Consider the following 57,671-nt stretch of genomic DNA (forward strand, 5'->3'; position numbering starts at 1 on the left):
CATGGTTGAAATGAATGAGACCGCCAGCATTCTGAACAACATTTCTGATGATAGTTTGATTTTACTCGATGAGATTGGCCGCGGAACGAGTACTTACGATGGTATTTCAATCGCATGGGCCATTGCCGAGTTTTTGCATCAGCACCCAACAGCGCGACCAAAAACATTGTTCGCTACACACTATCATGAGCTAAATGAACTAGCCAATACCATGCCGCGTATCAAAAACTTTAATGTATCGGTAAAAGAGATGACCAATAAGGTGATCTTTTTAAGGAAACTGGTTCCTGGCGGCAGTGAACATAGTTTTGGTATACATGTAGCGAAAATGGCGGGTATGCCAGCAAAATTAATTGGTCGTGCTAACGAGATATTGAAGAAACTGGAAATAGACAGAACCGAAGGACAAAGTATAAAAGACAGTATTAAAAAAGTGCAGAACCAGGCTTACCAGTTACAGATGTTCGCTATTGATGATCCTGTTCTGGTGAAAATCCGAGATACACTGAATAATTTGGATGTAAACGCATTAACGCCTGTTGAAGCCTTATTGAAACTAGACGAAATACAACGATTGATTAAGAATTAAAAAGGTTAGGGGGTAGGGTGGATGGTTTAGAGACAGGCATCTTTAACCGCTAACAATAGATACGATAGTTATGCAAGCTACATTAAACCTTATGTCTTTTAACTTTAGCATCAGAAGAAATCTATTTTATTTAATTGCAGTTTTGCTATTTCTTTCGTCTTGCGGTACCCGAAAATACACTGTTAAAAGTGATACCAAAGCTTCAAAAGCGGCTGATGCGATGGCAAATTTACGAAGCAAACCGCTTTATCGTTTCATTACCGACTGGACAGGTGTAAAATACCGTTTTGGAGGTTTAGATAAAGGCGGTATTGATTGTTCTGGTTTTGCTTTTTTATTGGAGAAAGAAATTTATGGGGTTACACTTCCTCGCATTTCACGCGATCAAGCCAATGTTGTGAAGCGTAAAAATATCGATAATTTGAAGGAAGGAGATTTGGTATTTTTCTCTTTTGGTGGTAATGATGTAGATCATGTAGGCGTATACCTCAATAATGGTTTTTTCGTACATGCAAGCACTACCCGGGGTGTAATTGTTGATGATTTAACGCTTCCTGCTTATCAACGTGTATTGGTTAAATCGGGGTCGGTGAATTAAATCCTATCATCATTTCGGACGTTCAATTTCTAAGACAATATTATAGGCGATTCGTCATTCCCAACTTGATTGGGAATCTTAAAGCTTCTTGCATTACGATTCCCGCCTGCGCGGGAATGACGAGCGCTTTAAAACAAACTTTATCATTTTCCGTTATTCATTTATGCGCATATTTTTTATAATCTGCTTATCTTTAATTACTTATTCAGCTACAGCACAGGTAAAGCTACTCAAATTAGATGATTTGGATAAACGCATCTCCAATGGAAAAGATACAACATATGTAATCAATTTCTGGGCAACCTGGTGTTCGCCTTGTGTGGCCGAGCTGCCGAATTTCGAGAAATTACGTTTAGCCAATTTAAAAAAGCCAGTTAAGGTGCTTTTGGTGAGCCTGGATTTTAAATCAAAATTACAAAAGGAAGTAATTCCATTTGTACAGCATAATAAAATTAATGCTGAGGTATTTCTTCTAAACGAACCCGATCAGCAACAGTACATTGAACGGATAGACAAAAAATGGTCTGGTGCTATTCCTGCTACACTGTTTGTAAACAAGAAAGTCAGACGTTTTTATGAGAAAGAATTTACCGAAACTGAACTGAAAAATACTTTGTTAAACTTAAAATAGATCGTAATGAAAAGATTAATTTTAGTGGCTTTTATGCTAATTTCAGGATTCACATTTGCACAGACTGAAGGTTATAAAGTAGGCGATGTAGTAAAAGATTTCTCGCTTAAAAACGTAAACAACAAAATGGTTGCCCTGGCCGATTACAAGGATGCAAAGGGTTACATTGTTGTTTTTACCTGTAATACTTGCCCCGTAGCTAAAGCTTATCAAGACCGGATTGCGGCTTTAAACGCAACTTATGCGGCTAAAGGCTATCCCGTGGTAGCTATTAATCCAAACGATGCAGGAGCCGTTCCTGATGAAAATTTTCAGAAAATGCAGGCGCTGGCCTCAGAAAAGAAATTAAATTTTCCTTATCTGTTAGATCCCGATCATGTGGTAACCAAACAGTTTGGCGCAACCAGAACACCACACGTTTTTGTGCTGAACAAAACCGACAAAGGAAATGTGGTTGAGTACATTGGGGCCATAGATAACGATCCTGAAGAAGCAAACAGCACTAAAGTGGAGTATGTTAAAAATGCAGTTAACGAATTATCGATTGGTAAAAAACCTGCAATTGCATCAACTAAAGCTGTTGGCTGTAGCATAAAATGGAAAAAAGGTTAAATATAACTTAACCACCATTGCCGATGTGTTTCTTTATACCGCTTGAACCATCTGCAAGGCAGATACAATGAAGATACTACACAGAACCATATCAAATAAACTATTGGTAAACTAAAGCCAAATGTTGCTGGTCTAAATAAAAACGGAACCTGTACAATTTCTTTGGCAGTATGTCCGGTGGCAAAAAATATCACTACCAAGAGGCTGTGCAAAAGATAAAAGTGTAATACATAGTAAAAGAAAGGTACAGCACCATACACAGAAGTTATTCTGGTAAACCAGTTGCTCAGGGTTTCGGTAAAAGCCAAAAACAGCATGGCTGGACCTAAAGTCATAGCGGTATACAGCAACGATGGCGGATATTTGCTTACATTAAAAAAGGCAAGTAGATTCTTAAAGAAATCGTGGTATTCTTTTCGCGGGGCTGGATCGCCATATATATTAACCAACCTTAGCGAGATAAATACAAATACAGTTAGCAAACCTACAATTAATAAATTGCGCTGCCGGCGATCGGCAGCATAACCTTTTTTATACCAGGCACCAACTCCATAACCTACAAACATCACACCTGTCCATGGGAGGATGGCATAAAATACACCGATTAAATGATTGGCGGAAAGTGGCACAACAGTTCCCGATGCCGTGAAAAATATTTTTAAGATCAAACCATCACTGGAATCTGTTGGAGTAGGGAATAAATTAAAAAGATCATGTCCGAAAACCAATATTAAGCCGATGATGAGCACGGCCTTATACGAAATGCGACTGGCCAATGCCAAAAATACCATACTACTGCCAATAGCCCAGATCACCTGTAGGATAATAAAATTATATGATGGGTTAAAGGTTAAGCCAAATGTAATCACAATAATTTCTATCAGTATTAACCATAAACCCCGCTTCAATAAAAAAGAACTCGCTTGACCTGGTGTTTTGTTCTGTGCCGATAAATAAGCCGATAATCCAGATAAGAAAACAAAGGTGGGTGCACAGAAATGTGTAATCCAGCGGGTGAAAAATAACATTCCTGTAGTGGTATCAGGATTTAAAGGATCGCCAGTCATGGCCCCAACATGAAAGAAATCTCTCGTATGATCCAGTGCCATAATAATCATCACTATTCCGCGTAATATATCGATAGATAAAATGCGCTTGGAGAGGGTAAGGTTATCAGCGTTCATAGCAATGGGTTTGTTTATTTAAATATACTCATTCAAAATTATTTTTACTGACATAATTATTACCTTTAGGTTCGCGGGAATGTTATTTGAGCCTAATTCATATGGTGTAGAAGAAAATCGATTTAGGAATAGCTTAATTGACCATAAATGATTTTGATGTTCGAAAAATTATAATAATATTTGTTAAGCGCTAACCGAATAATATCTTACTACTACTATTTATCATAATCGATAATGGATAGATTTCGTTTAGTATAAATTAAACTAAAATATCATAATACATCATAATGAAAAGAAGAACATTTATACAAAACACAGGTTTGTTAGGGGCGGGGATTGTTGCATCGAAATTTTCTTTTGCCGCTAATCTTGCACCAGAATTTCCTGTGGTACGTGTAGCTGCCGCAAAACGACACTTTCAAAGTAAAGCTGTAGATGCCGCAATTAAAACTTTCCAGGCAAACGTTAAAAACCCCGAATTGGCCTGGCTGTTCGAAAACTGTTTCCCTAATACTTTAGATACTACGGTTTATCATTCAGAAAAAGATGGCAGACCAGATACTTATGTGATTACCGGAGATATTGATGCCATGTGGTTACGCGATAGTTCTGCCCAGGTTTGGCCATATCTTCAATTTGTAAACGAAGATGAGCCACTTAAAAAATTATTAGCCGGCGTAATTATCCATCAAACCAAGTGTGTTTTAAAAGATCCTTATGCAAATGCTTTTTATGGCGATGCCACTAAAGTAGGTGAGTGGAAAACCGATAAAACAGCCATGCAGGCGGGTGTGCACGAGCGCAAATGGGAAATAGATTCTTTATGTTATCCCATCCGCCTGGCTTACCACTACTGGAAAAAAACAGGCGATAAAACACCTTTTGATGCCAATTGGAAAAAAGGAATTGAGGCCACTTTAAAAACATTTAAAGAACAACAGCGAAAAACAGATAAAGGACCATACCATTTTCAGCGTGAAACTACCCAACCAACAGATTCATTACCAATGGCAGGTTATGGTTTTCCGGTAAATCCGGTTGGCTTAATCTGTTCTGCATTCCGTCCGAGTGATGATGCCACCATTTTTCCTTTCCTGGTTCCTTCTAACTTTTTTGCGGTATCGAGCTTAAAGCAAGCAGCAGAAATGATTAAAGCTTTGCAGAGCGATCAGGCTTTGGAAAGTAGTTTGTTAAACCTGGCTGATGAAGTGAATACTGCGCTACAGAAACATGCTATTGTTAACCACCCAAAATATGGTAAAATTTACGCCTTTGAGGTAGATGGTTTTGGAAGCTCGTATCTGATGGACGATTCCAATGTGCCAAGCTTGTTGGGTTTACCTTATTTAGGTGCAATGAAAATTGAAGATCCTATTTATCAAAACACAAGGAAATTCGCACTTTCTAAAGATAACCCATATTTCTTTAAAGGTACAGCTGCCGAAGGAATTGGTGGGCCACACGCTGGTCAGGATATGATCTGGCCAATGAGTATCACCATGCGTGCCTTAACATCGAAAGATGATGCAGAGATTAAATCCTGTATCGATATGTTACGTAAAACTCATGCTGGCAAAGGTTTTATGCATGAGTCTTTCAATAAAGATAACCCTGCAAACTTTACAAGGGCTTGGTTTGCTTGGTCTAACACCTTATTTGGTGAGTTACTTTGGAGAACCTACCACGAAAAACCAGCTTTACTAAAAGCTTAACATAACCGGACCGTATTGATTGGTGTTAGTGACTGATTCTGATATTCAGTTCAGCCCCTAATCAATACGGTTTCGTTTTATCTTTCCATATATTGCATCAGAAATTGCCAATGCCGATAATGGAACAATAAGGTATGTTCTACGCCTAATAAACATTTTTCTCACTGCACTTACCTTTTACAAATGACAATAATAAATGATAATTTGCCTACCTCTACACTTTTAGAGCTAAAAGTAGGAGATGAGATTACAGACGGAAATAACCAATCTGGTACCATTAAAAGTATCGAAATCAGTGAAACGGATGAATTTTTAATGTTTCTTTTTCAATTGGAAGGTAGCCACAACATTGTTAAGAAGCTTAAGCAGGTCTGTTAGTATATTAGTATTCGTCATTTCTACTTAAACATGAATGGAGCAATCTATTGTTAACTACCTTTTTAACTATAAATCGGTAAATATTCTTTGACAACGTCTTCATTTACATATTCTTAAAGAATGCTCGTCATTGCGAGGCACGAAGCAATCTTAAAGCACACGCTAATAGCGAACGTTGTAGGATTGCTTCGTCGGCTGAAGAAGCCTTCTCGCAATGACGATACTACGATGTTTCCATCTCCCTTACAAGATAGGCCTCGGATCGAATATCACCTGAAACGATTTAATCTTTTCGTCTTCCAATTTATACCAACCGCTAGAAAAGATTGTTTTCTCGCCAATATTAATATCATACCACAAACAAACATCCTCATTATCTAAAAATACTTTTTTAACATCGTATTTCAATTTCATTTTCTTCATGTCTTCGATATAAATATCAGCTCCATTTCTTTCGCCCATAACACCTTTAAAAGTCATATCGTCATGCAGTTGCGCTCTGGCCAATTCAAAGTTTTCGGTGTTTAAGGCATTGATAAAATCAAGTACAACAACCTTCGCATTATGTTCGGTTAATAGTTTATCGGATGTGCTCATAACAAAATCTATTTTTTATTAAACGAATATTAGAAGTGAAATGTTTGAAAGATAAAATTAGAGAATGAGGGAATGATTGAGTGACGAAATGGTTAAGTAAGTTACCAACATTCAATCATTCAAAACTCACTCATTCAATCATTCTCCAGTTTGTTTAGCCTTCAAAACTATATACTTTTCCAACCTGTGTTTTAAAACTGTATTTAAAGTCGTTTCCTGATTTTTCTTCATCGATGCCTTTAATCTTACGTTTTAACGCATTTGGAGACCGCACAATACAATCTTCGCCCGATAGCGATTTGATCGACAGTTTTACAATTTTACCGTCTTTCCATTGCAGGTCTTTAATTTCGAAGTTACCCCTGGCTCTTAAACCTTGAATACTTCCTGTTGACCATTGATCGGGTAGCGCAGGTAAAAATTGCAACTCGCCTGCCTGGCTCTGCAGAAGCATTTCTGAAACGCCTGCAGTGTAGCCAAAATTTCCATCAATCTGGAAGGGTGGATGTGCACAGAAAAGATTCGAATAAATCCCGCCACCTTTATTATAGTCCGTACCTGAGCCACCTACTGGTGTAATGAAATTCTGCAATATTTTGTAGGCATGATTACCATCTTGCAGCCTGGCCCAGAAATTAATTTTCCAGGCCATAGACCATCCTGTTGATTCATCGCCACGGGCCGTTAAAGTTACTCTTGCAGCTTTGGCAAGCTCAGGTGTTTTAATGGTACTAATTTCTCTACCCGGATGTAAGCCAAAAAGATGAGATATGTGTCTGTGTTGATCTTTGGAGTCATCACGGTCCGTTTCCCATTCCTGTAATTGCCCCCATTTGCCGATTTTTGGTTTTAATAAATGCGCTTTAAGATCTGCAATGTGTTTTTTATAATCGCCATCAATATCTAAAATTTCTGCTGCTTCAATGTAATTGGTAAATAGATCATACACAATTTGCTGATCATGCGTTACGCCATCTTCAGTTGGGCCATGCTCTGGCGACCAGCCTAATGGCGATACCAAAGTACCATCGGGTCTTCTTTTTAAGTGGTCATCCCAAAACTCCGATATCTCTTTTATAATTGGGTAGGCGAAATTTCTTAGATAATCTTTATCCTTGGTAAAAGCATAGTGCTCCCACAGTGCCTGTGCATACCAGGCACTACCAGGTGTATTCCATAAAAAACTCATTCCGCCGAAAATATTGTTTTCTGTTCTTACGGTCCAGCCACGGGTATTTGGGTATTTTTTGCGTGTGGCTACAGCACTAACTTCTCTCATGCTGTTAATGTAATCCAGGTAAGGGATCTGGCATTCAGAAAGGTTGGTCGGCTCAGCCAGCCAATAATTCATCTGGATATTGATGTTAGAGTGATAATCGCTACCCCATGGTGGTGTATTGCTCTCATTCCAAAGGCCTTGCAGGTTGGCCGGTAAACCTCCTTGTCTTGATGAACTAATCAACAGGTATCTTCCATATTGAAAAATTAAAGCTTCTAGGGCTGGATCAGGCGTTTTTTTATAATTGATTAACCTTTGATAAGTTGGTAAACTGTTGTTTTTAATATCATTCTGACCTAAATTAATAGCCAAACGGTTAAACAATTGCTGGTAATCCTGAACGTGTGCTTTTATCAGACTTGAATATGGTTTTATAGCTACTTGTTTCAGTATACGGTCTATCTTTGAAGCAGGTTCTTCTCCTTTCCAGTTCTGACTGCGTTTATTGCTGTAATTAGTAGCAGCGGAAAAGAGGATGGTGATGGCATCGGCATTTTCGATTTTTAATTTTTCGCCATCATTATCTTTAACTACATGGCTGCTACCGTTTTCGATTTTAACCAAAGCAGTAGCCTGATAAGTCATTCCGTTAGCTAATTTGCCTACAAATTGAATGGTATTTCCGTTAACAGTTATATTACCCTGATGTGCATTTTTAAGCCTAACGCTGCCTGAGTATGATTTTTTTTGATCAGAAGTGAGCCTTAAAACCATTACTTTATCCGGAAAGCTGCAAAAATATTCACGTTTATAGCTGGTTCCATTTTGAGTGTAATTGATGGAATGGGTGGCATCAGTTAAATTTAATTTCCGTGTATAATTGCTGAAATTTTGTTCTTTATTGTCGAAATCAATAAATATATCTCCAAAAGCCTGGTACATACCCCGATCATTTTCATCACCGGTCCAGAGTGTATTATCATTAAACTGAATATGTTCTTGATTTACACCACCGAAAATCATACCGCCAATTCGACCATTTCCAATAGGGTAGGCTTCGGTCATCCATTTTGTGGCTGGCTTGTTGTCCCAAAGCAGTAAAGGTTGTTTTTCTTTCTTTTTAGCGAAAACAGGCGTGGAAAAGCTAAAGGCTAAAAATGAGATGAGCGTGCAGAGAATAGCTTGCTTACAATTAAAAAACATGTTGGTTATTTGATTAGTGTGTAATCAAATATATATATAATCAAACGATTGTGCTGCTCGATAAGTAGATGAATACATCTCGATTATTGGCATACTATTCAATTATTTAAGCATGCGATAATTTGCACCAGTGAAATTTTAGTTAGTAACTATTATGATAACTTAGATTGTATTTTAATAGATTTTCTATATTTGATATGACGAACTAAAACGTTTTATGTAGAATGAAATCGCTAACCAAATTTTTATCCTTAATCTTTCTTTTCAACCTAACGGGCACTCATACTGCTCAAAGTCAGTCGAAAACTTCTTTTACCAAATATGTAAACACTTTTATCGGCACTGCGCCTTTAACAGATCCTAAAATTTTAGGGTATGAGTTGCCACAAGGTTGGCGATCGTGGGCAGGTTTAACTTTTCCAGGTAGCTCATTACCCAATGCCATGGTGCAGTTAAGTCCAATTACCGAATTTGGATCTGGTGCGGGCTATGAATATGAGGATGATACCATTTATGGCTTTGCACACACCAATAAAGGACACTGGAACCTGTGCAATATTCCGATTTTACCACTATCTAATGCTAATGGTAAGTTCGGATCGAAGTTTTCGCATAAAAATGAAAGTTCAGCACCAGGTTTTTACCAAGTTTATCTTAACGATTATAAGATAAATGTAAAGCTTACTTCAACCTTGAGGTGTGGATTCCATCAGTATGAATATAAAAATGCCAGTAACAGGCAAATTCTTTTCGACATGGGAAAGGCCAATAGCAGGGTTTCTACCTGGAATATCGAACAAGTTGGTACTTCTGCTATACAAGGCTTTCAGGGAGGGGAGAATATTTACTTCTACGCCACTGTAAATGGCAAGATCGAAAAACTTGATCAGACTGATGTAAGTAAACGCTCAGGATACGCGATTATGCACCTGGCTGATGGCGGTGCAACACCTGTAGAACTTAAAATCGGCTTATCGTTTGTAAGTACGGCCAACGCCAAAGAAAACCTGGAAAAAGAAATGGGCAATAAAAGCTTCACGGAGATCCGTAATGAAGCGACTGCAAAATGGGAAACGCTTTTATCTACCATCCAAGTAAAAGGCGGTACGGATAAGCAGAAACAAATGTTATATTCTTGTTTGTACCGCTCTTTTTTATGGCCAGCTTTGCGAAGTGATGTAAACGGCGAGTTTAAAGATGCAAAACATAAGGTAATAAAGGGCAATTTTAACTATTATACCGAGCCATCACTTTGGGATACTTATCGCAATAAGGATGTACTGTTAGGATTAATTACGCCAAAGGTTACTTTAGATGTAATTAAATCGATGAAAGATGTAGGCGATAAAACAGGTTTCATTCCCACGTTTTTTCATGGCGACCATGGCGCATCTTCTATTGCAGGATCTTATTTGAGGGGAATTGATGATTTCGACATCAAGGGTACTTACCAGATTTTATTGCGTAATGCGAATGTGGATGGTGGTGCCCGACCATTTGTGAAAGAATATATCGAGAAGGGGTATATTTCTGACCCTGATGTTAAAAATCCACATGTCGAAACCAAAGCCAAGGCAGGCGTTTCTAAAACGCTGGAGTATGCCTATGATGATTATTCGCTAGCTCAGATCGCTAAAAAGCTAGGTGATAGCAGTAATTACCACATCCTGATGGCCCGATCGAAAAACTATAAAAACATGTTCGATCCGGGTACACGCTTTATGAGGGGCAGACTAGTGAATGGCGATTGGATTAAACCTTTTAATCCACAATACCCTTATTACGAATATATGTACAGAGAAGCCAATGCATGGCAGGTTTCGTTTTATGCTCCACATGATATGAAAGGGCTAATTGAGTTGTATGGTGGCGCTAAAGGATTCGAATCCAAATTAGATTCCTTGTTTACTGTGCCCTGGAACCCGAAATATATAGCACGGAATGTAGAAACCATGATCGGTCAATATTGCCAGGGAAACCAGCCCGATCATGAAGCACCATTTGCTTATACTTTTATCGGTAAACCAGAGAAATCACAGAAAATAATCGATAAAATCCTGAATGAGCTATACGGCATAGGCAATGATGGCTTAGCCTTGTCTGGTATGGATGATGCAGGTGAAATGTCGGCCTGGTATGTATTCAGTGCTTTAGGTATATATCCGTTCTCGGCAACCGATCCAAATTATATTGTTACGGCTCCGCTATTTGATGAGGTTAAATGGAAAACCAGTTCGGGGAAATTATTAACGATAAGCAAACCTGGCAAAGGAAGGGGCATTACTGATATTAAAGTGGACGGAAAAACAAATGAAGGGTATTTTATTTCTCATGATCTGTTTAAAAATGGGGGTAAAGTAGAGATTGTGACGAAGTAATTTAAGGAAGTCAAGTTTTAAAGCTTAACTTCCTTAACTGTTGGAAATATATTCAATAACACGCATTAACGGGAATGTTAAAAGTTTTGCTATGCCAGATAGGAGGTGCAGAGAAATTCGAGTTATTCCGACCGAGATCAATCGTCATTCCTGCGCAGGTTGGAACAGGGCTTGCTCAGCGTAGCTAATCTTAAAGCTTTCCATATGCTTTTTCCCCTTTATACGGACTAGCTTTTATTGTAATCGAGCGCAAACAAAATGCATCTTATTGTAGCGGATGCAAAAATAATCATCAAAAATATACGTTTTTATGCCTTATTAATGCTATAATTCTCTATATAATGTTAAAATTAACATCGAATTGATCATTAATAAGGTCTATTTTGTAGATTTGAAGAGATGTTCCCTGACAATCTGCACGATAAAGAAGAATTAAAGTATTTGGAAGCCCTAAAAGACGGCCATCAATATGCTTTTGATTTTATTTATACCAGGTATAGCAAAATGCTTTTACCAAAGTTGCAGCGGATGATTAAGCTGAATGAAGTTGTTGATGAACTTTTACAGGATGTTTTTCTGAAAGTTTGGCTCAACCGTGCTGAAATAGATCTCCAAAAATCATTTAAAGGCTGGATATTCAAAATTGCTCAGAATACCGTTTATGGCTATTTCCGCAAACTTGCACTGGATATTAAGATGCAGCGGTATTTATTAGAAACTTTTGCTGAGTTTTACGATCAAACCGAAGATTATATATTCAATAAGGAAAGAGTGGAATTGCTTAACCAGGCCATTGAAAAACTTCCGGCGCAGCGAAAAGAAATTTTCAGGCTTTGCAGAATAGAGGGGAAAACCTACCAGGAAGCAGCCGAAATATTATCATTGAGTCCATCTACAGTAAGCAACCAATTGGTTAGTGCTACTAAATACATCAAACGTTACGTCTTTTTTCACGCTCAAGAGTTTATTGTTTTCTGCATTGCAGCCTATTTGAAAGGCTGAAAAAAAATATTTTCAAAAAAAAATCTAAGTGCGATAGTGTGTTTGTCCACCTCGTGCATATTATAGATTGACAACGATGGAAAAAAAACCTTTAGGCCCAGAATTATTCGAAAGATTTATTGCCAATGAAAGCAATGCTGCAGAGCTTGAACAGTTGTTTAGTTATCTAGGAGATGTTGATCAGCAGGAACTGGAAAATTTAATCCAATCTGAATTTGAGCATCATATTGATGCTTTTAATGATGCTGATGAAGACCGGTTGGCCCTTATCCATGTTGCATTATCAGCTAAACTGTTCTCAAAACCCGAAAACCGCATTTTAAAATTCGTAAAATCAAGCAATTTTAGGAAAATGGCCGCTACATTATTGGTGGTGGTTTCCGTTACATTGCTTATTGCTAAGTTTTTGAATAATGGTAATAAGGTTGTTCCAGGCTCAGCTCAGGCGGTACTCACCTTGAATGGAAAAGAAACAGCATTAGATGGGAGAGTTGCCAAGGTCATTTATCGGAGTGCTGGTGTTACGGTGAGTACCAAGGCAGACGGAACAATGGTTTTTATGGCCATTAATGCCGATTCTGCTGAAGCTTCGAAATTAAATGTGGTTTCTACTCCTAATGGCGGCGAGTATCGGGTTACTTTGAGCGACGGCTCTATGGTAATGTTAAATGCAGGATCGAAACTTAGCTTTCCAACTGATTTCCGCGGATCAGAAAGAAAAGTGTATGTGGAGGGAGAGGCTTTCTTTAAGGTTGCCAAAAATCCGTTGAAACCATTTATTGTAAATGTGGCCGGCAATGAGATTAAGGTATTGGGTACGCAGTTTAATGTGAGTAGCTATCCTGAAGATGAAGGCACACAAGCCACACTGTTAGAGGGAAGTATCCAGTTTTCGAATGCAAACGGCGATCAGGTGGTGTTAAAGCCTAATCAGCAGGTTACTGCGCATCATGGTAAGTTAGATCTCCAAGCTGTTTCGGCAGAAGATTTTAATACCTGGACAAAAGGGGAGTTTTTATTTAACGATGTGCCCTTATCAATTGTGATGCAAAAACTGGCCAGATGGTACAATGTGGAAGTAGATGTGAAATCTATTCCGCAAAAGAACCTGTACCTGAAAATATCCCGAAAGGCGGATATTGATGAGGTACTTGATGCCATTTCTACAGCCACCGCTTACAGGTTCAAAATCAAAGAGAATAAAATCATGCTTAAAGAATAAGGTTGTTCCGTCGTCGATCAATTAACCAACCAAACTAAATTTTTATGACAAACCATTACTTTCGCCTCGTCCGATCTGGATGCAGGTATTTACTGAACTGGCCAAGCGTTTTTTGCCTGATCGTACTCTTATCGATAGAGGCAAAAGCACAAAATAACCAGTATACTTTTACACAAGCGCCCTTAAATACCGTTATCTCGCAGATTTCTGCAAAAACTAAATACGAATTTGTGTACGATGCGGCACTGGTTAAAAAAGCTAAATCCATTAACTTTACACTAAACACTGCTGATATTAAAACGATTATGGATGCGGTGGTTAAAGGACAGGTATTTAGCTACGAAATTAGTAATAACCGTACCATCATCTTAAAAGAAATAAAGGATAATATTGAAGATGAATATATCCTGCATGGTATGGTAACTGATAGTTTGGGTTCGCCATTGCCCGGTGCATCGGTTAAGATCAAAAATACCAATAAATATGTGCTTACAGATGGTAACGGCCATTTTAATCTTAACTTGAGCGATCAATATAATACGTTAGAAGTCAATTATGTAGGCTATCTTTCTGCTACGCAACGGTTTGATCGGAGTGCGACTTTAAAGGTGGTAACCGTTAGGTTAAGTGCCAATGCATCTTTACTGGCAGAGGTTGTGGTAAATGGTTTTCAGTCGATCAGTAAAGAACGTTCTACAGCTTCGGCATCAATTATAAATGGGAAGGTACTAAACGAAAATATCAATGTTGATATATTAAGTGCATTAGAAGGGCGTGTAGCTGGTTTAGCTTATGTGAAAAATCCTTTTGGTGCATCAGCTGATCAACCTGTTTTACGTGGTCAGGGAACTTTTTCTGTTATTAATGTTGGCTCAGCTCCTTTAGTGGTAATAGATGGATTGCCTACAGAAACTGCGCTGGAAGATATTAATCCTTATGACATTGAATCTGTAACAGTTTTGAAAGACGCAGCAGCCTCTTCAATATATGGATCTAGATCTGCAAACGGTGTTATTGTCTTAACAACAAAGAAAGCAAATAGCCCAGTAAAAATATCCTTAAATACTGATTTTTTTATTGATACCAAACCAAACTTTAGCTCCATGCATTATGCATCTACAGCTGATATTATTGACTTGGAGACTGATGTTTATAATAAAGAACGTGCTCGTTATACAAGTACAGAATCAATGTTTGCTTATTATGGAAATGTAGCGAATGGGACAATTCGCTATTACACTCCCCTTTATCAGTTATATCGGGATAGAGATGCTGGGAAAATAACAAATGATCAAGTTAATCAACAGATCAACAACTGGAAAAGCGGTGATTATTTGGAGCAGTATAGAAACAACGTTTGGCAGAATGCTTTTCGTCAACGTTATAATGTTTCTATAAGTTCGGCAAGTGCCAAATCGAACACATTTACCTCAATAAATTATGATAACTCTGCTCAAAGAACCATTCATAATAAGGATCAGAAATTAAATATTTACTTCAAAAACACGTATGATATTAAAAAATGGTTAACTACCAGTATAGGTTTTAATGGAACATATTCTACCGGAACAAGTACTGACGGCTCTTATGATTCCTATACGTTACAACCGAGATATGCCTCGATTGTAAATCCGGATGGTAGCCTGGTATATTCCGATTATGTTAATATACAGGATGGAATTACAGGAAGTGGAGCGATTAACGGTGCAGTAGTGGCTAGTCTTAAAAACAATTCGCAATATAAATCTTATCGCTTTAATATCTTAGAATCGCTAAATGAAGGGCAAGTAGAATCCCGAGATATTTCTTTAAGGGCTTTTGCCAACGTTCAGGCAAAAATTATGGATGGCTTAAATTTTTCTTCACAGTTTCAGTATGAAAATACAACTGAAAAGTCTGAGGAATACTATGCTGTTGATTCTTACAAAATGCGCTATGCATATAATGTATTAACAGGATATACACCATCAACCAATGCTTATACGTTTGGACTTCCGGTAGGTGGAAGATTTAGACAAGTTATGGGACAAAGAAATACTTATACACTCAGAAACCAATTAAGTTTTGATAGGAGTTTAGGAACAAAGCATTCGATAACAGCAATTGCTGGAATAGAAATGAGGCAAACTTTTTCGCCAAGAGGGATGGAAGATATTAGATATGGTTATGATCCAGTTACTTTAACTTCAACGATTATAAATAATGCCACATTGAGTCAAACTGGCGTTCCTAGCTATATCTATGGTGGAAATAAAACATTGGGTGTTGTAGGACGTACCCAATTCGAAACTAAGCATCGCTTTCTATCTACATATGCTAATGCAGGTTACACCTTTTTAAACCGATACAATGTAAATGGAAGTATAAGAGTTGATCAAGCCGATCTATTTGGTGTTGATCCGAAATACAAAAACAGACCATTGTGGTCAGCTGGATTAGGATGGAACATTAGTAATGAAGAATTTATACAAAATGAGAAATGGATCAATTTATTAAAGTTACGTGCTACTTATGGCGTAAATGGAAATATTGATCAAAATGGAAGCCCATTTCTAACCGCTAGAAGAAGAAATGACAATTTATTCCCTTCGCTTCAGTATGTAGATATTGTTGCACTTCCTAATCCAAAATTAAGATGGGAAAAAACGGAGACCTATAACGCAGGATTAGACTATGCTTTATTTTCAAATCGATTAAGAGGAAGTGTTGATCTTTATAATAAGAAAAGTACAGATTTACTCGTAAATACAGAATTGGATCCCACAGTGGGTACCGCATCAAGGGTAATTAATAATGGAGCTTTAAGAAATAGAGGTGTTGAATTTACTTTGGGAGGTGATTGGTTAAAATCAGGAAGCTTAACCTTAAGTTCTCAATTTGTAATTGGCTTTAACAAAAACAGCATAAGTAAGGTTAATAATGCACTTTCTTCAGCTTATAGTTATGTAGGCTCACCACGAGATTATTATATTGAAGGTTCTGCATACAATACACTTTATGCCTACCGATATGGTGGCATGATAAATGGCTATCCATATTTTTTAGATGAGAATGGGAAAGCAAGTATTGATTTTGATGCAAGTGGGCAGCCCATTGTATCGAGTATCAAAACAATAAACAATTTTGCAGGCTTGGTAAACATGGGCAGTTTAACACCCACTTATACCGGATCTTTCTCTCAGCGTATTTCTTATAAAAACTTCGAACTGGGTGCACTATTGGTGTTTTCTGGAGGTAACGTCATCAGAAAAGATGTCACGAGCCTGAGTTCGTATGAGGTAACTGATGAAAATATTACTCAGCGTTTTAAGAATGGAAATGTACCCGATGTACCACGATTATTGGTTGATTATCCTGAAACATTGATTAACAGCGCATCAACCATTTCTACCATGTGGCAATTTGCGGATGTAAATGTAGTTAAAGGCGATTATATTAAACTTAGAAGCCTGTCTCTTTCCTATAGTTTACCAAAACAACTCATTAATAAATTTAAACTTCCTTCCGCAAAATTCACGGCTCAGGTAAATAACCTTTGGTATGCCAGTGCAGCCGGCGACGATATCGATCCTGAAGCATATTCTGTAAATTCTGGTACCAGAACACTTCAAAATCCTAAATCTTTTGTATTTGGCTTAAACCTAACCTTCTAACAATATGAAAAGAAATATAGTTTTTATCGCATGTATAGCAATTCTTTTAACAATGGCTGGATGCAAAAAATATACCGACCTCACTCCTAAAGGATCTTTAGTTGTAGAAACCGCCAACGATTACTATGAACTGGTTTCTTATCCAAACAGGGCATATATCATTACCAACTTTCAGTACCTGGTTGATGACATGTGGATTAAAGAATCGAACTTTATTGGAGTAACCCCAAATATTAATACTGTACATTTTAGTTTCAACGTAAGTATTGACCGCGTTTCGATGATTACAATTTCTAATTTTTACGAACGTGCTTATTTGTACATTAACCGTTGGAACACCATTATTTCATTAGTTGATGGCAGTAAAGGGGATGATAATTTAAAAGCGCTGGCTAAGGCAGAAGCTAAGGTTTTAAGAGCCTTTGATCATTTCCTTTTGATAAATGTGTATGCCAAGGCCTATAATGCAGCTACAGCAGCTACAGATGGCGGAATCTGCATTATGGATAAATATGATCTGGAGGCACAGCCTGTAAAATCGACTGTGGCCCAGGTGTACGATTTTATCCAAAAAGATTTGGATGAGGCACTTCCACACTTACAGGCACAGCCAGCTGATCCTTACCATCCGTCATTAGCTTTTGCTTGGGCTTTAAAAGCAAAGGTACATTTGTTTAAAAAGGAAATAACACAGGCTAAACAAGCTTGCGAAAAATCCCTTTCCTATAATAACAAGATCTTTGACTTAGTAAATTATACCACTGTTCAGGGTGGGCCAAACGTACTTCCCATTATTGCACCCAATAACCCAGAGGTATTAAGTTACATGTATGTACAGGGCTATAACGAAACTAATTTTGGCTATACTTGGCTCATTAGCCCAGAATTAAGAGAATTGTTCGGTAACAACGATGCCCGTTTTAACATGTTCTTTAATACCACCAGTGCGAGCTTTTTGGATATTGGCTCTAATGCGGCTTACTATAATGTTCCCTATACCAAGTTTTTCTATCCTACCGTGGGTTTAAAAACAACAGAGGTATACTTAATGCAGGCTGAGTGTTTGGCCAGGGAAGGTGATTTAGCAGGTGCAATGGCTGTAGTAAACAAACTTCGCGAGAAACGCATCATTTCGGGTACAATCACACTTCAGATTCCGGCAACCAAAAAGGAAACCATGGATATTATCATCAATGAACGCAGAAAAGAATTATTCCTTGGTTTTAACAGGTTTATGGATCTAAAACGGTTAAACACTGAGCCGGAATACGCAAAAACAGTAGTGCGTAAATATCCGATTGTAAACAAAACCGTTCCACAGCAAACCTATACGCTATTGCCAACTTCGAGGTTGTATATCATCCCGTTTCCGCTTAATGTACTTAAGAAAAATCCTAACCTTACTTTAAATACCGACGAAAAGCTACCGTTTTAACATGAATATTAAACATTTTATATTTCCAGTTGCGCTCCTCTTCTCTTTAACTGCTTTCGGACAAAAAACGCCGATAGTAAAAGCCGATAGTACAGCTAAGAAGGGACCAGTTGATTATCAAAAGATCATTCCCACGAATGCAATTGGTCAGAATGGACTCTTTAACCTCAGGCAGGTAGATCAGAAATGGTTTTTCGAAATACCTGACAGTTTACTTGGGCGTTACCTACTTGCGGTTACGCGTTATGTAACCACACCACAAGGATTTGGGAGCTTTGGTGGTGAAAAGGTGAACGAACAAACCCTCTATTTTCAAAAAGGAAATAACAACAACCTCTTTTTAAAAGGGGTTGTTTATCGCCAGGAAACTAAAAATGCTTCAGAAGCCATTTATCAGGCCGTAATGCAATCGCAGGAAAACCCGATTATTGCCAGTTTCGATATTAAAGCACGTAACCCTATTACTGGAAACTATGTAATTGAGGTAACCGATTTCTTTAAAAAAGATGTTCCGGTAGTTTCCATTGCATCGGAAGAAAAAAGCGAAAAAAAACTGGGCAGCCTGGCTGATGATCGTTCATTCATCGAAAGAATAAACTGTTACCCGCTAAATGTAGAGGTTAAAACAACCAAAACGTATTCGAGTTCTGGTTTAGGGATTCCGGCAGGAGCTTTAACTGGCGCAATAACTTTGAGACTAAATACCTCATTGCTCTTATTGCCAAAAGTGCCTATGAGAAAACGTATTGCAGATGAAAGAGTAGGGTACTTTAATAATAAGTATATCTTATTTGATGAAGGTCAGCAAAGAACGCAAACCAAATATTTGGTACAACGTTACCGTTTAGAGCCTAAAAAAGAAGATTTAGCGAAATACAAAAGAGGGATATTGGTTGAGCCGAAAAAACAGATCGTGTATTATATCGACCCGGCAACTCCAAAAAAATGGCGTCCATATCTTATTCAGGGAATAAATGATTGGCAAAAAGCCTTTGAGCAGGCAGGTTTCAAAAATGCAATCATTGGTAAAGAATGGCCAGAAGCAGATACCACCATGAGTCTTGAAGATGCCCGTTTCTCGGTGATCAGATATTACGCCTCTGAAACACCAAATGCTTATGGTCCCCGCATCAGCGATCCGCGAAGTGGCGAAATTATGGAAAGCCATGTAGGCTGGTACCATAATGTAATGAAACTAGTGCATGATTGGTATATGGTGCAAGCCGGTCCGCTCGACCCAAGGGCAAGAAAAATGCAATTTGATGATGAATTAATGGGGCAGCTAATCCGTTTTGTTTCTTCACATGAACTGGGTCATACACTTGGTTTAAAGCATAATATGGGAGCAAGCAGCCAAACACCAGTTGAGAAGTTAAGGGATAAAGCCTGGGTAGAGAAAAACGGACACACCATTTCAATTATGGATTATGCGCGTTTTAATTATGTGGCCCAACCAGAAGATCATATTTCTCCAAAAGGAATTTATGCACGGATTGGTGCTTACGACGAATGGGCCATTAACTGGGGGTACCGTTATTTCGATGGGCAAAAGGATGAATATGCAGAAGAAAAGATTTTAAATAAAATGACTACTGATACCTTGACCAAAAACCCACGTTTGTGGTTTGGCGGCGAAGGCAAAGATGAAGATCCAAGAAGCCAGGCAGAAGATTTAGGAGACGATGCCATTATAGCCAGCGATTATGGAATTAAAAACCTGAAGAGGGTAGTAGCCAACCTTGTTACATGGACAAACGAACCTGGCGACCAATATGATAATCTGTCGCAATTGCATAAAGCTGTAGTTAGGCAATATGGCAGATACCTTTACCATGTAATGAAAAATATCGGCAACAGATATGTTACTAAACGCAGTGTAGAGGAAAAAGGAGTAGTTTATGCCGAAATTCCTAAGCAAAAGGTTAAAAGTGTGGTTGGTTACGTAGGCCGTCAGCTTTTTGATGCGCCGTTATGGATTTATCCTAAAGAAATTTCGCAGTATATAGATGTAAAACCAATGGACGAAATTTCTGATCAGCAAACGCAGATTTTAAATATGTTTTTAAGTCCGGGTCTGCTGTTTAACCTGAGTCAGAAAGCTTTAAATTCTGCTGATCCATATCCTGTGAGTGAGTTCTTAAACGATGTTTTACCTACTGTATGGAAGAAACCCTCGCTTGATCCCTTAAAAGACGCTTACCTAAGAAGTTTACAACGTTCTTACCTGGAGAAAGTAGGGATGTTAATTAATCCGAAAGATATGGCAGATGGCAAAGCAATGAACAGCGCTCAACGCAGTGATGTGAGACTGGAAGCCATTACGCACATACAGGCGATCAGAAAAAAAGTTGAAGAAATTCTTCCCCAAACCAGCGGTATCAATGCAATGCACTTAAAAGATATCAGAACAGAAATTGATAAGATCCTTAAAAAAACAACCTTAAATCCGTAAACAATGAAGAATTATATATTGACCGCCCTATTGGCTTTAAGCATCTTAAGTTTTAATTTAAGTGCCCAGGTAAAAACATCACTACAAGAAGTAGGTACACAAGAACTAGCAGAGAAAAGAGAAGCATTAAAAGAAGCCATTATCTTGAATTATTTAGGGGTGAAAAATAGCCTGGTTAAATCTGATTCGGTTCAGGCTATAAAGTATGCTACTGCATTTGCGTCGTTAATGGACCAGTTTAAGTTTAAAAAACTTTCATTAGCGCAGATGAATGAAGCAACTACAACGAGGGAAGAAATCAAAAAAAATGCTTTAGCAATTGCTGCTACCAGTTCGATCAATATTCAACGTAAAGAAATGGACAAATTATCTGTTAACATGTGGTCGATTATTGAAAGGTTTAAACCAGAAAAAACTACACTTTACAAACAGGTATGCCCAATGACGGGAACTACGTGGATCAGTAACGATAAAGCGATCGAGAATCCATATTATCCTAAAAATATGCTTACCTGTGGCGAAGTTAAAGCCAGTATTTAAAATGGACACAACACACATGAATAAATAGTTATAGTTAATGAATAAAAAGCGGTTATCTGGATGGAAACCGCTTTTTGTGTTTAACATCAAATTATAGAAGCATTAACGATAAAAATTTATCGAATTTTTAATTTGTATCAGAAAAAATCATACTTTAAACTTGTAATCGTTTAAGTAACCTCTGATTTTAATTTATGAAAAAACTGATCCCACTTCTGGTCATAACCATGTTTTTTGCTTGTATAAGTAAGGAGAAACCACAACAAAAAGCAAATGATAGTTTGGCTGTTGTTAATCAGGTTGTTAAGTCTAAAAAGGTGCTCGTTTTGAATAAAGACTCCCTTAACCAGGCTGATGCCACCTTATTAGTGAAAGCGGTTTATGATACTGTTTCCAACATGCCACAAACCGATAGCAAGGAAGACACCATAACCAGAGATGATGCCACATTAAAATATATGGAAGACCGCTCGGGGAAATATTATGTGTATGTGGTAGAAAATCGTGGGCCAATGTACGGTGTATCTATAGGCTGGTGTGATATTTTCATCTTTAAAAGGACAAGTGATAACTGGATATTGAATGATTTTCGTTTGCAGGCAGGTGGTGGGGGAATGTATGGTAATCCAGGTTCGTTTGAAAAACTGATTAAGATTGGTGATGAAAGTTTAGGCTTGGTAATTTCTGGCGGCCAAACACATATGGGCAGCAATTTTAATGTTACCGTAGTCGAACTGAGCGAAGGAAAGCTAAGGACAAGTTTTGGCCTTTCTACTTATCACGATTACGGAGAGGGTGCTGGCGATGATAATAAAATAACAGTATGCGATGAGAATAAATATCATTTTAAAACAGAAGCAAATAAGAAACACTACAACCTTGTAATTGAAAGGTACAATTGTGTTAATGATGGTTCTGTAAAGGTAGATAGTGTATCTATTCCTTATCAAAACGGATACAAAATACCCGAAAGTTTTTTGTTTGAAGTATAGCCATCCGAACGTATAAAGAAATAGCAAATTAATAGCTTGTGTAATCTATTTGTTAATCCAATCGTAGTTGCTGATCTCTTTTTTTCTTTAATAGGTTTCCTCTTAGTTTTCTGAAATTATAAATAAAGCCCATAAATACTAACCCTTTAAAAAAAGAGGTGCTTGTACAATTTTATACTAAATTTGCATTTTTTCGTAAATGATCGAATACCTTTGTGTCAGATTTAAAACGTATAATTAATTTGGCTGATGAATTAAATGATATGGAATGAAAGTTCTCTTGTAGGTTTTTTTGTGATTTCACTACTATGGTATATTACTGAGTCTGTAAATTATCTAAACCAATATCAATTGACTCATCTTGCCAAAACTCAATTAACCTCTAATGGATTAAATTTCAATAAATTAAATTATTTGTACATTGACAAATAAGGGGCAACCAACTTTGGTTTATGTAATCTGCTATGTAACATAAACTTTTCAATTTTATACATGAATGTTTTTAAGCGATTTTCTGAAATTGATTCAGCTAGAAAAAGTAATCATAAAAATTAGCTAAATTCGCCAAACAAGATAAACAGTTAGTTGAGTATTGGAGAAGTTTTGGGCGGTTATCTGAAAGCTAAAAACAATTCTTCTAAAAATCTATGCATATTGATTAATGGATAAAGTTAATTTATTGGCTACAATTGCTGTAGTAACAATTTCCATTTCATTATTTCTTTCCTTGTTTTTGATAAGCGTTAAAACAGCTCATAAATTAAGTAATCGCCTTTTTGCTCTTTTTCTAATTTTAACTGCTATTGACAACAGTGTAAACCTAAGTTATCTATTTGAAATTCCATTGACTGGAAGAATTTTTATCAGCTCATTTTTTTTTCTGCAGCTCCCGGCTTTTTACTTATATGTCCTATCTGTGTGCTATTCTGATTTTAAGTTAAAACCAGCTCACTTAATTCATATCATTCCTTTTCTGCTGGCAAACTTAATCTTATTACCTCGCTTTTATAGTGTCGATCTGGCTTCTAAAATTAGCTTTCTTGCAAAAGGCAGAAGTATGCTGGAGGTGCAGTTCAACCATATCTTAATGCATGTTCAATGTGCTTTTTATATCGCAGCAGCTTTTATGATCTTAAGAAAAGCAAAAAAGATTTACCTTGAAAATTATACAGGGGCAAGTCTCGAATCTCTTAACTGGTTATTCCAGTTTACAGTAGCACTATCGATCTTCTTTGCTATTGCGCTTTTAAAAAACATCTTTAAGTTTACTGACTATCCTAATATTTCCGATTGGTTAAAAGTTGGACTGATCCTCTCTGAGCTGACTATCATTTTTTGGTATCTGTATAAAGCATTAAATAATCCAAACCTGTTTAGAAATATCGATTCAAAATTAAAGCTGGTTTCGGATATTATTTTAGAAGACAAGAATTTCAGCCCATTAGTAGTATATGAGAAAGAGCATTGTTCTGCGTTATTGGCGCTAAAGCAATATATGGTAGAAGAAAAGCCATTTCTTAATCCTTCTTTAACAATACAGGAAGTTTCCAAAGATATTAAGATTCCTGTGCGTGAATTATCTGTTTTAATTAATCATCATTTGGAACAGCATTTTTACGACTTCGTTAATAACTACCGAATAGCGTATGCTATGGATATTTTGAAAGACGCTTCAAAAAACAAGGTAACTGTTTTGGGAGTGTTTGTGGACAGCAAGGACCGCACCTGGATCGGTACTTTTGAAGGTAACGTCGTTATCGAAAAAGGTAAGACCACAGCATTAAACGATAAGTCCTCACCGCTATCGAAGGCTTACATATCCAAGATGTGGGAAGATAAAAAGGGCAACCTTTGGTTCTCGCTGTATAATGAAAAAGGTGCGGCGGCAGGAATGTATATGCTTTCGCCGGAGGGAAAATGGGAGCGTTTGTGGAACGACAACCCGACAATGTTTGCCGGCAACAGCATCAACGATTTCTTTTTGGATGAAGAAAAAAACACTTTATGGCTCAGTCAAAACAATGTGGGGGTCATCAGGTACGACATTGGAGGCAAAAAGACCGAAACCTATACCACTGAAAATTCTAATGTTCCCAGTGTCAATATCGAGCGTATCACAAAGGACAAAGATGGCGCAATCTGGGCGGCAACCTTTGCGGGGATAATCAAAACAGCATTAAAATAAATACAATAATTACATTGTATCCTGTCCAGGTAGAAGGTTAATCGGTTGCTGCCAGACCCTTGGCTAAAGATCAAGTGCCAGTCTGATTTGATTGATGTAGGTCGTGCCGGAAATAATCTTGGTGTGCTCATTGTCATTCATTAAAATAATTAGCCGGTTATTGAAGTACCTGTTGATTTCGAGAATCTTTTCGGTGTTGATAATATATGACCGCTGGATCCTTAAAAAACTGGAAGGCAGTTTTCCTTCCAGTTCCGACAAGGAGAGTTCTGTTAAGAACTTATCTCCGTTATCAGTATAGATCATCACATAACCCTGTTCGGCCAGCAGGTAAGATATCTTGCTTAAGCGTACCAGAATAATTTTATCCTTTGTTTTGATCGGTATGGCTGTAATCTCCTTCTTGGGCTGCAGGTGATCAAAAAACTGTTTCAGGCTGTTATAGTCAACAACCTGCGGTGCTGCATTGACAAATTTCCTAACCTTTATAATACATTTATCAAACCTGACCTCTTCAATAGGTTTTAAAAGATAATCAACCGCGTGCTCCTCAAAGGCTTTTACCGCATATTGTTCATAGGCGGTTGTAAACACTACCATAGGCTTGTGGTCAAGCTGGAGGAGCATACTAAAAGCTTCCATGTCAGGCATCTGGATATCCAGAAATATCAGGTCAGGTTTTAAAGCATTGATCATTGCAATTGCGGTCCTGCCATTTTCAGCCTCACCGATAACTTCAATCGTGTCCAGGTGTTTGCCGATCAGTTCCTTCATCATCAGCCTTGCCGGGTACTCATCATCTACAACAATGGTCTTGAATCTTTTGATCATGATAATAATTTTTTGTGTTCACCAATGGTAATGCAGACCTGTTTGGGGTCGTTTTCAAAAGCAATCCCGTAGCAGCCAGAAGTCAATAGATCCAGCTTGTCATATAGTGATTTTATACCATAGCCAGGGCTAAAATCTTCATCAAAGGGTCTGCCATTATCGGAAACATAGATCATAATCTCTTTTTCATTCTTTTTCAGTATGATATTTATTTCCAGATTATCTGCGCTTCCGCCGTGCTTCACCGCATTCTCCACCAATGGCTGTAAAAGATGTCTGGGAATCAGCTCGTCTTCCAGCTCCTTGGGTACATTGTAGCTATACCTCAGTCTTTCATCAAACCTTATTTTCTCGATCTCCAGATAAGTTAATACCATCTCCAGTTCTTCACGGATGCTTACATAACTGCTCTCTTCCTTATTCACATTATAGCGGAAGAGTTTTGAGAGGGCGATCGCCATAGCCCTGGTCTTTACACCGTCAGAGGTAGCCAGGCCGGCAATAGAATTTAAGGCATTGTACAAAAAATGGGGATTGATCTTTGATGAAAGCGCATCCAGCTGTGATTGTGAAAGCTGTTGCCGCAGGCGGGAAATCTGTAATTCTTTTTCGCGGATTTTAAGCCTATTGTGGTAGAGGTAATAATTATAGGCCATAAAAGCCAGTGCGCAGCCTGTGGGACCAGGAACCCAGATGGACAATGACAAAAGTATATCTTTAAAGCCCTGAAAACTGATCTGTACAATCAGCATAGAACCCATGGTGATTACAAAGATAAAAAGTCCTTCAATAAGCATGATTTTTACAATACCCTTGACTGAGCGTTTCCAAATACTGCTTGCCCATAGGTAAACGGTAAACAGTAATGCACTGGCTAGCGGGCTTAACAGGATGAACATAGGCTCACCTAAATGGATATGAAAATCAGGTCCGGCTCCAAACCTCTCATGCCTGATAAAACCTGAGAGGTTCTCCACCAAGCGGACCACAGTAAATACACCTAATATAGCTAACCAAGCGGTTAATATATTGTTAAGCCATTTATTGATATTTATCCGGATGGTATGTTTTCTAAGTGCATAGAAAGAGAATAGGAAAACAAAGGTATACAGGAAGCAGCTGAGCGTGATTCCGCTGAATAGGCTGCTCAATCCTCGAAGTAATGAATTATTGTCCATGAGATTTAATTAAAAGGTTAAATAATATCCAAATAGACATCCTTTAACCGCGCTATCCAACCAAAATTCCACGAACCTGAATATTTAGCCGGTAAACTTAGATCAGTTGGTCTTTAGGCAGCGAAAGTAATATAAAAAACAGAGAAATGACGGGCTATAGCAGCGTCGGGAGATGATCCCAAGGACACATCTTTCGTATTATGCTAAAAACTGGTTTCGATAGGTGGGGAGCCCAGTGGTGGCCAACAAATTTAAATCATAAAATGGCCAGTGAATTCACCACCATACAGATTGAATAAAGTTGCATTTGATTGATTTATCTTAGAAAAGCTTTCTTGGTTTAAATACTATTAAACCAAAAAAGACGCAATCTCTTGCGTCTTTCGTGATCCCGCTGGGATTCGAACCCAGGACCACTACATTAAAAGTGTAATGCTCTACCAGCTGAGCTACGGAATCATTTCCTTTTGTTTAAGGAGGTGCAAATATAGGGATTTATCTTTTTCTTGCAAACATTTTTTGAAAATGTTTTTAATGCTTTTTAATTTGGTTAAAAATGGCTGTTCTAACTGCTTGATTTTAAATTTTGTATGCTTAAAAATAATCCTAAAATTTATTTTAATTCATCAACAATCAGCGCTATTTACTTGCTTTAGGGATGAAGTTTAAAAACGACTGGAACTGGGCTTTGTGTTTATTTTTATCCAATTTAAAATAAAAAGCCCCACGGCGCGAACTCGATTTATCCTTATCGGTCTGTTTAATCAATAATCCACTGGCTGTAATCTTGCGGATAAAGTTTCGGTTATCTATCGGCGAATCGTAAACCTGCTCATATAATGCCTGCAATTGCGGTATAGTAAACCGTTTTGGTAAAAGCTCAAATAAAATAGGATGGAGGGCTGCCTGATAACGGATTTTATCCATAGCAGCCTTCACCATCATATCATGGTCGAAAATTAACGCTGGAACTTCTTTTAACTTAAACCATTCGGCATGGTACTGATCATTGATCTGTTTACTGTATTTATTAATATCGATCAGTGCGAAGTAGACTACCGAAACGGTACGTTCGATGGGATCTCGATCTGGACTCCCATAAGCATGAAGTTGCTCCAGGTAAACATCGTGTAATCCTGTTAACTCTAATAAAATCCTTTTAGCTGCGCCATCAAGATCTTCACGTTCACCAATAAAACCACCCATCAAACTCCATTGATCTTTTACAGGCTCTATTGCCCTTTTTATCACCAAAAGTTTTAGCTGGTCGCCGTCGTAACCAAAAATAATGCAGTCTACTGCAACAAGAACAGGTTTTTGATTTAAATATTTTCCCATGTTAAAATAGCGTATTTAATTTAGCATCGTTATAATCTGTAATATAACCTAAGATATTTGGATAACCTTCAAATTCTTCGGTTGTATGTGTTGTGGTTAATACCATACAGGGCATACCTGCATTTAAAGCCGATTCTACACCTTTGGGTGCATCTTCGAAAACCAGACAATCTGCCGGAGCAATATTTAATGCTGCCGCGGCCTTTAAAAAAGTTTCGGGATCTGGCTTGCTTGTTTTTACATCATCTGCACTCACTATTGCATCCAGATAATGACGGATATTCAATCCATCTATTACAAAATCTATATTAAAAGGTATTGCAGCAGATCCGATCGCCATTGGAATGTTAGCCTCTTTTGTGCGTTCCAAAAATTGACCCAGTCCATCAATCAGCGCTAAATGCGGCATGTAATCTTCCTGGTAGCTTTTCTTTATCGATAGAAAGGCGTTCTATTTCTTCGGCATTAAATTTATCTTTTCCAAAAACGCGTTCTAAAACTTCGTGGTTTTTACCATACATTTCTTTTTTTACGTTTTCGTAATCAAGTTTGGCACCTAAATCTTCCGTCATGATGCTGTACCAGGCTAAGGTATGGTATTCCATATCGTTAATCATAGTGCCGTTCAAATCAAAAAGAAAAGCCTTTGGCTTGAAATTTAAATTATGCATATGGCTGCTAAATTATGTGATTTTTTTTACTGTTAAGAATCCCCACCGATATTATGAAAAAATAAGTATAATCGTTACTTTAACGTTAATAATTTTTTCCTACATTAGCCTTAACCAAAAATAAATCAATATGAAGCCGTTTCTAATTTTGTGCGCAATTGCAGATCCGCTTTCACAAATTTTAATCGATGAAACCGTCATGATTTTCAAAATCATACAGTAAAATGATTATACCGAGCTTGCGAGTTCTTGAATTCAAAAAGGGAAATAAAACACTCGTGAAAAATCATGACAGCTTCATCACAAATGAAAACAAAATATTAAACAGATGAAAAAAATATTCTTTAAGGCTTTGCCCTTCGCTACGCTATGTTTAGCCATTTCTTTTACTTCATGTAATCCTAAATCAGACAAGGGAGCACAGGCTACCGTGCAAACTGATTCTTTAAAATACAATACTACCATTGATGGTAAAAGTGTTAAGCTCTATGTTTTGAAAAACAAACAAGGTGCTTCGGTTTCTATTACCAATTATGGCGGGAGGGTAGTTTCGCTTTTGGTTCCCGATAAAAATAATAAGTTAACAGACGTGGTTTTAGGCTACGATAGCGTGGGTTCGTATCGCAAAAAAGGTGAACCATTTTTTGGTGCCTTAATTGGTAGATACGGAAACCGCATTGGTAAAGGTAAATTTACCCTGGAAGGAAAAGAATATGCTTTACAACTTAATGATGGTATTAATACCTTACATGGCGGTACGGATGGTTTTTTCTCGAAAGTTTGGGATGCTAAACAATTGGATGGACAAAAATTAGAGCTGAGTTATGTTTCAAATGATGGTGAAGCAGGTTATCCGGGAAAACTGGATGTTAAGGTAACTTATACGCTAACTGATGATAATGCTTTGCAGATCGATTATTTAGCTACTACCGATAAAACTACTGTTGTGAATTTAACCAATCATGCTTATTTTAACCTAAATGGTGAGGGCAATGAAACGATTTTGGATCATGAATTGACGATTGATGCAAATGCCTACACACCAGTAGATTCTACACTTATTCCAACAGGTAAATTGCAACCTGTAGCGGGAACTGCTTTCGATTTCAACAAAGCCAAAACAATAGGAAAATCGATCGAGGAAAATGATCAGCAATTAAAATTCGGCAAAGGTTACGATCACAATTTTGTGTTAACACACCATGATGGCAAAACGCCTGTAGCGATTGTTAAAAGTCCGGTTACAGGAATTACCTTAGAAGTTTATACTGTTGAACCAGGCTTACAGTTTTATAGTGGCAACTTTTTAACGGGTGCTGATAAGGATGGTAAAGGTGGTAAATCATATCCTCACCGTTCGGCTTTTTGCTTAGAAACACAACATTTTCCTGATGCACCAAATCATGCAAATTTTGCATCAACCGTGCTTAAGCCAGGCGAAACTTATAAAACAAGTACAACATACAAATTTTCTAAATAACGTTAACGGGTTGTATCATAAATATAGAATTGTCATCCTGAGCTTGTCGAAGGACCTACTATAACACCGTTACGGCGTTTCGACAGGCTCAACGTGACAAATTTCTGGAGAAACTATGTTTATGATACAACCTCTTATTTTACTCCAAATTCCGCTTTAAGGGTTTAATAACCGATTAGGAAATTGTGTAATTTTCTCAATGGTTAATTGTTGCATGATCTGGTATAAATGAGTTTTGAACATATTTATGGTATGATCGCCCCCTTCATTACCCAAAGCGCCAACTCCATACATAAAAGGTCGGCCCATAAAGTTGAATTCAGATCCAACAGCATGTGCTCTTGCTAAATCAACGCCTGAACGAATACCACCATCTAACATGATTTTCAATTTTGATTTGTATAGTGGATTGTTTGCCAATTTGATCAGTGAATTGATTGAGGATTCGCCTGCGTCAATTTGTCTGCCACCATGATTGGAAACAATCACACCATCAGCACCGATTTGGATAGCAGCCTGCATATCTTCATCAGTCGCGATTCCCTTCAGGACTAAAGGTCCTTTCCAAAGATCACGAATGGCAGAAACCTTTTCAATATCAACCTTACCGGTAAATGTTTTGTTCATAAATTGTCCCAGTTGCGACATGTCCATTCCTTTTTCCATATAAGGCTTTAATGTAGCAAATGATGGAATTCCATGTTGTAGGGTTTTAATTCCCCATAGCGGACGGGCAAAGGCCTGCAAGATATTATTGATTGACATTTTTGGTGGAATAGATAAACCACTCTTAATTTCTTTATATCGTAAACCAAATGCAGGTACATCTACCAGAACAACTAATACGGGACATTCAACAGCTTTTAAGCGATTTAAGATATCATCTCTCAAGCTATTCTCTGTAGGATGGTATAATTGAAACCATGCTTTTCCTTCAGATACTTCGGCAATTCGTTCGATACTACTGGTGGATACCGTGCTTAAGGTATAAGGAATATCGGCCTTAGCGGCAGCCTTAGCTAAAATTTCGGGTGCGTTAGGCCACATCAAACCTTGCAAACCAATCGGAGATACTCCAAATGGAGCACTATAACGACGGCCAAATAATTCAACCGACATGTCGATATCTCCACCAACACGTAAGTAATTCGGTTTAAGGTAAATATTGTCGAAGTCGCTCTCGTTTCGCGATAAATTAAGCCCCTCATTACAACCGCCCTCCAGGTAGTCAAAAGCAAATTTAGGAATCCTTGATTTTGCCTTTTTTCTTAAGTCGGCTACAGAAGGGAATTGAGGATTGTAAGGGAATGTAATCTTTTTACTCATATTTAAATATTGTATTGGTCAGATTCTATTTTAGAAAGCGAAAACTAATATTTTATATTATATTTTCCATCCTGCTCTATCTGCTATTTTGTATTTATCGTTTTATATTGGATATAATTAGTCATTTGCTTACACTAGTTAGGGATAATTACAGTTACACATCATAAAATACGATATGCTAATAAAGTGTTTTGTAGCGAGGTTTAATTTTAGTTTTTGATCTGTCATTCTGAACGCAGTGAAGAATCCTTTGCAAATAAAGCCATATCAAAAAGATCCTTCATTGCATTCAGGATGACAAATGGTTCGAAGATATGTCGTTAAACTCCGTAAAAATTAGTTGCATTATCGGTGAAAATTAATTTCCTTTCAGCTGCGAAGAACCGCTCTGTGTACTTGTAAACCAAATTGAACCAATCCTGATAAGGTCTGCTGAGCAACATTACCGGCCAATCGCTACCGTACATAACCCTTTCGGGGCCAAAATGCTCGAAAATGGTATCAAAGCAATTGAAAAGCTCTTTTTCTGTCCAGTTTTTCCAGTCTGCTTCGGTAAGTAAACCCGATACTTTGCAAAGTACATTTGGGTTCGATGCCAAGGTTTTAATATTTTCAGACCATGATTTTATATCCTGACTTTTAACATCGGGTTTGCCACAATGGTCTAATACAAATGGTTGATCGGGTATTTGATCAACCATTTTGATAATATCTGTTAATTGGTTGTGATAACACAATAAATCGTAAGTATAATTGTATTTTTTTAAAAGATTAACGCCAGCAATAAACTTTTTGTTCAGGATAAAATCTGCGTTTTCGGCTTGTAGGATATGTCGCCAACCTTTAATGGTTTTGAAATTGCTCCAATAAGTCAAACGTTCGTCCAAATTAGGGCTAAGCAGATCTACCCAGCCCACAATGCCTTTTATGATTTCATTTTGTTCTGCCAATGTTAGCAGAAAATGGTTTTCTTCTTCCGATTGATTGGCCTGCACCGCAATACATCCTGTAATCTGAAGATCATTGTATACCCTCAAAAGGTTTTTTGGCGAAAAATCTTTACGGATGGCCATCATGTCTTCGTTTATCCAGTTATCTCTAACCGGATCAAAATTCCAAAAATGTACGTGTGTATCAATCATAAGAAAGCGTTTAAAGTTTAAATATCTGATCCATTAAAATCCATTTTTCACCTGGTTTAGCGCCTGGTAAGGCTTGCTGGAATTTCCACATTAGGCTTTCCCATTCCTGTACTTTTGGATTGGCCAGATCGGCTTTAGCTTTTTCTTCAAAAGAAAAGCTTTCATTAACCTCCATAATCATAAACAGCCGGTTGCCAATTAAATATATTTCCAAGTTATCAATTCCAGAAGAAGTAATACTTTCTTTAATTTCAGGCCAAACCGATCGGTGATACTGCTTATATTCTTCGATAAGCTTTTCATCATTTACAAGATCGAGCGTTAAGCAGTACCTTTTCATATTAATTTCCACTGTAGGCCTTAACCGTTTGTTTACTTGTGCCTAAGCTATCAATACCCAATTCTACCACATCACCAGCTTTTAGGTACCAAGGTTCAGGTTTTTGCCCTAAGCCCACACCAGCAGGCGTTCCTGTAGAAATTACATCGCCTGGTAAAAGAGTCATAAACTGGCTGATGTAAGAAATCATAAACGGAACATTAAAAATCAAATTCGACGTATTTCCATCCTGTAATGTTTTTCCATTTACGGTTAACCAAAGGCGAAGATTGTGAATATCAGCTATTTCATCTTGCGTAGCCATAAATGGACCGATAGGTGCAAAGGTATCGCAGCTTTTTCCTTTTACCCACTGTCCGTTTCTCTCTAATTGAAACTCACGCTCACTGTAATCGTTGTGTAGCGCATAACCAGCAATATAATCTAAAGCATTTTCTTCTGAAACGTAACTTGCTTTTTTACCAATAACAATTGCCAATTCTACTTCCCAGTCGGTTTTTTTACTGTTTTTCGGAATGACCAAATCATCGTTAGGTCCAACAATCGCTGAAGTAGCTTTGAAGAACAAAATAGGCTCAGCCGGAATGGGTGCATTTGTTTCTGCCGCATGGTCTTTATAGTTTAGGCCCACACAGATTATTTTTGAAGGACGGGCCAATGCAGGGCCAAGGCGCACACCTTTATCTACCTGAGGTAAATCAGCAGATTCAATTGCTGACCTTAGTTTTTCCAAGCCATCGCCACCAAAAAATTCTTCGTTATAATCTTTAACCAATGCAGAAACATCGAAATAATTATCATTTATAATTACTCCAGGTTTTTCAGCTCCAGCTTCGCCAAATCGTATTAATTTCATTATAAAATTCTTTAATGTATTTAAAAATATTTATTAATTATTTAAGGTAGTAAATCCGCCATCAATTGGGTAATCGCAACCGGTAATAAATGAGGCTTCATCGCTACATAAGTATAAAGCCAGGGCACCTACTTCTTCTGGTTTTGCCATTCTGCCGATAGGCTGTGTTTTAGAAAGTTTTTCGAACATTTCGGGGATATTATCCGGGTAGTTCTTCTGTAAAAAGCCATCTACAAAGGGAGTATGAACCCGTGCAGGTGAAATAGAATTACACCTGATGTTTTCGCCAATATAATCTTTCGCTACACTCATGGTAATTGCTTTTACAGCACCTTTTGCAGCACTATAAACAAAACGATCAGGCAGGCCAATTAATGCGGCAATAGATGCCATATTAATAATTACCCCTCCACCTGATAAACGGATCTGCGGAATGGCCGCATGTAAACAGTTATAAACACCTTTAACATTTACACGCATTACGCGGTCAAAATCTGCTTCATCGGTTGTATCGGCTTTGCCAATGTGCGCAATACCTGCATTATTGATCAGGATATTGATGTTGCCAATTTGCTTAAATACTGCTGCAACGGCCTGATGATCTGCAACATCACATCCGTAGCTGAATGCTTCCCCGCCGTTGGTTTTAATTTCTTTTATCGTATCTTGGGCATGTTCAGTTCCCAATTCGATGATGTGAACCTCCGCACCTTGTTTGGCTAAAATAGTTGCAATAGCTCTTCCAATGCCGCTTCCCCCGCCTGTAACTACGGCTTTTTTGTTTTTTAGTGAAAACATGTATATGATTGGTTATAAATTATAATTGATTAGAATACAAATAAAATAAATATTCTTGACTAAAAGTTTTATCTTCTTGTCTAAATATTAACACATATTGTCATAAGCCGTTACGAATATTCAAATGGCTTTACCTTGCATAAATTTTACAAAGGCAATCAGTATTATTACTTATATTTGAATATTATCTTTATATTTAAATATAATATTAACCAAATATTACATAAAAACCTAGCAAATAGGTTTTGTTATTAGAGCCTGTTGAATGAGAAATTTTCTGATTTTTATTTCCTGTTATTTTTTATCGATATCATTTTCAAATGCCAACCTTAGGATACAGAAAACAATTGTAATTTCTATCGAAAATCATGTGCGTGTGCGTTTTGGTGCCGAAAAGCTATCAAAAGCTTTAGCTAAGTTGAATTATTCAGCCAAAATCGAACAAAAAGATAAGCTTATAGCAACGAACAATGTAATTGCGATTGGTGTGTTTTCGGATAAACTTTTTGCCAATAATCTTCCGCTAGAAATTAAGAATAAAATCTCAGTCACCCAGAAAGAAGGCTTTCATATCTACACCGGAAAAAATGGCGTACTTTATATCATAGGCAACGATGCATCTGGCGCGTTATACGGCTGCATTGAACTGGCCGATCAGATCAACAGCACGCATAAACTACCCACGCAAATGGCCCTTAGTGATCAGCCTGAAATGGTATTAAGAGGCACTTGTATAGGTTTGCAGAAACCAGATTACCTGCCAGGGCATGATGTTTATGAATATCCTTACACCCCAGAAACTTTCCCGTGGCTTTACGATAAAGCTTTATGGATTAAATATTTGGATATGATGGTGGAAAACCGTTATAATTCGCTTTATTTATGGAACGGACATCCATTTTCGTCACTCTTGAGGTTAAAAGATTATCCATATGCGGTTGAGGTAGATGATCCGACCCTGAAAAAGAATGAAGAAATCTTCCAGTTTTTGACTCAAGAGGCCGATAAACGCGGTATTTGGGTAATCCAGATGTTTTACAACATCATCATCCCTAAGCCTTTTGCCGATAAACATGGCTTAAAAACACAGGATAGGAACCGCCCCATTATTCCTTTAATTGCCGATTATACCCGTAAATCGATTGCTTCATTTGTAGAAAAATATCCAAATGTAGGTTTGATGGTAGCACTAGGCGAAGCGATGGAAGGCGTTGGTCAGGATGACATTGATTGGTTTACCAAAACGATTATTCCAGGGGTGAAAGAGGGACTAAAAGCGGCTGGCATTAAGGAAGAACCACCAATTGTACTGCGAGCGCACGATACCGATGCACCAAGCGTAATGAAAGCTGCTTTGCCATTTTACAAAAACCTGTATACCGAAAACAAATTTAATGGGGAGGCCTTAACCACTAACACACCGCGCGGCGCTTGGGCAGATTTAAACCGAAAATTAGCGGCCATTGGTACTGTTAATATCTCTAACGTACATATTTTAGCCAATTTAGAACCGTTTAGATATGGCTCGGCAGATTTTATTCAGAAATCAGTTCAGGCGATGAACAAGATTTATGGCGCAAAAGGTTTGCATTTATATCCTCAAGCCAGTTACTGGGACTGGCCTTATTCGGCTGATGACGTAAAAGGCAGGTTGTTAGAGGTAGACCGCGATTGGATCTGGTACAAGGAGTGGGCAAGATATTCGTGGAACTCGCAGAGAGACCGTGCCCAAGAAATTAATTATTGGGGCAAAGAACTGGCTGATAAATATGGGGCTAATTTAGCAGGTGGTAAAGCCATTCTGAATGCTTATGAAGAGTCGGGAGAAATATCTCCTAAACTTTTGCGCAGGTATGGCATTACGGATGGTAACAGGCAAACACTAACCTTAGGCATGTTGATGACTCAGCTCATTAATCCCTATCGTTACGGTGTATTTACGTTGATGTACGAATCAGAAGCGCCAGAGGGTGAGATGATTATTGAGTTTGCCGAAAAAGAATGGAAGAAACAAGGGCATATCGGCGAAACACCCGTTCAGGTGGCGCGCGAAGTAGTTGAACATGGTAAAAAAGCCATCCAGTCGATTAATGAAGCTAAATCAACCGTAACAAAAGATACTGCAGAATTCGGCAGACTTAAAAATGATATCTATTGCTACGATGCAATGGCTAATTTTTATGCTGAAAAAGTGAAGGCAGCACTATGGATACTGAGGTATAAATATTCGAACCAAGTTTCTGATCTGGAGCAGGCATTGCCTTTTTTACAAAAAAGTGTAAATCATTATGCTGAACTGGTTAAACTCACAGAACATAGTTACTTGTATGCCAACAGCATGCAAACCAAGCAGCGAAAAATCCCAATGCGTGGAGTAGATAAAACCTTTATCCACTGGAAAGAGATGTTACCCGTCTTCACCAAAGAACTTAATCATTTCAAACGCAGTATCGATTCTCTAAAATCTATAAAACAGGGAACAGTTGTTGCAATTGTGCCTTATAAAGCTGCTGATGTAAAAGTTTTAAATGCAACAGAAAGTTACGTGATTGCCAAGGATGTACAGCTGTTTTCAGATACGACTGTTAAGATAAAAGAAGTTGCAGCACAGCTGGTAGGTTTAAAAGGAATCAAACTTGCAAAAGACAAACAAATTAAAACGGGTACTGAAATTAAATTCAGTACCAAAGTAGCTGTAAAATTGCTGATAGGCTTTTTTAATCAGAAAGATCCTCAATATCTTGCTCCTCCACAGTTGGAAACCGATGCAAGTGCCAACAATTACGGTCAATCGGAAATTAAAATATCGAATGCCTTGGTTCCTTACGGCTTTCCTCCGGTTAATGTTCATGCTTATTCTTTCCCGGCAGGAACGCATACCTTAAATTTAGGCAAAGGCGCTTGTTTGGTTTTGGGTTTTATTGATGATAAACAGGAACTGCGCATTTTTAATGCTGGTTTAGATGGTAGAGGAAAAGATATAGATTGGTTATTTGAATAATGATACATACAAGAAAATTTATTGCAACAGTTGCTTTGTCACTATTGACAATCACAGGCTTTGCGCAGCAGAAGTCAATTCTGGGAACTGAAAAATTGAAGAAATACGTCACCTATTTTAATTCGATAGATACAGAAGCTGTAAAAAATTATGTGCCCAATGCCGAAGCTTTTAAGTGGTTGGCTGAGCAGGCACCTTTGTTCGAGTGCCCAGATTCGGTGTTGGAACAAAACTATTACTACCGTTGGTGGACCTATCGTAAACACCTGGTTAAAACGCCTGAAGGGTTCATTTTTACAGAGTTTATAGAGCCAGTTAAACATGCAGGGAAGTACAATTCCATTAGCTGCGCATTAGGTCATCATATTTACGAAGGTAGGTGGCTAAAGGATAATGCTTATTTAAAAGATTACATCAAATTCTGGCTTTATCATGCCGATGTTGGCCAAACCAAACAACGTTTTCATCAATTTAGCAGTTGGGTGGATGATGCTGTTTATCAGAATTATTTGGTGCAACCTGATCAAGAATTTTTAAAAGAAATTTTGCCAGCATTGGTTAAAGATTATGGCAAATGGGAAACTGAAAGGCAGCTTAAAAACGGCTTGTTCTGGCAGCATGATGTTAAGGATGGCATGGAAGAATCGGTCAGTGGATCAAGAAAAGATCAGAACCAGCGACCAACGATAAACAGTTATATGTATGGCAATGCTATGGCTTTGGATAAAATTGCCACACTTTTAGGTGATAAAACCTTGGCTGGCAAATACAAAAACAAAGCAATTGTACTGAAAAAACTGGTTCAGGATAGTTTATGGAATGTTTCTTCTGCGTTTTTTGAAACCAGAAAAGCCAAAGGCGGCTCAGCAGATGTGAGAGAAGCCATCGGTTTTACGCCCTGGGAATTTAACCTGCCTGATGATCAGTCAAATTATGCAAAAGCCTGGAATCAGTTACTCGATACTGCCGGATTTAAAGCGCCCTGGGGCTTAACAACTGCCGAAAGAAGAAACCCAACATTCAGAACAAGGGGAACAGGACATAGCTGTGAATGGGATGGTGCACTCTGGCCTTTTGCCAGCTCGCAAACTTTAAAGGGGTTGGCAAATCTGTTAACCAATTATAAAAAACATGGTAAAATGAATGCTGAAGTCTTTTATCAGGAGCTGCATCAATATGCGGCTTCTCATGTAAAAAACGGTAAACCTTACATCGGCGAATACCAGGATGAGAAAACTGGAGAATGGTTAAAGGGGGATAATCCACGGAGCAGTTTTTATAATCACTCTACCTTTAATGACTTAATTATCAATGATCTGATTGGCATAAAACCGCGTCAGGATAATGTTCTTGAAATTTCTCCATTAATCCCTAGAAATCAGTGGGATTGGTTCATGTTAGATCAAGTATCGTACCACGGTAAAACGTTAACCATTTTGTGGGATAAAACCGGAAAAAAATATAATAAAGGCAAAGGATTATTGGTATTTGTAGATGGTAAAGAAATTTACAAAAGCAAAGATTTGAAGCCGCTGAAAGTTAAAATGGATTAAGTTAGGAGCCTCGGTCTGTGTCCTCACAGACCGAAATAACTTCTATTGGTTCGTGGGGACACAAACCAAGGCAGTATAAAAAAGCGATGGAATCGCTGACCTCACTCATCCTCGTTATTCCAAAGGAATCACTTTGTGACAAACGAGGACGATAAATTATAAAAAAAATCGTCATAGCGAATGGAAGCGTTGAATGTGGGAGAAGTGAAGCAATCTATTGCGCTTCATAATTGGAAAGATTGCTTCGTGCCTCGCAATGACGACAAAAAAATAAAATGTAATCAAATGAAATACTCCATCAATATTATCAAAGCTTTAATTTTCATACTTACCACTTGTATTGGTTTAACGGCCAATGCCCAATCTTATTACAACGTAATTAAATACGGTGCAAAAAACGACAGTAGCAAGTTGGCCACAACAGCAATCAAAAATGCGATAGAAGCGGCATCAAAAGCTGGTGGTGGAACAGTTTATTTCCCTGCCGGAAAATACCTAACCGGCGCCATACATTTAAAAAGCAACATCATCATATTAATTGATGCAGGTGCTGAACTACATTTCAGCGATAATTTTGACGATTATTTACCCATGGTAAAAAGTCGGTACGAAGGTGTTGATGTAACCAGTTTTTCACCATTGTTTTACGCTTATAAAGTAGAAAATATCTCGATTATCGGCAGGGGGATTATTGATGGACATGGCAAGAAATGGTGGGATTTTGTTGAAGGTTATAAAGAAGGGCAACCACGGTCGAAATGGCAAACTACGTTTGATGGTTTAAATAAGGATATTATTTTGCCAGACGATCCAAAGCAGATGAAAAGAGGTTTTCTTCGTCCACCGTTTATACAACCCATGTTTTGTAAAAATGTATTGATTGATGGAATTACGATCCGCAATTCTCCTTTCTGGACAATAAATCCAGAATTCTGCGAAAATGTTAAGATTCATGCAGTTACCATCAACAACCCACATTCGCCGAATACAGATGGGATTAATCCTGAATCTTGTAAAAATGTACATATTTCAGATTGCCTCATCAGTGTAGGCGATGATTGTATCACCATTAAATCGGGCAAAGATGCACCTGGAATAAAAATGGCAGTTCCCGCAGAAAATTACGTGATTACCAATTGTACCATGCTATCCGGTCATGGAGGTGTGGTAATCGGCAGCGAAATGTCGGGCGATGTACGCAAAATTGCCATCTCTAATTGTATTTTCGATGGTACAGATCGAGGAATCCGCATTAAAACCGCTCGTGGCAGGGGTGGGGTGGTAGAAGATATCAGGGTAAGCAATATTATTATGAAAAACATTAAAGACCAGGCGATTGTATTGGATATGCAATATGCAAAAACCAATGTAGAACCCGTTTCTGAACGAACACCTATCTTTAGAAATATCCATTTCAGTAACATTACGGGGCAGGTTAACCAGGCCGCTTATTTAAATGGTTTAGAAGAAATGCCTATCGATAATATTACCTTCAACGATATTAATATGGACGCTAAAACTGGTTTTTCTATCAATAATTCCAGTAATATTGAGTTTCATAATGTAACGGTAAATACGGAGTTAGGCCCATCATTAAAAGCATTAAAAGTGAATAATTTAATTATTGATGGTTTAAAAAGCAATAAACCAAATGTAAATGCGGCTGTAATCGATCTTACAAACGTATCAGATCTGTTTCTTTACAATGCTTTTCCAACGAAAGAAACAGTTACTTATTTAAAATTAAGCGGGGCTGAAACTAAAAACATATTCTTAGGAAACAATAATTTTAGGCGAGTGAGGGAGGCGGTTAAAAAAGAGAAGGAAGTAAGCAGCAACATCGAAATTATTTCAGGCGATAAAGGACAATAATATGAGGTTTAAACTTTTATTAAGCACATCATTTTTAATTTTGACTGCTCATTTTAGCAGTTTTGCACAAGAAAACAACCACACTTTATGGTACAATAAAGCTGCTGAAAAGTGGACTGATGCCTTGCCCATAGGAAATGGCAGATTGGGTGCCATGATTTTTGCGGGAACTGCTGTTGATCATATCCAATTTAACGAGGAAACTTTATGGACAGGTAAGCCAAGGGATTATAACCGGAAAGGCGCTTATCAATATCTTCCTGAGATCAGAAAATTACTTTCCGAAGGAAAACAGGCAGCCGCAGAAGCCTTAGCACAAGAACATTTTATGGGCCTGCAAAGCAGTTCAGGTGATAGAAAAATTTGGGTAAATGAAATGAAAGCAGGAAAAGGTATTCAAGGAAACCCTGCGCTTACAAATTTTGATGATAAACTTTGGGAAACCATAAAAGTGCCAGCCTATGAAGGATGGGAAACCGTCGGTTTAGCCAATTTAGATGGCGCCGTTTGGTTCAGAACCACTTTTGATGTACCCGACAACTGGACTGGAAAAGATCTTATACTCGATCTTAACCGCATCCGTGATCAGGATTTTACTTATATCAATGGTGAATTGGTTGGCAACACCGATAATACGGAGCCAAGAAAATACACTATACCTGCCAAACTGATTAAAAAAGGCAAAAATGTAATTGCCATCCAGGTGCTTAATTATTTCGATAAAGGCGGATTGGCTGGTTATAAAGACACCTCAAAAAAGATTGGGATTTATCCTGTGGGAAGTAATATTGATCAAGGTATTTTGCTGATTAAAGCGTGGAAATATAAAATTCAGGATGAAAATCCACCTGCTGTTCCGCAATACCAGGGTAGTTATCAGCCTTTTGGCGATCTGAACTTATATTTTAAACAAACAAAATCGATTGTTACCAATTACAAACGGTCTTTGGATATCAGTACCGCTGTGGCCAAAACAACCTACACTTTAAATGGTGTAAATTATCAGTGTGAGTATTTTGCAAGTCAGCCAAATCAGGCCATTGTAGTTCGCTTAACAGCCGATAAAAGAGCGGCTATTAGTTTTGATGCCGAGCTTTCCAGTCCACATCGACAGTCATCGGTAAAAACTTTAAGCAATAATGTAATTGCTTTATCAGTTCAAGTAAAAGATGGCGCATTAAAAGGCGAGAGCCGATTAACAGCTTTGGTTAAAAGCGGTTCAATTAAGGTACTTAACGGTAAAATCAGCATCAATCAGGCCGATGAAGTAACACTTTATTTAACAGGAGGAACTAACTTTATTAATGCACAAAATGTTTCTGGAAATCCGGCAACTGCTAATATTAAAGCGCTAAACGGATTGAAAGGCAAAACTTATAAAGAGATTAAACAAAACCACATTAAAGAATACCAAAGTTACTATAACTCTTTCAGTGTTGATTTTGGCCGATCGGATAACGAAAACCTTCCAACAGACGAAAGACTGGCCAAATTTGGAACGGCTAATGATCCTGCTTTTGCAGCATTGTACATGCAATATGGAAGGTATTTGTTGATTTCCAGCTCTCGTCCCGGTACACAGCTAGCCAATCTTCAGGGGATTTGGAACGACCTGCTTACACCACCATGGGGAAGCAAGTATACCACCAATATTAACCTCGAAATGAATTATTGGCCAACTGAGATTCTCAATTTATCTGCGCTAAACGAACCGCTTTTTAATAAAATCAAAGGATTGGCAAAAACCGGAGCCGAAACGGCAAAAGCATATTACAATGCCCGTGGTTGGGTTTTACACCATAATACCGATTTGTGGAACGGAACAGCACCAATCAACGCTTCAAATCATGGTATTTGGGTAAGTGGTGGTGGCTGGTTAAGTCAACATTTATGGGAGCATTACCAATTTAGTAAAGACCGTAAGTTTCTGGAAACCGAAGCCTATCCTTTAATGAAACAAGCTGCTTTGTTTTTCGAAGATTTTTTGGTGAAAGATCCAAAAACAGGTTGGTTAATCAGTACGCCATCCAATTCACCAGAAAATGGAGGTTTGGTAGCTGGTCCAACAATGGATCACCAAATCATCAGATCACTGTTTAGAAATTGTATTGCTGCCTCAGAAACGCTCCATGTAGATGAGGATTTTAGAAATTCGTTAACGGTGAAAGTCAAACAGTTAGCGCCAAACCAGATTGGTAAATATGGTCAGTTACAAGAGTGGTTAGAAGATAAAGACGATACCACCAATAAACACCGTCACGTTTCCCATTTGTGGGGCGTTTACCCAGGAAATGACATTACCTGGGATGGCAATGAAAAAATGATGCAGGCTGCAAAACAGTCTTTATTATATCGTGGAGATGATGCTACTGGCTGGAGTTTGGCCTGGAAAATTAATTTTTGGGCAAGATTTAAAGATGGCGACCACGCTATGAAATTGATTAAAATGTTAATGAAGCCCGCTAATAATGGAGCAGGTTCTTATGTAAACCTTTTTGATGCACATCCGCCTTTCCAGATTGATGGAAATTTTGGCGGTGCAGCCGGAATGGCCGAAATGATTGTGCAGAGCCACCAGGGTTATTTAGATATTTTACCGGCATTGCCAACAGCCATACCACATGGTGAAATTAAAGGACTCCTTGCCAGAGGTGGCTTTGAACTGGATTTAACCTGGGATAAAGGACGATTAACCTCACTAACAGTAAAATCTAAAACTGGAGGGAATTGTAAAATTCACTACAAAAATAACAACGCAACTATCGAAACAAAAGCTGGCGAAAGTTATAAACTGAATGGAGATCTGAAATTGCTATAAAATATGGATAATAAAATCGTCATTGCGAGGAGGAACGACGAAGCAATCTCCTTTACAAGAGACTTATTTAAATTTAATTTTTTAAATATTTTTTGCTGCATGTGCCTTGGTTCGTGTCCCCACGAACCAAAAAGAATTCAATTTAAACAGTTGTTTTTATTGCTGTTATTCTTCATCAATTTATATGGAGCTAATTCCCTTTATGCACAAAGTCCAATCAGAAAAGATATTTCCTTAAACACCAATTGGCTCAGCATTGCCGACGAAAAAAACAGCAATGCTTTTGATGGTTTTCAGTTAGCTAGCTACAAAGCCATAGACTGGAAAAAAGTAAACGTTCCGCATAACTGGGATCAATACGGAGGTTATCAAAGGAAACTTCATGGCAATAAACACGGTTACGCCTGGTACCGCAAAACGTTCAAAACCAATGAAATCAAAATAGGTAAACGCTTTTTTCTGTATTTTGAAGGGGTAGGTTCTTATGCAACCATTTGGTTAAACGGTAAAAAGGTTGGCTATCATGCGGGGGGTAGAACAACTTTTACATTAAATGTTACTGCTGCAATCAAATTGAATAACCAGGAAAATGTTTTAGCTGTTCGGGCAGATCATCCTGAAAATATTCAGGATTTACCCTGGGTGGATGGTGGCTGCTCTACCGAACGGGGTTTTTCAGAAGGCTCACAGCCAATGGGTATTTTCCGTCCGGTACACTTAATTGTAACGAACGATGTGCGCGTTGAACCTTTTGGTATCCACATTTGGAACGATAATAAAATATCAGCACAATCTGCTGTTTTAAACCTGAGCACGACCGTTAAAAATTATGGTTTGAAGCCTAAAAATATGATAGTCGTAAATAGGCTATTAGATTCAGATGGAAAGCAAATTAATGAACTAAAAAAATCTCTTGTTGTTCCGGCTGGGAAAGAAATACAGATCGATCAGCAAACTGATAAAATCATCAAACCCAAACTTTGGTCTTTAGAAAACCCATATCTATACACGCTTCAAACGAACATAGTAGAAAACGGGAAAGTTGTAGACGAGGTGAAAACAACTTATGGTATCCGCTGGATTAGCTGGCCATCCGATAGCTATCGGATTGGCGACCAGGCGATCCAAAAACAGTTTCTGTTAAATGGGAAACCAGTTTTTATTAACGGGATTGCCGAATACGAACATCTAATTGGTCAGAGCCATGCTTTTAGTAATGAGCAGATCAGCTCGAGGGTTAGGCAAATTAAAGCAGCTGGTTTTAATGCTTTCCGCGATGCACATCAACCGCATAATTTATTGTATTCTGATTATTGGGATAAAGAAGGCATTTTATGCTGGACGCAAATGGCTGCTCATATCTGGTACGATGCACCCGGATTTAGAAAGAACTTTAAAACACTTTTAACAGACTGGGTAAAAGAACGCAGAAACAGTCCGGCGGTAGTGTTATGGGGTTTGGAAAACGAAAGTACTTTGCCTGAAGATTTCGCAAAGGAATGTACCGAACTGATTAGGAAATTAGATCCTACGGCTTCATCTCAACGAAAAGTAACCACTTGTAATGGTGGAAAAGGAACAGATTGGGATGTACCACAAAACTGGACAGGTACCTATGGTGGTAATCCTTTAACTTATGGTGAGGATCTCCAGCGGCAGGTTTTGGTTGGTGAATACGGTGCCTGGAGAACAATCGATCTTCATAACACAGATGTGAACGGAAAAGGCTATACCGAAAACAAAATGACCGATTTAATGGAGACTAAGGTGCGCCTGGCGGAATCGGTGAAAGATAAAACCGCAGGGCACTTTTTCTGGCTGTACAGTTCGCATGATAATCCGGGCAGGGTGCAGGGAGGAGAAGGATTGAGAGATCTGGATCGGGTAGGACCTGTAAATTATAAGGGTATGTTTACTCCCTGGGAAGAACCTACGGATGTATTTTATATGTTCAGGTCAAATTACGCGCCAAAACAAACTGAGCCTATGGTGTATATCGTTTCGCATACCTGGCCAAACCGTTGGACCAAACCCGGCATCAAAGACAGTATTGTAGTTTATTCCAATTGCGATGAAGTAGAACTTTTTAATGATGTAAACGGTCAATCTTTGGGCAGAATGAAACGCGGCATTATAGGCACGCATTTTCAATGGAATAAGCCTGATATCCAATATAATGTATTGTATGCGGTTGGTTATGTGAACGGAAAAGCTGTTGCTAAAGATCAAATGGTATTACAAAACCTGCCTAATAGCCCAAAATTTAATACTTTAATTAAGGATAAACAACTAACGGCTCCCGCTCAGGGTTATAATTATGTATACCGTATAAATTGTGGTGGTGGCGATTATACAGATACCAATGGCAGTAAATGGTCTGCTGATCGGAAATTAACTTCACAGCATAACTTTGCTTCAACCTCCTGGACCACAGATTTTACAGGTATTCCTGCTTTTTTTGCCAGTCAACGCCGTACCTTTCAACCCATTGAAGGTACCAAAGATTGGAAGCTTTTTCAGACTTTTAGGTATGGCAGAGATCAGTTGAAGTATCATTTCCCGCTACCTGACGGAGAATATCTGGTTGAACTTTATTTTATAGAACCTTGGCTGGGCATTGGCGGAGGTTTTGATGCCAAAGAGATGCGCTTATTTGATGTGGCATTTAACGGTAAAACTGTAATTAATGACTTAGACATCTGGAAAGAAGCTGGAAGTAACACTTTACTAAAGAAAACAATCAAAACAACTGTTAAAGGTGGCTTTTTGGATATTAATTTCCCAGAAGTAAAAGTTGGTCAGGCCGTTATCTCGGCAATTGCAATTGCAAGTTTGAAGCCAGGTATCCAACCTGCAGCACCAAGCAAATCACTCTTGACAAAAATTAAAAATGCTGAACTAAACAATTGGCTGGATGTTGGCGATGAACAATTTATAGGTGAAAATTCTACCTTTATCGATCTGCCTTCTAATTTATATGGTGCTGAGTGGTTAAAAGCATCAAGGGGACAAGAAAGTATCGAGTTCACCACTACAGATAGTGTTGACACATTTATCGCTTTAAATATAAATACCAGCATTCCGCAGGGATTCGAAGATACCCGAACATCGTTAAAAAATAGTAAGGACGAAAGCTTTAATCTCTATAGAAAAAGGCTTATACCGAATGAAAGAATCATTTTCGATAGCAGAACAGTCACTGTTTTTGTAATGCCTGTTACCCATTTACAACCCGCATACGATTTAAAAACAACCATTACCTATAAAGCTACTGATGGTATTTTAACAGGCAATGAAGTGGTGAAATCGGTACTTATGGATAAGGAACGCGTAATTTTTAATGCTGATAATCAAGGAAGCTTAACCTGGCAGATTTCAGTTGGTGTTGCCGATACCTATTCTTTAACCATCAAATACCATAATCCATCAGTGCAGCTTTTAAAAGGAAAATTGGAGTTTTCATCAGTAGATGGAACCTTGATGAAAACAGAAAGTGTTGAATTTGCGCCAACCAAAACAGGTAAATGGAACTATTTGAACACCAATACAGGAAGTATGATTAATGCTGGAACTTATAAACTCAAGTTGATTCCTACTGAAGCTAAAGGACTAGCTGTTGATGCTTTAGATGTTCAATAAGATAAGATGGTACAATATGTAGCCAAAATCTTATATTAATGTTGATATTTAGTCATGCATATTTGTTTTAACCAAATTAATAAACGAGCCAACAAATAATGAAAGGACTTCCTGTAGTCGATCTTGCAATAATCTTCATTTATCTTGTTGGAATGATATTAGTTGGGGTTTATTTTTCGAGGAAAAATAAAAACTCTGAGCAATTTACAAAAGCTTCGGGCCTGATCCCCGGATGGGCGATAGGTTTATCTATTTATGCAACATTTTTAAGCAGTAATACTTTTTTAGGCGTGCCCGGCAAGGCATTCGGGAGCAATTGGAATGCATTTGTATTCAGCATTTCGATGCCGCTGGCGGCATGGATCGCTTCAAAATACTTTGTTCCTTTTTACCGAAATACTGGCGAAATATCGGCCTATACACATTTAGAAAAACGTTTTGGTGCATGGGCTAGGGTATATGCAGTAATGTGCTTTCTGTTAACGCAGCTAGCCAGAATGGGATCGATATTTTTTGGAATCGCCTTGAGTTTACAAGCACTTACAGGTTATTCCATGCAGATGATTATGATTGTAATGGGCATTTGTATCATCGTTTATACCGTTTTAGGAGGAATTGAAGCGGTAATATGGACGGAAGTGGTGCAAGCTGTAGTGAAAACTTTTGGCGCATTGCTTATTCTGTATTTAATTATTTCGAATATGCCGGGAGGCGTTTCGAAGATTGTAGAGATCGGGCAATTGGCGAATAAATTTAGTTTAGGCAGTTTTAAACTCGATTTTGTTGGATCATCGTTTTGGGTAGTATTGCTCTATGGATTTTTTATCAACCTGAACAACTTTGGGATGGATCAAAATTACATTCAGCGTTACCATACGGCATCTTCTAGCAAAGCAGCTTCAAAATCAATCTGGTTGTGTGTTTGGTTGTATATTCCGGCATCACTACTCTTTTTTATTATAGGATCTTGCTTGTATGCCTATTATGAAATCAATCCAGACTTGGTACAGTCGATCAAACATCAGGTAGCCATTGAGCGTTTGCCTTTACATGCATCGGCTGCAGAAGTACTAAAGGTTCAAAATGCATTGCAGCCATCAGATTATGGTGATAAAATTATGCCTCATTTTATGGTCACTAAAATTCCGATAGGTTTGGTTGGATTAATCGTGTCGGCCATTTTATCGGCTGCAATGAGTACCATAAGTTCGGGGATGAATGCCTCAGCAACGGTATTTTCGGTTGATATTTATAAGCGGTATTTCAAACCGGGCATCACCGATAAGCAGAATTTATCGCTGTTACATTTAGCCACTATTGGCTTTGGATTATTGGGTATGATTGCTGGCATTGCCATGATTGGCGTAAAAAGTATTTTAGACGTTTGGTGGGAATTATCAGGGATTTTTGCTGCAGGAATGCTGGGATTATTCCTCTTGGGGATCATCAGTAAGCAAACTAAAAATCATGAAGCCATAACAGCAACCATAATTGGCATAGCCGTAATTATATGGATGACATTTTCTTCACTTCTTCCTCCAGAATATGAAGCTTTTAGAAATCCTTTGCATAAGAACATGATTATAGTGATCGGCACTTTAACCATTTTTTTAGCAGGACTTTTTCTGACGAAAATTAAAAACAAAAAGATTAATACAGCCAATTAAAATCATTCTGGTTTTTTCTAGGCATTATAAAAAACAATTTACCATATCAGATTATAATGGAAAACTCACAAAAAGGGTTCATCCCGGTTATGCTTACGCCTTTTTTAAGCAACGGAAATATAGATTATCCAGCACTTACGCAGCTTACCGAGATTTATTTACAGGCTGGTTCATCGGGTTTATTCGCCAATTGTTTGTCGAGCGAAATGTTCGAATTGAGCGATAAAGAAAGAATACAGGCTATAAAACATGTAATAAAAGTGGTCGATGGAGCAGTGCCTGTTGTCGCTACCGGAACGTTTGGCGGGGAAATAAGTAAGCAGGCAGATTTTGTAAAGGAAGTGAGCGATGCAGGAGTAGAGGCCGTGATTGCCATTACCAGTTTACTAGCCGAAGAAAATGAAACAGACGAAATTTTTAACGAAAGGGTTTTCGATCTTCTGGATCAAACAGATAAAATTCCGCTAGGATTTTACGAATGTCCGGTGCCTTATAAAAGGATATTAAAACCAGCTCAATTGGCCGATTTCGTATCGACAGGAAGAGTGATTTATCATAAAGATACCTGCTTAGATCTTGGTCAGATTAAAGAAAAACTGAAACTCACAGCAGGCCGGACTTTTGGATTATATGATGCGTATATCGTACATGCGGTAGAATCGTTAAAAGCTGGCGCTTCAGGCTTATCGTGCATTCAAGGCAATTATTTTCCTGAATTGATTGTTTGGCTTTGCGACCATTACGATGATGAGGCTTTTAAAGATGAGGTGCAAATGGTACAACAGTTTTTAATCGATAATATGGACGTAATGCATAATGTTTATCCGGTGGTTTCGAAGTATTTCCTGCAAAAACGAGGTCTTAATATTTCGACCTTTACCCGCCGAAATGTGGGTTCATTTACGCCAAGTATAATAAAAGAGGTTGAAACATTGTTTGATGATTATACCTTGCTTCGCAATAATTTAAATATTAAGGTTTTTATATAGGTTCCGTCGTCATCCTGAACTTGTTTCAGGATCTATTTAGCCAGATCTCATAGGTTTAATTCGTTGTTTATATTGTTTTCAATGGTCTCATTGAAGGCTGCGCCATTTAAAAACCTGCGAGGTTTTGGCGATTTGTCATTCCCAACTTGATTGCGAATCGTAATGCAATAAGCTTTAAGATTAGCTTCGCTGAGGACTTCGCGGGAATGACGACCGTTCTTTAGAATATATAGTTGATAACTTGTTTTAGGATCTATTATACCAGACCTTATAGGTTTCAAAAACCTATAAGGTCTTTAAATAAGGCTTCTAATTCAAATACTTCCTTTTATAATCTAAAGGCGTCATTCCCGTAACCTTTTTAAAGTGCCGGTAAAAATTAGATACATTATTAAAACCACAATCGAAACAGATCATTTCGGTTGGTAGTTTGTTCTCAATCAGGAATCGGCAGGCATGGCTCACCCTAATTTCGATCAGAAAATCATAAAAAGTTTTCTTCGTCATCAGTTTAAAATACCTGCAAAAAGAAGTCACGCTTAAATTACTCAACGATGCTACTTCTTCTAGCGTAATATCCTTTTTATAATTACTCAAAGTATAATTACAGATTTTATTAATGCGGAGTGTTTCAGATTCATTACTCTGATAGAATGTATTTTTACTGGTTACAATAGTTGAATATTCCTCTGTTTCTGCCAATGTTTTTAAAATAGATAACAAAATGATGATCCTATCCAGATTTGTAGCATCAACAGCAGCCCGCATTAAATCGATCAGTTTGTCTTTAGCTTTTCCCTTAATCACCATCCCGCCTTTAGCCTTTTCGAATAATTTAGGAATCAGGTAAGCTTCAGGTAAAGTAAGCATGTATTTCCCAAGGCAATCGGGCAAGAAATGAATAACCATTGCTTCGGTTGTAAGATCGGGGTTGTTTTGAAAATATTCATCTTTACAGCGCCAGGTATGCGGTAAGTTCTCGCCCAAAAGTACCATCTCATCTGGCACAAAATTGCTGATGTTATCACCGATAAAACGAACGCCTTCACCCTTAATTACATAATGCAGTTCTAGCTCAGGATGGTAATGCCAGATATTTCCAAAATCAGGTTTGATATCATGACGGATACTAAAGGAACTTTGTAAGGTAATTGGAACTTTATGAAAATGAGGTTTCATATTAAAATCAATATTTGGTTAGGACTGCGTTACTATTCTACAAATGGTGCCACAGCGCGCCCTAAAGTTAACGAGATTAATGATAACATCCTATATTAATTTGATAAAAACCATTAGAAAATAGTGTTTTTCATTGCTGAGTTTTGTATATAGCCGTAAAGGCATAACCAAAATATAAGCTGACAAATTATTTTTTATATAAATAGTTTGTTTATTAATAAATTATGAGACAAGGCAAACAAGGAGAAATTCTATTGGTTTCTAGCGGAGATTTACGACTTTCGGCAAATCAAAACTGCTGGGCTGCCCAAATTGAAATGGAGCGAAAATTAACTGTGGCTATTGAGCAATTCGGTTGGAAAGTTAAACGTGCCCATCCTTACAATTCAACAAAAAAACATGGCTTTATCGATTCGCAAAGAATGGGAATGGATATCTTTAGAAATATTAACCCTGATCAGCCTTTAATTGTAGCAGAAAGTGTTTGGCAATACTCTCATCACGTATTAGCAGGACTTACCACGCATCGCGGACCGATATTAACCGTTGCCAACTGGAGTGGTCAATGGCCTGGCTTAGTAGGTATGTTAAATTTAAATGGTTGTTTAACCAAAGCAGCTATTCCCTACAGCGCTTTATGGAGTGAAGATTTTACTGATGATTTTTTTTCAGAAGGGCTACAGGAATGGTTATCGACAGGTAAAATCAGCTATGATCAGAGTCATGTAAAGAGTTTTGCCCTCAGTAAAATTCCAATGAGCGACGATAAGATAGGAAGAACTTTTGCGAAAAGCTTAAAAGAGCGAAAAGTGATCATGGGCGTGTTTGACGAGGGTTGCATGGGTATGTACAATGCTATCATACCCGATGAACTATTACATAAGACCGGTTTTTTTAAAGAACGTTTGAGTCAATCGGCACTATATGCCGCTATGTTGAAAGTAACAGATGTTGAAGCAGTTGCCGTTTTAGACTGGCTTTTAGAAAAGGGTATGACCTTTAACTGGGGCACTGAAGAAGAAATCCAGTTAACAAAAAGACAAACGCTCGAACAATGTAAAATGTATATTGCAGCCTTAAGAATTGCCGATGATTTTAGCTGCGATACCATTGGGATACAGTACCAACAAGGTTTAAAAGATTTAACTGTTGCCAGCGATCTGGTAGAGGGTTTATTAAATAATGAAGACCGTCCGCCTGTATTTTCTGTTGATGGCAAAGAACTTTACCCCAAGCGGGCTTTACCACATTTTAACGAAGTAGATGAATGTGCTGGTTTAGACGCTTTAGTAACCTACAATCTTTGGAAAGAATTAGGCATGACCGGGGAAAACACCCTACACGATATCCGTTGGGGTGAATATTATAAAAATGATGAAGTTGATGGTTTTGTTTGGCTGTTCTTAATCTCTGGGGCTGCACCACCTGCGCATTTTATTGGTGGTTATGCGGGGGCAAGTAGTGATAGGCAACCGGCCATGTATTTCCGTTTAGGTGGAGGTTCGTTAAAAGGCATTAGTAAACCGGGCTTCGTTGTGTGGAGCCGCGTATATATAATGGATAACGAAATACATTGCGATTTAGGTGTTGGCGAAGTGGTAGCTTTACCTGAAGCCGAAACCAAAAGGAGATGGGAGGGCACAACTCCAGAATGGCCGATTATGCACGCCATTTTAAAAGGGATTAGTCGCGATCAGATGATGGCCAGACATAAAGCCAACCACATTCAGGTGGTTTATACAAACTACGAAGCCGGAGCACATGAAGCTTGCCGGATTAAAGCCGCTGCCTTAGATGAGCTCGGTTTAAAAGTACATTTCTGTGGAGATGTAAACTTAATTAAAAAAAGAAATTCAATTTAAATAATTAAAACATGAGATCATCAATTTTAGCTTTGCTGTTAACCTTCTCCAGTGTTACCGCAATTTTTGCCCAGAACAATGCAGATAAGGAAGCTTATACTAAAATGATTACAGAACGCTCAGCTAAAATTGTAGCCAATCTGGGCATTAACGATATTAAGAAAACAGAAAAGGTAACGGTAATCATCAGAGATCAGTATAGCAACTTAAATGATATTTATGCCGCACGCGATGCCCGTGTTAAAGCCATCAAAGAGAAAAATAAAGACAATAAAGTAGTTCGCGATTCGGCTCTTGCTAAAGATGGCCACATTGTAGAAGCATCACTTGCTAAACTCCATAAAAAATACATTGGCAAATTATCTGCTCAATTAACCAGTGAACAAGTTGATTTGGTGAAAAATGGAATGACTTACAATGTACTGCCCATCACTTACAAGGCGTATCAGGAACAAATTTTAACTTTAACCGAAGATCAGAAAAAACAAATCCTGATCTGGTTAACAGAAGCAAGGGAGCATGCCATGGACGCAGAATCATCAGATAAAAAACATGCATGGTTTGGGAAGTATAAAGGTAGAATTAACAATTACCTATCTGCTGCAGGATACGATTTAAAAAAGGAAGGAATAGAGTGGGAGAAGCGGAGAAAAGCGAAAGCAAAAACAAACTAGGAATACTAATGGAGCGTGTTTAAACACTCCATTATTTTTATGTTTTTTTATTCAAGAATATTTCATTTATATATGAATTTATGTTTATATTGTAGTGTGAATAAAATCACTAAATAGCTTATAACGAGAAGGTTATTTTGTCTTGATAAGATTGTATAATAATCCTTAGTATTTAGCTTAAAAAATGGATTTTATTTCACTATTGCCAAGTTAAAATATACTTTCTAACCAATAATTTTTAACATAAAAAAGAAATATGAGCCGCCATAAAGATAATTAATGTTAGATAGATTTCTAAATTAACGCTGTCTAATTCTTTTGCCTAACTAGCAAGCTGTAAAAAGCAAAAAAAAAACAAACCCATCCTTAACCGGAAACACTATTGAATAAACTGTATAAAGCAAAGCGATTACAGCTTATATATACTAAATGAAATTGATCAGCACGAAGCCTGGTTAATATCAGATTAGATGTATTACTAAAAAACTAACCAAATAACGAATATGAACTCAAAATTTTTACGAAAAACCTCATGGGTTTTAGTGCTCATGCTAATCACATGTACCGCTGTTTTTGCTCAACAAAAGCAGATCACCGGTAAAGTGGTCGACAAAAAAGATGGGCAGGCACTTCCCGGTGTAACTGTTGGGATACGTGGTAAAACCAATAATGTAAGCACTAACGCTAAAGGCGAGTTTGCATTAATTGCCGATCCAGCAACTGATGCCTTGGTATTTTCATTCATTGGCTACGTTAGGCAAGTTGTTACATTATCTGGCAAAACTAACATCACCGTAAACTTTGTAGAAGATAATACCGCATTAGATGATGTAGTGGTTATTGGTTATGGCACCAAGAAAAAATCAGAAATTCTAGGGGCTGTAGCAACTATTAGTGGTGCTGAAATTCAAGATGTTCCTGCACCTAACTTAGCAGGCGCCATGAGAAACAGAATTGCGGGTGTGGGTGTGAGCCAAGCATCTGGCCGTCCAGGCGCACCGATTACCTTTAACATTAGAAATTCAACTACCACCACTGCCGCGGCTGGTACCACAGATGAACCGCTTTATGTGGTAGATAATATTACCGTTACCAGAGAAGCTTTCGATAATATAGACGCCTCTATGATTGAGAATCTAACCTTTCTAAAAGATGCCTCTGCTGCAATTTATGGTGCTGCCGGTGCTAAAGGTGTTATTTTGGTCACTACAAAAAAAGGCAGAATAGGTAAGCCAAGCATAACATACAATGGTTATCTGGGCATTTCTGATGCGATTAAGGTGCCTAAAATGTTATCCGGTTATGATCATGCCTTGTTATTAAATGATACATTCCGTTCTCAAGGTGCTGCTGCATCAGAATACTTCGCTCCTGAAGATTTGGAATATATTAAAACATTGGATTATAAAAACTGGTACGACGAAGTTTGGCAAGCGGCTACCACACAAAGACATAATATAGGTATTTCTGGTGGAAGCGATAAAATTACCTTTTTCGCAGGAGGAAGTTTTCAGGGTGAAAATGGAAACTATGCGGGGATGAAATTTAATAAATATTCATTCAGAAGTGGTGTGGTTGCAACAGTCGCGAATGGATTAAAAGCTGATGTTAACTTTAATGTTGATTATGGTACTAAAGAACTACACCATAATGCCCAAGATAACGATGCAGCCTTTTTTGAAAGACTTATAACAGTTCCAAGATGGGTTCCAATTAGTATAGATGGAAAATTTATTAACTATAATGTTAACGGAGTTAACCCCAGTAATAACAATCCACTAGCTATTGCCGAATCTGGTTATTATAATAACGGTTCAAATAAATCATACCGTATCAATGCCGCTTTAACTTACGAACCAACCTTTTTGAAAGGACTGGTAATTCGTGGACAAGTTTCGCAATCAAGCGGGTCTTCAAATAACACACAATATATACCACCTTTTACGCTGTACAATTTTGTAAAAAGAGGGAATAACCAAGAATTATTCACCAATCAATTACCAACTGCTACTGCAGCAACCTTTCAGCCAACAAGTGCAGCAAATTCAACTTTTACTCCTGGCTTAACTGATAACAATAGCTATCAATTTTTTCTAACGCTTCAATACAATAAAACTATTGGAAAACACACTTTTAGTGTTCTAGCAGGTGCTGAGCAAAGTGAAAGTAATTCACAAAATTCAACTGTTCGTTATACAAATCAACTTATTCCCGGCGTAGATCAGTTTTTTGCTTATGATATCAACACATTAGTGGCATCAAACTTAGATAGAACAGCAGTTTCTAAGCGTTCTGGTTTTGCCCGTTTTAGTTATGATTTTAACAAGAAATACCTGCTTGAAGGTATTGCCCGTATCGATGCTTCGTCTAACTTCGCACTAGGTAATCGTTGGGGGGTGTCGCCAAATATTGGAATAGGATGGGTAGTGAGTCAGGAAAACTTCTTTAAAAATAGTGATGCACTTAGCTTCATCAATTTCTTAAAATTAAAAGCAAATGTGGGTATTACGGGTGATGACAGGGTTGGCGTTCGTTTGTGGCAAGATCGATTCCAGATTGATGTAACCAACGGATACATTTATGGAACCTCCAATGGAAACAGTTTGAACCGTTCACGTTTGGCTAATCCTGATATTACCTGGGAAAAGAAAAGAACGATAAACGTTGGTTTAGAAACATCAATGTTTAACAACAAGTTAGATATTAGTATTGAGGCATTTCAAAATTATACTTACGATGGTTTCGAATTGGGAGCTAATAATCAATATCCACAATATTTTGGTACACAAGCACCAGTATTAAACTACAGACAACTTTATAACTGGGGTTCAGAGTTCAGTATTGGATACAAAGCAAAGCTTGCAACAGATTGGAACCTTAGTGCGAGTATGAACTTCTCTTACGGTAACTCAGTTACAGACAGGATTTTGTACACTCCAGGAAACTTGATTAACAATACATTCCCTAACTTACAATTATTTGGTACCGATCCACGCAAGTACAATACTAGCAATTATGGTTTAACTAACCTGGGCATGTTCAGAACTCAGGGAGAAGTTGATGCCTGGATGGCGAAGTATCCTAATTATAGGATTTACGATAGAATTCCACAAGCAGGGTGGTTGTACTACGAAGACACCAATAGTGATGGCGTAATATCTGATAGCGATTTAGCGCCTTTGTATAACAATACCAATGCATTTTTCTCTTCTGGTATCTCGTTGAATTTAACTTATAAAAACTTCAGTTTAAACACGAATATCAATGCACGATTTGGTGGTAAAATTTTCTACGATAGCAGAGCGAGAACGGCTCCTTCAAAAACCAGAAATACGCTGGATATCTGGACAGATCGTTGGACATTAGAAAATCCAATGGATGGTAAATATCCTAGATTTGATGATCCATCATTAGGAATAAACTCTGATTTTTGGGCTGTTGATGGAACGATGATCCGTATCAATACCATGACTTTGAGCTATAAAGCCCCGACTGCATTTGCGAACAAGCTAGGCATCGGAGGAGCCCGTATTCTACTAACAGGAAATAATCTTTGGACAATTGTAAATCCTCTGCCTTATAAAGATCCTTACACTTCAAGTGCATGGGATTATCCAATGTTGAGAACGATATCTTTAGGATTGAGTGTTAACTTATAATTTTTTGAGCAATGATTAATCAAATAAAAAACAATATAAAAAAAGCAGTAGCTATTTTAACTTTAGCTGCACTTTTGCCCGCTTGTGTAAACAAAGATGAGTTTTTCTTATTACCAGATACAGGCGGTATCGATCAGGCTATATGGGATAATGATGGTTCTGTACAACTACATCTTAACAGGGTGTACGATGTAGCCATGTATCAATTCCCATTGC

The 57,671-nt window shown here is 37.9% G+C and carries 39 protein-coding genes, 1 tRNA gene and 1 pseudogene (2 of these 41 running past the window's edge); 27 read left to right on the forward strand and 14 right to left on the reverse strand.

The genetic code is table 11. The annotated features are described in order from the left end of the window. The 4 genes from mutS to EZ456_RS06045 form a co-directional block, all read left to right on the forward strand. A protein-coding gene (mutS, locus tag EZ456_RS06030) for a DNA mismatch repair protein MutS (RefSeq protein ID WP_131528293.1) crosses the window boundary here: on the forward strand, positions 1-589 show its final stretch. It extends 2,024 nt beyond the left edge of the window; 589 of the gene's 2,613 nt are visible here — the last part of the coding sequence; its start codon lies off the left edge, out of view; it ends in the stop codon at positions 587-589. Positions 590-659: 70 nt separating this feature from the next. Then, entirely contained in the window at positions 660-1,187 is a 528-nt protein-coding gene (locus EZ456_RS06035) for a C40 family peptidase (RefSeq protein WP_131528295.1), read from the forward strand. Between the two features lie 163 nt (positions 1,188-1,350). Further along, the gene (locus tag EZ456_RS06040) at positions 1,351-1,818 is read left to right on the forward strand and encodes a TlpA disulfide reductase family protein (RefSeq protein WP_131528297.1); all 468 of its coding nucleotides are present in this window, start codon (positions 1,351-1,353) and stop codon (positions 1,816-1,818) included. 6 nt (positions 1,819-1,824) lie between these two features. Continuing rightward, a complete protein-coding gene (locus EZ456_RS06045; protein ID WP_131528300.1) occupies positions 1,825-2,430 on the forward strand; it encodes a thioredoxin family protein in 606 nt (201 codons plus the stop codon). On the opposite strand, the gene EZ456_RS06050 is transcribed toward EZ456_RS06045, so the two are convergent. Next, positions 2,427-3,614 (reverse strand): DUF1624 domain-containing protein, encoded by a 1,188-nt coding sequence (locus EZ456_RS06050; RefSeq protein WP_131528304.1) that lies wholly within the window; start codon positions 3,612-3,614, stop codon positions 2,427-2,429. The two genes, EZ456_RS06045 and EZ456_RS06050, sit on opposite strands and share 4 nt — an antisense overlap. Positions 3,615-3,901: 287 nt before the next feature. Between EZ456_RS06050 and EZ456_RS06055 the strand changes: the two genes are divergently transcribed. Together EZ456_RS06055 and EZ456_RS06060 are read left to right on the forward strand one after the other, a co-directional pair. After that, positions 3,902-5,326, forward strand: a complete 1,425-nt coding sequence (locus tag EZ456_RS06055; RefSeq protein ID WP_131528307.1) for a glycoside hydrolase family 125 protein — start codon at positions 3,902-3,904, stop codon at positions 5,324-5,326. Positions 5,327-5,509: 183 nt separating this feature from the next. Continuing rightward, positions 5,510-5,704, forward strand: a complete 195-nt coding sequence (locus tag EZ456_RS06060; protein WP_131528310.1) for a hypothetical protein — start codon at positions 5,510-5,512, stop codon at positions 5,702-5,704. 243 nt (positions 5,705-5,947) lie between these two features. Here EZ456_RS06060 and EZ456_RS06065 read toward each other — a convergent pair whose 3' ends face one another. Both EZ456_RS06065 and EZ456_RS06070 read right to left on the reverse strand, forming a co-directional pair. Next, a complete protein-coding gene (locus EZ456_RS06065) occupies positions 5,948-6,301 on the reverse strand; it encodes a nuclear transport factor 2 family protein (protein ID WP_131528312.1) in 354 nt (117 codons plus the stop codon). A 154-nt stretch (positions 6,302-6,455) separates the two neighbouring features. Beyond that, complete coding sequence (locus EZ456_RS06070; RefSeq protein WP_131528314.1) at positions 6,456-8,723, reverse strand: glycoside hydrolase family 95 protein; 2,268 nt, start codon at positions 8,721-8,723, stop codon at positions 6,456-6,458. 224 nt (positions 8,724-8,947) lie between these two features. On the opposite strand from EZ456_RS06070, the gene EZ456_RS06075 reads away from it, so the two are divergent. The 9 genes from EZ456_RS06075 (at position 8,948) to EZ456_RS06115 (ending at position 24,582) form a co-directional block, all read left to right on the forward strand. Next, positions 8,948-11,101: a GH92 family glycosyl hydrolase gene (locus EZ456_RS06075; RefSeq protein WP_131528317.1), complete on the forward strand. Its 2,154-nt coding sequence runs from the start codon at positions 8,948-8,950 to the stop codon at positions 11,099-11,101. Positions 11,102-11,500: 399 nt separating this feature from the next. Beyond that, complete coding sequence (locus EZ456_RS06080) at positions 11,501-12,103, forward strand: RNA polymerase sigma factor (RefSeq protein ID WP_131528320.1); 603 nt, start codon at positions 11,501-11,503, stop codon at positions 12,101-12,103. 76 nt (positions 12,104-12,179) lie between these two features. Then, positions 12,180-13,325: a FecR family protein gene (locus EZ456_RS06085; RefSeq protein ID WP_131528323.1), complete on the forward strand. Its 1,146-nt coding sequence runs from the start codon at positions 12,180-12,182 to the stop codon at positions 13,323-13,325. Between the two features lie 44 nt (positions 13,326-13,369). After that, on the forward strand, positions 13,370-16,978 hold the full coding sequence (locus EZ456_RS06090) for a SusC/RagA family TonB-linked outer membrane protein (protein ID WP_131528326.1): 3,609 nt from the start codon (positions 13,370-13,372) through the stop codon (positions 16,976-16,978). A gap of 4 nt (positions 16,979-16,982) precedes the next feature. Continuing rightward, a complete protein-coding gene (locus tag EZ456_RS06095) occupies positions 16,983-18,413 on the forward strand; it encodes a RagB/SusD family nutrient uptake outer membrane protein (protein WP_131528329.1) in 1,431 nt (476 codons plus the stop codon). Between the two features lies 1 nt (position 18,414). After that, the gene (locus EZ456_RS06100) at positions 18,415-20,865 is read left to right on the forward strand and encodes a zinc-dependent metalloprotease (protein ID WP_131528331.1); all 2,451 of its coding nucleotides are present in this window, start codon (positions 18,415-18,417) and stop codon (positions 20,863-20,865) included. Positions 20,866-20,868: 3 nt separating this feature from the next. Then, positions 20,869-21,405: a DUF3347 domain-containing protein gene (locus tag EZ456_RS06105; RefSeq protein WP_131528333.1), complete on the forward strand. Its 537-nt coding sequence runs from the start codon at positions 20,869-20,871 to the stop codon at positions 21,403-21,405. 194 nt (positions 21,406-21,599) lie between these two features. After that, entirely contained in the window at positions 21,600-22,397 is a 798-nt protein-coding gene (locus EZ456_RS06110) for a hypothetical protein (RefSeq protein ID WP_131528335.1), read from the forward strand. Positions 22,398-23,076: 679 nt separating this feature from the next. Next, positions 23,077-24,582 (forward strand): hypothetical protein, encoded by a 1,506-nt coding sequence (locus EZ456_RS06115; RefSeq protein WP_205945036.1) that lies wholly within the window; start codon positions 23,077-23,079, stop codon positions 24,580-24,582. A gap of 63 nt (positions 24,583-24,645) precedes the next feature. On the opposite strand, the gene EZ456_RS06120 is transcribed toward EZ456_RS06115, so the two are convergent. The 5 genes and pseudogenes from EZ456_RS06120 to EZ456_RS06140 form a co-directional block, all read right to left on the reverse strand. Beyond that, positions 24,646-25,413 (reverse strand): LytR/AlgR family response regulator transcription factor, encoded by a 768-nt coding sequence (locus EZ456_RS06120; protein ID WP_131528338.1) that lies wholly within the window; start codon positions 25,411-25,413, stop codon positions 24,646-24,648. Further along, a complete protein-coding gene (locus EZ456_RS06125; RefSeq protein WP_131528340.1) occupies positions 25,410-26,591 on the reverse strand; it encodes a sensor histidine kinase in 1,182 nt (393 codons plus the stop codon). Before EZ456_RS06125 ends, EZ456_RS06120 begins: the two co-directional genes overlap by 4 nt. A 386-nt stretch (positions 26,592-26,977) precedes the next feature. Beyond that, positions 26,978-27,050: transfer RNA gene (locus tag EZ456_RS06130), tRNA-Lys, on the reverse strand. A gap of 180 nt (positions 27,051-27,230) precedes the next feature. Continuing rightward, entirely contained in the window at positions 27,231-27,929 is a 699-nt protein-coding gene (locus EZ456_RS06135) for an NUDIX hydrolase (RefSeq protein WP_131528342.1), read from the reverse strand. A 1-nt stretch (position 27,930) separates the two neighbouring features. Further along, positions 27,931-28,600 (reverse strand): annotated as a pseudogene (locus EZ456_RS06140) (HAD family hydrolase). 328 nt (positions 28,601-28,928) lie between these two features. Here EZ456_RS06140 and EZ456_RS06145 point away from each other — a divergent pair. Beyond that, positions 28,929-30,080 carry an aldose epimerase family protein gene (locus EZ456_RS06145; protein ID WP_131528345.1) on the forward strand — a complete coding sequence of 384 codons (1,152 nt, stop codon included), beginning with the start codon at positions 28,929-28,931 and terminating at the stop codon, positions 30,078-30,080. Positions 30,081-30,236: 156 nt separating this feature from the next. Here the strand turns inward: EZ456_RS06145 and EZ456_RS06150 are convergent, their stop codons facing one another. From EZ456_RS06150 to EZ456_RS06170, 5 genes are all read right to left on the reverse strand, one after another. Next, complete coding sequence (locus EZ456_RS06150) at positions 30,237-31,406, reverse strand: alpha-hydroxy acid oxidase (protein ID WP_131528348.1); 1,170 nt, start codon at positions 31,404-31,406, stop codon at positions 30,237-30,239. A gap of 320 nt (positions 31,407-31,726) precedes the next feature. Beyond that, the gene (locus tag EZ456_RS06155) at positions 31,727-32,548 is read right to left on the reverse strand and encodes an amidohydrolase family protein (protein ID WP_131528350.1); all 822 of its coding nucleotides are present in this window, start codon (positions 32,546-32,548) and stop codon (positions 31,727-31,729) included. 10 nt (positions 32,549-32,558) lie between these two features. Beyond that, complete coding sequence (locus EZ456_RS06160; protein ID WP_131528353.1) at positions 32,559-32,888, reverse strand: L-rhamnose mutarotase; 330 nt, start codon at positions 32,886-32,888, stop codon at positions 32,559-32,561. A gap of 1 nt (position 32,889) precedes the next feature. After that, entirely contained in the window at positions 32,890-33,744 is an 855-nt protein-coding gene (locus EZ456_RS06165) for a fumarylacetoacetate hydrolase family protein (protein WP_131528355.1), read from the reverse strand. A gap of 33 nt (positions 33,745-33,777) precedes the next feature. Further along, positions 33,778-34,542, reverse strand: a complete 765-nt coding sequence (locus tag EZ456_RS06170; RefSeq protein WP_131528357.1) for an SDR family NAD(P)-dependent oxidoreductase — start codon at positions 34,540-34,542, stop codon at positions 33,778-33,780. Between the two features lie 265 nt (positions 34,543-34,807). Here EZ456_RS06170 and EZ456_RS06175 point away from each other — a divergent pair, with 265 nt between their 5' ends. The 7 genes from EZ456_RS06175 to EZ456_RS06205 all read left to right on the forward strand — a co-directional run bounded on the left by EZ456_RS06175 (position 34,808) and on the right by EZ456_RS06205 (position 50,081). Beyond that, complete coding sequence (locus EZ456_RS06175; protein ID WP_131528359.1) at positions 34,808-37,543, forward strand: alpha-d-galacturonidase; 2,736 nt, start codon at positions 34,808-34,810, stop codon at positions 37,541-37,543. Continuing rightward, the gene (locus EZ456_RS06180) at positions 37,543-39,096 is read left to right on the forward strand and encodes an MGH1-like glycoside hydrolase domain-containing protein (RefSeq protein WP_131528361.1); all 1,554 of its coding nucleotides are present in this window, start codon (positions 37,543-37,545) and stop codon (positions 39,094-39,096) included. The genes EZ456_RS06175 and EZ456_RS06180 overlap by 1 nt, the downstream gene beginning before the upstream one ends. A gap of 285 nt (positions 39,097-39,381) precedes the next feature. Further along, positions 39,382-40,968 carry a glycoside hydrolase family 28 protein gene (locus EZ456_RS06185; RefSeq protein WP_131528363.1) on the forward strand — a complete coding sequence of 529 codons (1,587 nt, stop codon included), beginning with the start codon at positions 39,382-39,384 and terminating at the stop codon, positions 40,966-40,968. Position 40,969: 1 nt separating this feature from the next. Further along, on the forward strand, positions 40,970-43,786 hold the full coding sequence (locus EZ456_RS06190; protein WP_131528366.1) for a glycoside hydrolase family 95 protein: 2,817 nt from the start codon (positions 40,970-40,972) through the stop codon (positions 43,784-43,786). A 150-nt stretch (positions 43,787-43,936) separates the two neighbouring features. Continuing rightward, entirely contained in the window at positions 43,937-47,425 is a 3,489-nt protein-coding gene (locus tag EZ456_RS06195) for a malectin domain-containing carbohydrate-binding protein (RefSeq protein ID WP_225876479.1), read from the forward strand. A gap of 98 nt (positions 47,426-47,523) precedes the next feature. Further along, positions 47,524-49,092, forward strand: a complete 1,569-nt coding sequence (locus EZ456_RS06200; RefSeq protein ID WP_131528369.1) for a sodium:solute symporter — start codon at positions 47,524-47,526, stop codon at positions 49,090-49,092. 56 nt (positions 49,093-49,148) lie between these two features. Continuing rightward, positions 49,149-50,081: a dihydrodipicolinate synthase family protein gene (locus EZ456_RS06205; protein ID WP_131528372.1), complete on the forward strand. Its 933-nt coding sequence runs from the start codon at positions 49,149-49,151 to the stop codon at positions 50,079-50,081. Between the two features lie 309 nt (positions 50,082-50,390). Here EZ456_RS06205 and EZ456_RS06210 read toward each other — a convergent pair whose 3' ends face one another. Next, positions 50,391-51,260, reverse strand: coding sequence for an AraC family transcriptional regulator (locus EZ456_RS06210; RefSeq protein ID WP_131528374.1), 870 nt, complete (start codon positions 51,258-51,260; stop codon positions 50,391-50,393). 224 nt (positions 51,261-51,484) lie between these two features. Here EZ456_RS06210 and EZ456_RS06215 point away from each other — a divergent pair, with 224 nt between their 5' ends. The 4 genes from EZ456_RS06215 to EZ456_RS06230 all read left to right on the forward strand — a co-directional run. Continuing rightward, a complete protein-coding gene (locus tag EZ456_RS06215; protein ID WP_131528377.1) occupies positions 51,485-53,122 on the forward strand; it encodes a fucose isomerase in 1,638 nt (545 codons plus the stop codon). Positions 53,123-53,133: 11 nt separating this feature from the next. Beyond that, entirely contained in the window at positions 53,134-53,796 is a 663-nt protein-coding gene (locus EZ456_RS06220; protein ID WP_131528380.1) for a DUF3826 domain-containing protein, read from the forward strand. 503 nt (positions 53,797-54,299) lie between these two features. Next, positions 54,300-57,455, forward strand: coding sequence for a SusC/RagA family TonB-linked outer membrane protein (locus EZ456_RS06225; RefSeq protein ID WP_131528383.1), 3,156 nt, complete (start codon positions 54,300-54,302; stop codon positions 57,453-57,455). Between the two features lie 11 nt (positions 57,456-57,466). After that, positions 57,467-57,671, forward strand: partial view of a RagB/SusD family nutrient uptake outer membrane protein gene (locus tag EZ456_RS06230; RefSeq protein WP_131528386.1) — the 5' portion only. The gene runs 1,688 nt beyond the window's last position; only the first 205 of its 1,893 coding nucleotides appear in the window; the start codon lies at positions 57,467-57,469; its stop codon lies beyond the right edge, outside the window.

Source organism: Pedobacter psychrodurus, assembly GCF_004331735.1.
Taxonomy (GTDB): Bacteria; Bacteroidota; Bacteroidia; order Sphingobacteriales; family Sphingobacteriaceae; genus Pedobacter; species Pedobacter psychrodurus.

What these genes read in the sequence shown, in the direction of transcription:
- EZ456_RS06035 (WP_131528295.1), top strand. Translation starts at nt 660, where the DNA reads ATGCAAGCTACATTAAACCTTATGTCTTTTAACTTTAGCATCAGAAGA.
- EZ456_RS06040 (WP_131528297.1), top strand. Translation starts at nt 1,351, where the DNA reads ATGCGCATATTTTTTATAATCTGCTTATCTTTAATTACTTATTCAGCT.
- EZ456_RS06045 (WP_131528300.1), top strand. Translation starts at nt 1,825, where the DNA reads ATGAAAAGATTAATTTTAGTGGCTTTTATGCTAATTTCAGGATTCACA.
- EZ456_RS06050 (WP_131528304.1), bottom strand. Translation starts at nt 3,614, where the DNA reads ATGAACGCTGATAACCTTACCCTCTCCAAGCGCATTTTATCTATCGAT.
- EZ456_RS06055 (WP_131528307.1), top strand. Translation starts at nt 3,902, where the DNA reads ATGAAAAGAAGAACATTTATACAAAACACAGGTTTGTTAGGGGCGGGG.
- EZ456_RS06060 (WP_131528310.1), top strand. Translation starts at nt 5,510, where the DNA reads ATGACAATAATAAATGATAATTTGCCTACCTCTACACTTTTAGAGCTA.
- EZ456_RS06065 (WP_131528312.1), bottom strand. Translation starts at nt 6,301, where the DNA reads ATGAGCACATCCGATAAACTATTAACCGAACATAATGCGAAGGTTGTT.
- EZ456_RS06070 (WP_131528314.1), bottom strand. Translation starts at nt 8,723, where the DNA reads ATGTTTTTTAATTGTAAGCAAGCTATTCTCTGCACGCTCATCTCATTT.
- EZ456_RS06075 (WP_131528317.1), top strand. Translation starts at nt 8,948, where the DNA reads ATGAAATCGCTAACCAAATTTTTATCCTTAATCTTTCTTTTCAACCTA.
- EZ456_RS06080 (WP_131528320.1), top strand. Translation starts at nt 11,501, where the DNA reads ATGTTCCCTGACAATCTGCACGATAAAGAAGAATTAAAGTATTTGGAA.
- EZ456_RS06085 (WP_131528323.1), top strand. Translation starts at nt 12,180, where the DNA reads ATGGAAAAAAAACCTTTAGGCCCAGAATTATTCGAAAGATTTATTGCC.
- EZ456_RS06090 (WP_131528326.1), top strand. Translation starts at nt 13,370, where the DNA reads ATGACAAACCATTACTTTCGCCTCGTCCGATCTGGATGCAGGTATTTA.
- EZ456_RS06095 (WP_131528329.1), top strand. Translation starts at nt 16,983, where the DNA reads ATGAAAAGAAATATAGTTTTTATCGCATGTATAGCAATTCTTTTAACA.
- EZ456_RS06100 (WP_131528331.1), top strand. Translation starts at nt 18,415, where the DNA reads ATGAATATTAAACATTTTATATTTCCAGTTGCGCTCCTCTTCTCTTTA.
- EZ456_RS06105 (WP_131528333.1), top strand. Translation starts at nt 20,869, where the DNA reads ATGAAGAATTATATATTGACCGCCCTATTGGCTTTAAGCATCTTAAGT.
- EZ456_RS06110 (WP_131528335.1), top strand. Translation starts at nt 21,600, where the DNA reads ATGAAAAAACTGATCCCACTTCTGGTCATAACCATGTTTTTTGCTTGT.
- EZ456_RS06120 (WP_131528338.1), bottom strand. Translation starts at nt 25,413, where the DNA reads ATGATCAAAAGATTCAAGACCATTGTTGTAGATGATGAGTACCCGGCA.
- EZ456_RS06125 (WP_131528340.1), bottom strand. Translation starts at nt 26,591, where the DNA reads ATGGACAATAATTCATTACTTCGAGGATTGAGCAGCCTATTCAGCGGA.
- EZ456_RS06135 (WP_131528342.1), bottom strand. Translation starts at nt 27,929, where the DNA reads ATGGGAAAATATTTAAATCAAAAACCTGTTCTTGTTGCAGTAGACTGC.
- EZ456_RS06145 (WP_131528345.1), top strand. Translation starts at nt 28,929, where the DNA reads ATGAAAAAAATATTCTTTAAGGCTTTGCCCTTCGCTACGCTATGTTTA.
- EZ456_RS06150 (WP_131528348.1), bottom strand. Translation starts at nt 31,406, where the DNA reads ATGAGTAAAAAGATTACATTCCCTTACAATCCTCAATTCCCTTCTGTA.
- EZ456_RS06155 (WP_131528350.1), bottom strand. Translation starts at nt 32,548, where the DNA reads ATGATTGATACACACGTACATTTTTGGAATTTTGATCCGGTTAGAGAT.
- EZ456_RS06160 (WP_131528353.1), bottom strand. Translation starts at nt 32,888, where the DNA reads ATGAAAAGGTACTGCTTAACGCTCGATCTTGTAAATGATGAAAAGCTT.
- EZ456_RS06165 (WP_131528355.1), bottom strand. Translation starts at nt 33,744, where the DNA reads ATGAAATTAATACGATTTGGCGAAGCTGGAGCTGAAAAACCTGGAGTA.
- EZ456_RS06170 (WP_131528357.1), bottom strand. Translation starts at nt 34,542, where the DNA reads ATGTTTTCACTAAAAAACAAAAAAGCCGTAGTTACAGGCGGGGGAAGC.
- EZ456_RS06175 (WP_131528359.1), top strand. Translation starts at nt 34,808, where the DNA reads ATGAGAAATTTTCTGATTTTTATTTCCTGTTATTTTTTATCGATATCA.
- EZ456_RS06180 (WP_131528361.1), top strand. Translation starts at nt 37,543, where the DNA reads ATGATACATACAAGAAAATTTATTGCAACAGTTGCTTTGTCACTATTG.
- EZ456_RS06185 (WP_131528363.1), top strand. Translation starts at nt 39,382, where the DNA reads ATGAAATACTCCATCAATATTATCAAAGCTTTAATTTTCATACTTACC.
- EZ456_RS06190 (WP_131528366.1), top strand. Translation starts at nt 40,970, where the DNA reads ATGAGGTTTAAACTTTTATTAAGCACATCATTTTTAATTTTGACTGCT.
- EZ456_RS06200 (WP_131528369.1), top strand. Translation starts at nt 47,524, where the DNA reads ATGAAAGGACTTCCTGTAGTCGATCTTGCAATAATCTTCATTTATCTT.
- EZ456_RS06205 (WP_131528372.1), top strand. Translation starts at nt 49,149, where the DNA reads ATGGAAAACTCACAAAAAGGGTTCATCCCGGTTATGCTTACGCCTTTT.
- EZ456_RS06210 (WP_131528374.1), bottom strand. Translation starts at nt 51,260, where the DNA reads ATGAAACCTCATTTTCATAAAGTTCCAATTACCTTACAAAGTTCCTTT.
- EZ456_RS06215 (WP_131528377.1), top strand. Translation starts at nt 51,485, where the DNA reads ATGAGACAAGGCAAACAAGGAGAAATTCTATTGGTTTCTAGCGGAGAT.
- EZ456_RS06220 (WP_131528380.1), top strand. Translation starts at nt 53,134, where the DNA reads ATGAGATCATCAATTTTAGCTTTGCTGTTAACCTTCTCCAGTGTTACC.
- EZ456_RS06225 (WP_131528383.1), top strand. Translation starts at nt 54,300, where the DNA reads ATGAACTCAAAATTTTTACGAAAAACCTCATGGGTTTTAGTGCTCATG.